A 57,671-nucleotide genomic window follows, 5' to 3' on the forward strand; every position below is an offset into this window, starting at 1 on the left:
CGGGCACCCAATCCGGCGAGTTCGGCAACGAGGTCCCCGGCGCCCGGCGCGGACAGTCCACGCCGGGACAGCAGGAGCAGATCCCGTACGCCGTGCTCGGCCACCAGGTGCCGGGCCACCACCGCACCCAGACCACCCGTACCACCCGTGATCAACACCGTGCCGCGCGGCTCCCACGACGCCGCACGCAGCTCTGGAACGGGCATCCGCGTCAGCCGGGGGACCAGGACCCGCTCATCACCAACCATCAGCTCCGGCCCGGGCTGCGCCAACGCCCGCGACAACACAGCCCCGGACACGGCACCGTCACCAAGGTCCAGCAGTGTGATCCGATCCGGATGCTCCGACTGCGCCGACCGCAGCAAACCCCACACCGACGCCACCGCCAGATCGCTGACAGCACCACGCGCCACCACGACCATGCGAGAAGCGGCGAACCGCTCCTCCTCCAACCACCCCTGAACCAAGCCCAAAGCCCGCGTCACCATGTCGTGGACACCGTCCACCGCTCCGTCACCGGGCCGCTCCGTAGCGACCTCGGCCAACACCACATCCGGCACCCGCCCATCCGCCACGGCCAACGCGGCCAGATCCGGATACACCACAACGCCCGACCCGGCACCGCGCAGCATCCCGGCCAAACCGCCGTCCGGGCCAACCACCGCAACCACCGACGGCCCGGTGTCCGTCCCCTCAGCCACCGGGGTCCACTCCACCCGGAACAACGAATCCCGGCCAACCGTCCGGCCATCACCGTCCGCGAGCTCATCAGCGGCAAGAGGCCGCGTGACCAAAGACGCGACGGACGCCACAGGACGACCCACCACATCCGCGACCGCGATGGACACCACCCCCCGCTCGCCATACGACAGCCGAGCCCGCACCGTCGTCGCCCCGGAAGCATGCAACGAAACACCCTCCCAAGCGAACGGCAGACCGCGATCCGCTGTGCCACCGGTGAAAGCGGCGGCGTGCAGCACTGCGTCCAGCAGCGCGGGATGCACCCCGAACCCACTGACATCGGCGCCCTCGCCCAAGGCCACCTCGGCAAAGAGCTCCGCGCCCAGCCGCCACACCGCCCGCAACCCCTGGAACACCGGGCCGTACTCGAACCCGGAGTCAGCAAATCGTTCGTAGCACTCATCGAGGTCGACCGGCTCAGCGCCCGCAGGCGGCCAGTTGGCCGTGTCGAACCCGGTGCCGGCCAGGTCGTCCACTACGGCCAGGACCCCCGTGGCGTGCTGCGTCCACTGCGGCTCATCGGACTCATCCGCCCGGGAGAACACCTTGACTGACCGCCGTCCGGAGTCATCGGCGGAACCGACGAACACCTGAATCTGTGCCGCGCCCCGTTCGGGCAGCACCAGTGGCGCAGCCAGGGTCAGTTCCTCAAGCAGATCGCACCCGAATTCGTCACCGGCCCGGATCGCCAGTTCCACAAAAGCGGTCCCCGGCACCAGAATCCGGCCCATCACCACGTGATCAGCCAGCCACGGATGCGATACCAACGACAGGCGACCGGAGAACACCACACCGTCCGAGTCGGCCAACGACACCGCCGCACCCAGCAACGGATGCTCAGCCGAGGCGAGACCGACGGCCCGCACATCACCTGGAACAGCCGCAACTGTGGGCCAAAACCGCTGCCGCTGGAAGGCATAGGTGGGCAGTTCGACCTGCCGCGCGCCCGTACCCGCAAAGAACGCCCGCCAGTCCACGGCCACGCCGGTCACGTGCAGGCGGGCGAGCGCGGTAACCGCCGCGGTCTCCTCCGGGCGGTCCTTACGCAGCACCGGAACGACCACGGCCTCATCCGGTACCGACTCCCGGACCAGCGCAGACAGCACACCGTCCGGACCCAGCTCCAGGAACGTCCGCACCCCGGCCTCCGACAACGCCTGAACGCCATCGGCGAACCGCACCGTCTCCCGCACATGCCGCACCCAATACTCCGGCGAACACAACTCCTCCGCCGTGGCAAGGGCACCGGTCAGATTCGACACCACCGGAATCGCCGGCTCACGGAACTCCAGACCAGCCAACGCGGCACGGAAGCCGTCCAGCATCGCATGCATCAGCGGCGAGTGGAACGCGTGCGAGACCCGCAGCCGGCTCGACTTCCGCCCCTGCTCCGCCAACCGCGCCGCGACCTCCGACACCGCTGCCTCATCGCCGGAGACCACCACCGACGACGGACCGTTGACCGCCGCGATCGACACTCGGTCGGAGAGCAACGGCAGAACCTCGTCCTCGGTGGCCTGCACCGCCACCATCGCCCCACCCGACGGGAGGTCCTGCATCAAATGCGCACGCGCAGACACCAACCCACAGGCGTCCTCAAGCGACAGCACACCCGCCACGTGGGCAGCCGCGACCTCGCCGATCGAATGACCACCCACAAAGTCCGGCCGCACCCCAAAGGACTCCATCAGCCGGAACAGCGCCACCTCCACCGCGAACAGGGCGGGCTGGGCCGAACCGGTGCCGTTCAGGGCCTCCGCATCATCACCCCACATCACCCCACGCACCGAGTCATCCAGGCACGCGAGCACGGCATCCAACGCCTCCGCGAACACCGGAAACCGGCCATACAACTCCCGACCCATACCCAACCGCTGCGCACCCTGACCCGAAAACAACACCGCCAACGAACCCTCACCCACCACACTCCGAGCAGCCTCAACCACACCCTCCTCAGAAGCCAGCAACACCGCCCGATGCTCAAACACCGACCGCCCGGCAACCAACGAAACACCAACATCAAGGGACGGGAGAGCATGCTCGTCCGCAGCCGACCTGACCCGGTCAACCTGTGCATCCAAAGCGGCCTCGGTCTTCGCCGACACCACCCACGGCACCACACCCGGCACCGCCTCCACGTCCTCGGCAGGCCACTCCGCCAAAGGCGCGGCTTCGAGGACCACATGCGCGTTGGTGCCGCTCACGCCGAAGGACGAGATCCCCGCCCGGCGCGGACGACCGGTAGCTGGCCAAGCAGTATTGTCCCGCACCAACTCGACGTCCCCGGCCGTCCAGTCGACATGTGACGACGGAGCATCCACATGCAAGGTACGCGGCAGCACCCCGTGCCGCATCGCCATCACCGTCTTGATCACACCCGCGACACCCGCCGCAGCCTGCGTATGACCAATATTAGACTTCACCGTACCGAGCAGCAGCGGACGCCCCGAGTCACGATCCTGCCCATAGGTGGCCAGCAGCGCCTGCGCCTCGATCGGGTCACCCAGCGTCGTCCCCGTCCCGTGTGCCTCCACGGCATCGACATCCACCGGGGAGAGCCCGCCACTGGCCAGCGCCTGCCGGATCACCCGCTGCTGCGAAGGACCATTCGGCGCGGTCAACCCATTCGACGCACCATCCTGATTCACCGCACTACCCCGCACCACAGCCAGCACGGAGTGCCCATTCCGCTCAGCATCGGACAACCGCTCCAACACCAGCATGCCGACACCCTCACCCCAACCCACACCATCAGCCGAATCCGAGAACGCCTTACAACGACCATCAGCAGACATCCCACCCTGCCGCGAGAACTCCACAAACGTCGTCGGCGTCGACATCACCGTCACACCACCAGCCAACGCCAACGAACACTCACCCGCACGCAACGCCTGCGCCGCCAGATGCATCGCCACCAACGACGACGAACACGCCGTATCAACCGTCACCGTCGGACCCTCAAGCCCGAGCGTGTACGACACCCGGCCCGACGCCACACTCGGCGCACTACCACTCCCCCGCAGCCCATCGAACTCCCGCCCCGACAACAACGTCCCGTAATCGCCATACATCACACCGGCGAACACCCCGGTCCGACTCCCCCGCAACGACACCGGATCAACACCGGCACGCTCAACGGCCTCCCACACCGTCTCCAACAACAACCGCTGCTGCGCATCAGTCGCCAACGCCTCACGCGGACTCATCCCAAAAAACCCCGCATCAAACGCACCCGCATCATGCAGAAACCCACCCGCACGCGTCGACAGCTCCAGATCCCACCCCCGCTCCTCAGGAACCTCACCAACCGCATCCACCCCACCAGAAACCAACCGCCACAAATCATCCGGAGACGACACCCCACCCGGATACCGGCAAGCCATCCCCACAATCACCACCGGATCATCCGCCACCGACGGCAACACACCCACCGGCACCGACACACCCGTATCCGACCCCAACAACTCATCCAGGAGATGGACAGCCAACGACTCGACGGTCGGGTAGTCGAACACCAGCGTCGCCGGAAGCCGCAACCCCGTCGCCGCACCCAACCCGTTACGCAGCTCCACCGCCGTCAACGAATCAAAGCCCAGATCACGGAACGCCCTGCCGGGATCGATCGCCGCAGCGCCCTGATACCCGAGCACCACCGCCACCTGGCCCCGCACCAGGTCCAGCAACCTCTCCCGCTGCTCCACCTGGCCCAGCTCGCTCAGGCTCTCGCCGAGGTCACCCGCCACAGCCCGCCCGGCAGTACGACGACTCCGCACCAACCCACGCAGCAGAGGCGGCACCTCACCACCGGAACGGAAAACGGAAAGATCCAGCCGCACCGGCAACACCACCGGCTCCCCAGCCCCCACAGCGGCATCGAACAGCGCCACACCCTGCTCGACAGACAACGGCGGCAGACCCGCACGCGACATCCGCTCGTGATCGACCACACTCAACTCACCAGCCATACCGCCAGACTGATCCCACGGCCCCCACACCAACGACACACCCGGCAACCCCTGGCCACGCCGATACTCCACCAACGCATCCAAGAACGCATTCCCCGCGGCGTAACTCCCCTGACCCGCACTACCAAACGTGCCCGCCGCAGAGGAGAACACCACGAACGCGGACAAGTCCATGCCCCGCGTCAACTCATGCAAATGCCACGCCGCATCCACCTTAGGACGCAACACCCCAGCCAACCGCTCCGGAGTCAGCGCACCAATCACACCGTCATCGAGCACACCGGCCGCATGCACAACAGCCGAAATCTTCCGCCCGGCCAGCACCTCCGCCAGCGCATCCCGGTCGGCCGCATCACACGCCACCACCTCAACCCGCGCGCCCAACCCCACCAACTCAGCCACAAGCTCCACCGCACCCGGAGCATCGTTCCCCCGCCGGGACACCAGCAGCAGATCCCGCACACCACGCTCAGCCACCAGATGCCGCGCCACCACCGCACCCAAACCACCCGTACCACCCGTGACCAACACCCTGCCCGACCCATCCCACACCCGCACCACAGAATCAGACACACCCACCCGCGCCAACCGAGGCACCACCAGCCGTCCCTCCCGAAGCGCGACTTCGGGTTCCAGCACGCTCAGCGCCTCTGCCAGCAACGACGGGGAGCAAATCTCGTTCCCGAGGTCCAGCAGGCCGATCCGGCCCGGGTGCTCGGTCTGTGCCGATCGCAGCAAGCCTCGCGCGGCCGCGACGGCTGGGTCGTCGGCCGCGCCTCGGATCACCACGACGAGCCGGGAATCGGCGAACGGCTCCGCCACCAGCCAGCGCTGCGTCAGGTCCAGGGCCCGTGACACAGTGTCATGGACCGTGTCCACCATGCTCTCCGACCGGTCGCCGGAGAGAAGCGCCAGCACCACGTCCGGCACCGCGCCGTCAGCCAACGCGGCCAGATCCGGATACGCGCCTACGGTGATTCCGCCGCCCGCCAGTTCATCGGCCAGACCACCGTCGGGGCCGACCACGGCCACCGGACCGGAATGCGCACGACTCGGCGCGGCCGGGACCCACTCGACCCGGAACAGCGAGTCCCGGTCGGGCGCGGCCACCGCGTCCAGCTGCCCGGGCGTGATCGAACGCACCAGCAGGCTGCCCACCGTGGCGACCGGCTGCCCGGCCACGTCGGCGATCACGATGGCGATCTTGTCCGGCTCGATGTGGGAGAGCCGGACCCGTACCACCGTCGCCCCTGCGGCATACAGCGAGACGCGCTCCCATACGAACGGGAGCACGCTGTCCTCGATGGTCAAGGCCGTTGCGTGCAGCACCGCGTCCAGCAGAGCCGGGTGAAGGCCAAAGCCATGTGTCTCGACACCCTCGCTCAGGCCCGCCTCGCCCAGGCCCACCTCGGCGAACACGTCGTCGCCGTGCCGCCAGGCCGCCCGCAGGCCCTGGAACACCGGGCCGTAGTCGAACCCGGAGTCTGCCCGGGCCGCGTAGAAATTGTCGAGATCGATCGGCTCGGCGCCCGCCGGGGGCCACGCGGCGCTGTCAAGTCCGGGCGCCTCAAAACCAGCGGCCGCGTACTCGGCGGAGAGCGTGCCCGCAGCATGCTGCGTCCATGGCGCGGATGCACTTCGTCCCGCGCTTTCGGGCCGGGCATGGACGGTGACAGCGCGCCGGTCGTCGGCATCGGCGGCGCCCACGCGGACCTGGATCTGCACCGCCCCCTGCTCGGGCAGCACGAGCGGCGTGGCAAGGGTGAGTTCCTCGATCCGTGCGCAGCCGAACTCGTCACCGGCCCGGATGGCCAAGTCCACGAAAACGGCTCCCGGCACCAGGATCCGGCCCATCACCGTATGGTCGGCCAGCCACGGATGCGAGGCCGCCGACAGGCGACCGGCGAACACCGCGCCATCCGAGTCCGCCAAGGGAACGGACGCACTCAGCAACGGGTGATCGGCCGAGGTCAGCCCCAGGCCCGTGGCGTCCCGGATCGCCGCCGGCTCTGAAGGCCAGTACCGCCGGTGCTGGAACGCGTAAGTGGGCAGCTCGACCCGGCGCGCGCCCGTGCCCGCGAAGTACGCCCGCCAGTCGACGGGCACGCCCGTCACGTACATCTGCGCCAACGCGCTGACGGCCGCCGTCTCCTCCGGCCGGTCCTTGCGCAGCGCCGGGATGGCGACGGCGTCGTCCGGAGCCGAGTCCCGGACCAGCGCCGAGAGCACCCCGTCCGGGCCCAGTTCCAGAAACGTCCGTACCCCCTCGCCGGACAGGGTCCGGATCCCGTCGGCGAACCGTACCGCCTCACGCACATGCCGCACCCAGTACTCCGCCGAACACAACTCCTCGGCCGCAGCCACCACACCCGTCAGATTCGACACCACCGGCACGGCCGGCTGCCGGAGGGAAAGCCGCTCGACGACGGCGCGGAACTCGTCCAGCATCGGATCCATCAGCGGCGAATGAAACGCGTGCGAGACCCGCAGACGGCTCGTCCTGCGTTCCTCGAAACGCCCGGCGATCTCCAGCACCGCCGATCCCTCACCAGAGAGGACCACCGACGACGGCCCGTTCACCGCCGCGATCGAGACCTGCTCCGTGAGGAGCGGCGTGACCTCGTCCTCCGTGGCCCGCACCGCCACCATCGCCCCACCACCCGGCAGCTCCTGCATCAAACGCGCCCGCGCGGACACCAGCGCACACGCATCCTCCAACGACAGCACACCCGCCACATGCGCAGCCGCCACCTCACCCACCGAATGACCACCCACAAAATCCGGCCGCACACCAAACGACTCGACCAACCGGAACAACGCCACCTCAACCGCGAACAGGGCAGGCTGAGCCGACCCGGTGCTGTTCAGGACCTCCGCGTCCTCGCCCCACATCACCCCGCGCACCGAGTCGTCCAGGTGCGCGAGTACGGCATCCAGCGCCTCCGCGAACACCGGGAACCGGCCATACAACTCCCGGCCCATCCCCAACCGCTGCGCACCCTGCCCCGAAAACAACACCGCCAACGGCCCGTCCCCGACAACACCACGCGCCACCTCATACACACCACCCACACCGGCACCCGCACCCGCACCCGCACCCGCCAGCAGCACCGCCCGGTGCTCAAACGCCGACCGGCCCGTCGCCAGCGAGAACCCCACATCCAACAGGCCACTGCCGTCCGTAGCGGACATGAGCCGGTCCAACTGCTCGTCCAAAGCAACGGCCGTCCGCCCCGACACCACCCACGGCACGACGCCAGGCACCACCGACGGTTCCTCGACCCGCTGCTCCAGCGACGGCCCCTGCTCCAGAATCACGTGGGCGTTGGTGCCGCTGACGCCGAAAGACGAGACGCCTGCCCGGCGCGGATGTTCTGTCTCCGGCCAGGCGGTGGTGTCCCGCACCAGCTCGACATCGCCCACCGTCCAGTCGACGTGCGACGACGGAGCATCCACGTGCAGGGTGCGCGGCAGCACCCCATGCCGCATCGCCATGACCGTCTTGATCACACCGGCGACACCCGCCGCAGCCTGCGTATGACCAAGATTCGACTTCACCGAACCCAGCAGCAACGGGCGTTCCCGGTCCTGGCCATACGTGGCCAGCAGCGCCTGTGCTTCGATCGGGTCGCCGAGCGTCGTCCCGGTCCCGTGGGCCTCCACCACATCCACATCCACCGCAGACAAACCACCACTGGCCAGCGCCTGCCGGATCACCCGCTGCTGCGAGGGACCATTCGGTGCGGTCAACCCATTCGACGCGCCGTCCTGATTCACCGCGCTGCCCCGCACCACGGCGAGTACCGAGTGCCCGTTCCGCTCAGCATCGGACAACCGCTCCAGCACCAGCATGCCGACGCCCTCGGCCCAGCCCACACCGTCGGCGGCGTCGGAGAAGGACTTGCAACGCCCGTCCGGGGCCAACCCGCCCTGCCGTGAGAACTCCACAAACGTCGTCGGCGTGGACATCACCGTCACGCCGCCGGCCAACGCCAGCGAACACTCACCCGCACGCAACGCCTGCGCCGCCAGATGCATCGCCACCAACGACGACGAACACGCCGTATCGATCGTGACCGTCGGACCCTCCAACCCCAGGGTGTACGACACCCGGCCCGACGCCACACTCGGGGCGCTGCCGTTGCCCCGGTACGCCTCGAACTCGTCACCGGTGAGCAAGGTGCGGTAGTCGTTGTACATGACCCCGGCGAACACGCCGGTCCGGCTGCCGCGCAGCGACACCGGATCGATGCCCGTGCGCTCGATCGCCTCCCACACCGTCTCCAGCAGCAGCCGCTGCTGCGCATCGGTCGCCAGGGCCTCGCGCGGGCTCATCCCGAAGAAGTCGGAGTCGAACTGCGCAGCCTCGTGCAGGAAGCCACCGGCACGGGTCGACGAGGTCCCGGGGTGCTCCGGGTCCGGGTGGTAGAGCCCGTCCGAATCCCAGCCCCGGTCCGTCGGGAATTCCGACACCGCGTCCACGCCCTCGGTCACCAGATCCCACAGCTGATCGGGCGACGCCACCCCGCCCGGGTAGCGGCACGCCATGCCCACGATCACCACCGGGTCGTCGGCGACCGGCACTGGCGCGCCCACCGGACCAGCTGCCACCGCCTCGGCGGGCCCGGCGAAGAGCTCCTGGCTCAGGTGGTCGGCGAGTGCCTTCGGCGTCGGGTAGTCGAACACCAGGGTTGCCGGGAGCCGCAGTTCGGTCGCCGCACTCAGCCCGTTGCGCAACTCGACGGCCGTAAGCGAGTCGAAGCCCAGATCGCGGAAGGCCCGCACGGGATCGACCGTTGCCGGGCTTTCGTGGCCGAGCACCCGCGCGACCTGGCCGCGGACCAGCTCCAGCAGCGCGGCGTCACGGTCCGGACTGCTCAGTCCGGCCAGCCGGCCGGCCAGGCCGTCACCGTCACCGTCACCGTCGTCCACGGTCGGGCTGGTGGCGCGGCGGGGCGAGGTGCGTACCAGGCCCCGCAGCACCGGTTGGACCTCCCCGCGCGCACGCAGGGTGGGCAGGTCCAGTCGGATCGGGAGCACCGCGGACCGGCCGGTGGCCAGCGCGGCGTCGAACAGGGCCACGCCCTGTTCGGTGGTCAGGGGCGGGAAACCCGAGCGGCTCAGGCGCGCCTTGTCGATCTCGGTCAGACCGCTGGTCATCCCGCTGCCGTCGGCCTGGGCCCACGGGCCCCACGCCAGCGATACCCCGGGCAGCCCGAGGCCCCGGCGGTGCTCGGCCAGGGCGTCGAGGAAGGCGTTCGCGGCGGCGTAATTGGCCTGCCCCGGCCCGCCCAGGGTGCCGGCGGCGGAGGAGAACATCACGAACGCCGACAGGTCCAGGCCCAGGTCACGCGTCAGTTCGTGCAGATGCCAGGCCGCGTCCGCCTTCGGCCGCAGCACGGTGTCGACGCGTTCCTCGGTGAGGGTGCCGACCACGCCGTCGTCGAGCACCCCGGCGGTGTGCACCACGGCCGATACGTCGTGCCGGGTCAGCAGCTCCGCGAGGGCGGGGCGGTCGGCGACGTCGCAGGCCACGGTATGTACCCGGGCGCCGAGGCCGGTCAGCTCGGCGGCGAGATCCCCGGCGCCGGGGGCCTCGGCTCCACGCCGCGACGCGAGCAGCAGGTCCCGTACACCGTGTTCGGTCACGAGGTGACGGGCCAGCACCGCGCCCAGGCCGCCGGTGCCACCGGTGATCAGGACCGTGCCGGCTTCGTCCCAGGCGGCGGCCTCGGTTCCGTGTGGCACTCGGGACAGCCGGGCGGCGAGGATCTGACCGTCGCGGATGAGGATTTCCGGTTCCGGCACGGTCAGCGCCCGCAACAGCAGCGTCCCCGGCACCGCCTCGTCGCCCGGGGCGTGATCCAGGTGGAGCAGGGTGACGCGGTCGGGGTGTTCGGCCTGCGCGGACCGCAGCAGGCCGCACGCTGCTGCCGCGGCGAGGTCACCGGGGGCCCGGGTCACCACGACCAGCCGGGAACCGGCGAACCGCTCGTCCGCCAGCCAGTGCTGTACGAGCCTCAGCGCCCGCGCGACCGTGGCGTGGACGGCGTCTATCGTGTTCTGTCCGGGTACGGGCGTGAGCTCGGCCAGCACCACGTCCGGGACCGGGTGCTCGGCGAGCGCGTCCAGGTCCGCGTGTACCTCGACCGCCGCGTCGTCCTGCCGCAGAGCGTCGGTCAGGCCGTGACCGGCAGGATTCGGCTGTGCGCCGGGCCCCAGGGGGTCATCCGGCCGGATGACGGCGACGGAGCCCGCCTGGACCGCGCCAGCCCCTGCCGGTATGGGCGTCCAGTCGAGGCCGAACAGCGAATTCGCGTCCACGGCCGTCGGGCCGTCGTCCAGACGGCCGTCCGGGACCGGGCGAGTGACGAAGGAGTCAACGGACGCGATCAGGCCACCGGCCGTGTCGGCGATGGCGATCGACACGGCGTCGTGCTCGATCCGCGACAGCCGGGCCCGCACCGTCGTGGCCCCGGACGCGTACAGCGACACGCCTTGCCAGGAGAACGGGAGGCCGCCCTCGCTGATCACGCCGAGATCGGCGAAGGACGAGGCGTGCTGCGCGGTGTCGAGAAGGGCGGGGTGGAGGCAGAACGCACCGGCATCCGCCAGGCCGCCCGTCTCAGCCTCCCGGGGGAGGGCGACCTCGGTGAACAGCTCGGTGCCCCGGCGCCAGGCCGCCCGCAGGCCCCGGAACGCCGGGCCGTAGGTGAAGCCCAGGTCGGCGAGGTGCGCGTAGCAGTCGCCGAGCTCGATCCGCTCGGCGCCCGCAGGGGGCCACACCGTGGCGTCGAATACCGTTCCCGCCTCGGTCGTGCCGCCGCTCTGGCCGAGCAGGCCCGAGGCGTGCTCGGTCCACGGAGTGGCATCCGCCGCCGCTTCGGGCCGCGCGTGGACCGTGATGGCGCGGCGGCCGTCGCCACGCTCGGAGCCCACTCGCACCTGGATCCGTACGGCACCCTGTTCGGGCAGCACCAGTGGCGCGGCCAGCGTGAGTTCGTCGATCCGGTCGCAGCCGAACTCGTCGCCCGCGCGGATCGCCAACTCCAGGAAGGCCGTGCCCGGCACCAGAATGCGGCCACGCACCACATGGTCGGCGAGCCAGGGATGGGACAGCACGGACAGGCGGCCGGTGAACACGGCGCCCGCGCCGTCAGCGAGTTCCACCGCCGCGCCCAGCAGCGGATGGTCCGCGGCGCCCAGCCCGAGCCCGGTGGCGTCCCGGACGCGCGCGGTGCCCGAGGGCCAGTACCGTCGGCGCTGGAACGCCGTGGTCGGCAGGTCCACGCGGCGCGCGCCGGTGCCCGCGAACAGTACGGGCCAGTCCACCGCCGTGGCGGTCACATGCAGCCGCGCCAGCCCGGTGACGAGGGCGAGTTCCTCTCCACGGTCCTTGCGCAGCGCCGGGATGGCGACGGTGTCGTCCGGCGCCGAGTCCCGGACCAGCGCCGAGAGCACCCCGTCCGGGCCGAGTTCCAGGAAGGTCCGTACACCCTCGCCGGACAGGGTCCGGATCCCGTCGGCGAACCGTACGGTCTCACGCACATGCCGCACCCAGTACTCCGCCGAACACAACTCCCCGGCCGCAGCCACCGCACCGGTCAGATTCGATACCACCGGCATCGTGGGCTCGTGGAAGGTGAGTTCCCCGACAACCGTACGGAACTCGTCCAGCATCGGGTCCATCAGCGGCGAATGAAACGCGTGCGAGACCCGCAACCGGCTCGACTTCCGTCCCTGCTCCGCCAACCGCGCCGCAACCTCCGATACCGCGCCCTCGGCGCCGGAGACCACCACCGACGACGGCCCGTTGACCGCCGCGATCGACACCCGATCGGACAGCAATGGCAGGACTTCATCCTCCGTTGCCTGCACCGCCGCCATCGCACCACCGGCAGGCAGGTCCTGCATCAACCGAGCACGCGCAGACACCAAAGCACACGCGTCCTCCAACGACAGCACACCCGCCACATGCGCAGCCGCCACCTCACCCACCGAATGACCACCCACAAAGTCCGGCCGCACCCCAAACGACTCGACCAACCGGAACAACGCCACCTCAACCGCGAACAGGGCGGGCTGAGCCGACCCGGTGCCGTTCAGGGCCTCCGCATCATCACCCCACATCACCCCCCGCACCGAATCGCCAAGGTGCGCGAGTACCGCATCCAACGCCTCCGCGAACACCGGGAACCGGCCATACAACTCCCGACCCATCCCCAACCGCTGCGCACCCTGCCCCGAAAACAACACCGCCAACGGCCCGTCTCCGACAACACCACGCGCGACCTCATGCACGCCACCCACACCAGCACCCGCCAGCAGCACCGACCGGTACTCAAACGCGGACCGGCCCGTCGCCAGCGAGAACCCGACATCCAACGAGCCACTGCCGTCCGTAGCGGACATGAGCCGGTCCAACTGGGCATCCAAAGCAACAGCAGTCCGCCCCGACACCACCCACGGCACGACGCCAGGCACCACCGACGCTTCCTCGACCCGCTCCTCCAGCGACGGCGCCTGCTCCAGAATCACGTGCGTGTTGGTGCCGCTGATCCCGAACGACGACACCCCGGCTCGCCGGGGACGTCCCGTCTCGGGCCAGGCGGTGTGCTCCGCCAGCAACTGGACCGCACCGGCCGTCCAGTCCACGTTGGAGGAGGGCACCTCGGAGTGCAGGCTGCGCGGCAACTCCCCGTGCCGCAGGGCCATCACCGTCTTGATCAGGCCCGCTACTCCGGCGGCGCCCTGGGTGTGGCCGATGTTGGACTTCACCGAGCCCAGCAGCAACGGACGTTCGCGCTCCTGCCCGTACGTGGCCAGCAGGGCCTGCGCCTCGATGGGGTCGCCGAGCGTGGTGCCGGTGCCGTGCGCCTCCACCGCGTCCACCTGATCCGCGGTGAGGTCGGCGCTGTCCAGGGCGGCCCGGATCACTCGCTGCTGCGCGGGGCCGTTCGGGGCGCTCAGGCCGTTGGAGGCGCCGTCCTGGTTGATCGCTGTGCCGCGCACCACGGCGAGCACGGGGTGTCCGTTACGCCGGGCGTCCGACAGCCGCTCCAGGACCAGCACGCCCGCGCCCTCGCTCCAGCCGACTCCGTCGGCCGCGTCGGAGAAGGGCTTGCAGCGCCCGTCGGAAGCCAGCCCGCCCTGCGCGGTGAACGAGACGAAGATGCCGGGCGTGGACATCACGGTCGCACCACCGGCCAGCGCCAGAGTGCACTCGCCCGACCGCAGTGACTGCACCGCCCAGTGCAGCGCGACCAGCGAGGACGAGCAGCCCGTGTCGACGGTGACGGCGGGGCCTTCGAGACCGAGTACGTACGACAGCCGCCCCGAGATGACGCCCGCCGCGTGGCCGGTGGTGGAGTAGATGTCCATGTCCTCGCGGGCGGCCGAGACCACCTTGCCGTAGTCCTGCCCGGTCGTTCCGGCGAACACCCCGGTGCGGCTGCCGCGCAGCCGCGTCGGCGCGATCCCGGACCGTTCCAGCGCCTCCCAGGCGGTCTCCAGCAGCAGCCGCTGCTGCGGGTCCATCGCGACCGCCTCCCGCGGCGAGATACCGAAGAAGGCGGGATCGAACTCCGTCGCGTGGTCGAGGAAGCCGCCTTGGCGGGCGAGGCTACGGCCGCGCCCGTCGCCGCCGAGCCTGGCCAGGTCCCAGCCCCGGTCGGCCGGGAAGTCCGACATCACGTCCCGGCCCTCGGCGACCAGTCGCCACAGGTCTTCGGGCGAGGCCACTCCGCCGGGGAAACGGCAGCCGATGCCGACGATGGCGATCGGCTCGACCGCCGACGCGGTCAGCTGCTGGTTCTGCCGACGCAGCCGCTCGTTCTCCTTGAGGGAGGACCGGAGCGCTTCGATGTACTGGTTGGGAGTGTTCATGCAACGTCTCTCGGGTCGGGCGTGAGTCCGGCTCTCGGGCCGTGCGCCATGCCGTGCGTCATTCCGTGGTGGTCTCGGCCGCTAGCCGCAGCAGGCTCTCGCCGTCGAGGTCGTCAAGGTCGTTTACGGGACCGGTCTGCGCCGGGCCCGCAGGAGTGGTGTCGTCACCGCCGCTGTCCGCGAGTCGCAGCACCAGGTCCAGCAGTCCGGCCTTGCGCAGCCTGCTCGGCGGGATGGACGCCAGCACCCGGCGGACCTCGGCCTCGGGGTCCTCGGCGGGCTCCCGCGTGCCGGGGAACAGCTCGGCCCCGATGTGCCCGGCGAGGGCGGTGGGGTTCGGGTGGTCGAAGACCAGCGCGGCGGGCAGGGGCAGCCCGGTCACCGCCTTGAGCCGGTTCCGTAGTTCCACCGCGCTCACCGAGTCGAAGCCGAGGTCGCGGAAGGCCCGGTCGGCCGGGACGGCGTCCGTCTCGGAGTGTCCGAGGGTCGCGGCCACCTCGGTCCGTACGGCGTCGAGCAGTACGCGGCGCCGTTCGGCGTCGGGCAGTTCGGCGAGGCGGCGCGGCAGCGACGGCGCACCGTCCGCGGTTTCGTCCCCCGCGTCCCCCGCGTCCCCGGCCTTCCCCGTGTTGTCGGCGGGCGCCGGTTCGCGGGCCTCCGGCAGGCCGGACAGCAGCGGGCTGGGACGGGACACGGTGAAGCTGGAGGCGAACGCGGCCCAATCCATCGCCGACACCGTCATGGTGGTCCGGTCGTCGTCAAGGACCCGCTGGAGCGCGGCGATGGCCTTCGGCGGCTCCATCGGCAGAACGCCGCGCTTCGCCAGTTGTTCCACCAGGCCGGGGTCGGTGGCCATACCTGCCTCGCCCCAGGCGCCCCAGGCGATCGACGTGGCGGTCAGGCCCCGGGCACGGCGGTGTTCGGCCAGCGCATCGAGGTAGGCGTTGCCCGCCGCGTAACCGGGCTGTCCGCCGCTGCCCCAGGCCGAGGCGCCCGAGGAGAACATGACGAACGCGTCCAGCCGGGCATCCGTGGTCAGTTCGTGCAGGTTGAGCGCGGCGGTCAGCTTGGGCCGCATCAGCGCGTCCAGCCGGTCGGGGGTCAGCGACGCCGCTTCGCTGTCGCCGTCCGACACCCCGGCGGCGTGGATCACCGCGGACAGCGGGAATTGGGGGAACTCGGCGGGAATGGCCGACAGCACGGCGGAGAGCGCGTCGCGGTCGGCCACGTCGCAGGCCACGACCGTCACCCGGGCGCCCAGGTCCTCCAGTTCGGCGCGCAGCCCGACGACGCCCGGCGCGTCCGGGCCGCGGCGGCCGGCGAGCACGACATGCCCGGCACCGCGCTCGACGGCCCACCGGGCGAGATACCCGCCCAGACCGCCGGTGCCGCCCGTGATGAGCACGGTTCCGCGCGTACGCCACGGCCGCTCGGGCCGTGCGGGGGCGGGTTCGGCGTGGACCAGTCGGCGGCCGAAGGCGCCCGACGCGCGGACCGCGACCTGGTCCTCGCCGTCCAGCCCTGCCAGCACTCCGGCCAAGCGGGTGGCGGCGCGCTGGTCCAGGGTCTCCGGGAGGTCCACCAGGCCGCCCCACAGGCCCGGTTGTTCGAGCGCGACGACCCGGCCGAAGCCCCACAGCGCGCCCTGCGCCGGGTGGCTGACCCGGTCGTCCCGCGCGGCCGAGACGGCGCCGCGCGTGACGCACCACAGCGGCGCGCGCAGCCGCGCGTCGCCCAGCGCCTGGACCAGGGCGAGGGTCGCGGACAGTCCGCTGGGGACGGAGGTGAACCCGGAGCGCGGCCGCTCGGCGAGGCCCAGCAGCGAGAGGACGCCGGTGAACTCCGTGGCGGGGTGGGGAGAGGTTTCACCGGCATGGGCCAGTCGGGCCGCCAACTGCTCGCGGTCGGTGTTCTCGGTGGACTCGATATCGATCCGCACCACGTCCGGTCCCAGGGCATCGAGCACCGCTTCGGCCCATGGGTCGCCCTCGCATTCGGCCGGGACCACCGCGAGCCACCTGCCGGTGAGCGGGGTGGTCGCGGGTTCCCGCAGCCGGGTCCAGTCGGTCCGGTAGCACCAGGCACCCACGGCCGACCGCCGCCGGTGCTGCTCGCGCCACGCGGACAGCGCGGGCAGCACGACGGAGAGGGAATCCTGACCGTCGTCGGCGTCGATGCCCAGTTCCGCGGAGAGCGCGTCGAGGTCGCCGCTCTCCACGAGGGTCCAGAAGGCGGCGTCCTCACCGTCGGTGGCGCCGGCGCCACCGACGGCCCGTACGCGCTCCGCTTTGGGCTCCGGCCAGTAACGCCGGTGCTGGAACGGGTAGGTGGGCAGGTCGACGGGACCACGACAACCGTCCGGAAGCGCCGTACGCCAGTCAACCGGGAGCCCGTGCACCCAGCCCTCGGCGACCGAGGTCACGAAGCGCCGGGCGCCGCCGTCGTTCCGGCGGATCGAGCCGAGGACGACCGCCTCGTCGGCGCCCGCCGCCTCGCAGGTCTCCTCGATCGCGCCGGCCAGCAGCGGATGCGGATTCGTCTCGACGAAGATCCGGTGGCCGTCGGCCAGCAGCGACCGGGTGGCCTGCTCCATGCGCACCATCTGCCGCAGGTTCGCGTACCAGTAGTCGGCGTCCAGCGTGGCCGTGTCCAGCCGCTCCCCGGTCACCGTGGAGTAGAACGGCACCCGCGAGGACACCGGGCGCAGCGACGCCAGGACGGACAGCAGTTCGTCCCGTACGGCTTCGGCCTGCGGTCCGTGGCCCGCGATGTCGGATCGCACCTTGCGGGCGCGCAGGCCCTGGGCCTCGCACTCCCGCATCAACTCGTCCAGCGCCGGCGGATCTCCGGAGACCACCACGGACGAGGGCCCGTTCAGCACCGCAAGGGACAGCCTCCCCGGCCAGGATTCCAGCAGTGGGCTCACCCGCCCGGCGGGGGCGGCCACCGACATCAGGCCGCCGTGCCCGGCCAGCTTCAGCATCGTCCTGCTGCGCAGCGCGATGAGCGCGGCGGCGTCCTCGAGCGACAGGGCGCCGGCGATATGAGCCGCGGCGACCTCGCCCTGGGAATGCCCTACGACGGCGCCGGGTTCGACGCCGTGGGAGCGCCACAGTTCGGCCAGCGCCACCATCGTCGCGAACAGCGCGGGCTGTACGACGTCAGCTCGTTCCAGCGCTTCGGGATCGCCGGACCCGGTCAGCAGGTCGGTCAGCGACCAGTCGATGTGCGGGGCGAGTGCGTCGGCGCAGGCGGTCACGGTGTCCCGGAAGACGCGGGAGGCCGCGAAGAGTTCCCGGCCCATGCCCCACCATTGCGAGCCCTGGCCCGGGAAGACGAACACCGGGCCGGTCTCGTTGTCCAGCGCGGTCCCGCGCACCAGGCCGGAGGCGCTGCCCTGGGCCGCCAGTGTGTCGAGGGAGCGCAGCAGTTCGTCGCGGTTGTTCCCGAGCACGACCGCGCGGTGGTCGAAGGCGGAGCGGGTGGTGGCCAGGGACCATCCCACCTCGGCGGGCTGGGACGTCGGGTGTTCCAGCGCGAACGCCCGCAGCCGTGCGGCCTGTTCGCCGAGCGCGGTCGCGGACCGCGCCGAGAGCACCCACGGTAGGGGGCCGTCGGTCTCGGGTGGGGGGTGTTCATGGGTGTCGGGTGCCTGCTCCAGGACGGCGTGTGCGTTCGTTCCGCTGATGCCGAACGCCGAGACCCCGGCGCGGCGCGGCCGGTCCGCCCGGGGCCACTGCCGCTGCTCGGTGAGGAGTTCCACGGCGCCGGCGGACCAGTCCACCCGCGAGGACGGGGTGTCGGCGTGCAGGGTCCGGGGGAGCGTGCCGTGCCGCAGGGCCAGCACCGTCTTGATGACGCCCGCGACCCCGGCCGCGGCCTGGGTATGGCCGATGTTGGACTTGAGCGAGCTCAGCCACAGCGGCCGGTCCGCCGGCCGCTGCCGGCCGTAGGTGGCCAGCAGCGCTCCCGCCTCGATCGGGTCGCCGAGCCGGGTGCCGGTGCCGTGTGCCTCCACGGCGTCGATGTCCGCGCCGGACAGGCCCGCGTCGGCGAGCGCCTGGCGGATGACGCGCTGCTGGGCGGGGCCGTTGGGCGCGGTCAGGCCGTTCGACGCGCCGTCCTGGTTGACCGCGCTCCCCCGTACCACCGCGAGGATCCGGTGCCCGTTGCGCTGCGCGTCCGACAGGCGCTCGACCACCACCACGCCGACGCCTTCGGAGTATCCGGTGCCGTCCGCGTCGTCGGAGAACGCCTTGGCCCGGCCGTCGCGCGCGATCGCTCCCAGCCGGGAGATCCGTGCGAAACTGACCGAGTCGGTCATCACGGTCGCGCCGCCGACCAGGGCCAGCGAGCACTCGCCCGCGCGCAGCGCCCGCGTCGCCAGGTGCAGGGCGACCAGGGAGGAGGAGCACGCGGTGTCCACGGTGACGGCCGGGCCCTCGAACCCGAAGGTGTAGGAGAGGCGGCCGGAGAGCACGCTCGCCGCGAGTCCGGTGGCGGCGTGGGCCGCCACGTCCTCGCGGGATCCGGTCACCACGTGCGCGTAGTCCTGCCCATTGCTGCCCATGAAGACCCCGGTGCGGCTGCCGCGCAGGGTCCGCGGGTCGAGCCCTGAGCGTTCGACGGCCTCCCAGGACACTTCGAGCAGCAGCCGCTGCTGCGGATCCATGGTCACCGCCTCGCGCGGGGAGATCCCGAAGAACGCGGCGTCGAAGTCGGCCGCGTCATAGAGGAATCCGCCCTCGAAGCGCGCGCCGCTCCACGGCCCGTCGCCGCCGAAGGCACCGAGGTCCCAGCCGCGGTCGGCGGGGAAGTCCGAGATCGCGTCCCGCCCCTGGGCCAGCAGCTCCCACAGCTGCTCGGGGGTGTTCACGCCGCCGGGCAGCCGACAGGCCATGCCCACGATCGCCAGCGGTTCGTCGGCGGCCCCGGCCGGCGCTGCGGGCGGCGCTGCGGGCGGGGCCGGTACGTCCGGGGCGGGCCGCTCACCGCCCAGTCCGGCCAGCAGATGTCCGGCCAGCAGCCGGGGGGTCGGGTAGTCGAATACGACGCCGGTGGGCAGCGCCAGTCCCGTCTCGGCCGCGAGTTGGTTGCGCAGCTCCACCGCGGTCAAGGAATTGAATCCGGAGTCCCGGAAGGCTTTGTCCGCGTGCACCAGGTGCGTCGCGTTCGCGGGCGCGTGCCCGAGCACCGCGGCCGCGCGCTCCCGTACCGTCTCCAGCACCAGCGCGGCCCGCTCGGCCGCCGGGAGGTCGCTCAGCCGCCCGCGCAGCCGCGGCGCCGGTGCGCTGTCCTCGCGGAGCGCGCGCCGCGCGTACGGCAGCTCTTCCAGCAGTGGGGTCCGGCGCAGGCCGGAGGGCGGGGCCTGCGACGCGAAGTGCTGAAGGTCGGCGACCACCAGCGTCGGATGCGGTTCGGTGACCGCCTCGGACAGCGCCGAGACCGCGAGCCGCGGATCCAGCCTCGCGAGCGCGACGCTGCCGGCTGCTCCGGACCCCGGTCGGGCGGCCATGCCGGCGCCGCCCCAGCCTCCCCAGGCGATCGAGGTCGCGGGCAGGCCCCGCGCGTGCCGATACTGCGCCAGCGCGTCCAGCGAGGCGTTGGCGGCCGCGTAGTTGGCCTGTCCGGGATTGCCCACGACCGACGACACGGAGGAGAACAGGACGAACGCCGACAGGTCCGCGTCACGCGTGAGCTCGTCGAGCAGGAGGGCCGACGCGACCTTGGCGCGGAACACCGTGGCGAACCGGTCCGGGGTCAGCCGGTCGAGTACGCCGTCGTCCAGCACACCCGCCGCGTGCACCACCCCGGTCAGCGGCCGGTCGGCGGGGATGTCCGCCAGTACGGCCTCCAGCCCCGCCCGGTCCGCGGCGTCGCAGGCGGCGATGGTGACGTCCGCGCCAAGCTCGGTCAGCTCCCGTCGCAGGTCCGCCGCGCCCGGGGCGGCGGGGCCGCTCCGGCTGACGAGCAGCAGGCGCGGTCCGCCGCCCCCGGCCGCTCCGTCCCCGGCCGACCCGCGTTGGGCGAGCGCGCGCGCCACGTGCGCGCCGAGCGCACCGGTCCCGCCGGTGATCAGCACGGTGCCGGACGGCTCCCACTCCGCCGCGGGGCGCGGGGCCGGGGCGGGCACCAGCCTGCGTACGTACGTACCGGACGGCCGTACGGCGACCTGGTCCTCGCCGTCCCGGCCCGCCAGTACCGCGACGAAGGCGGCGGCCGAGTGCTCGTTCAGCTCGGTGGGCAGGTCGATCAGGCCACCCCAGCGGTCCGGGTACTCCAGCGCGGCCACGCGTCCCAGTCCCCATACCGCCGCCTGCGCCGGGCCGTCCGGGTGCTCGGCGTCATTCACGGCCACCGCGCCGCGCGTGACGCACCACAACGGGCAGTGCAGTCCGGCGTCGCCCAGCGCCTGCACCAGCGCGGTCGTGCGGACGAGCCCGGCGGGTACACCCGTGTCGTCCGCTGACTCGTCCGCTGCCAGCAGGGAGAGCACCCCGGCCACGGACGGAAGACCGTCGGCCGCGGTGGTGAGGCGTTCGACGAGGGCGGTACGGCCGGCGTCGCCGGCTTCCCAGGCTTCCCGGGCCTCGATGCGGACGGTATCCGGCCCCAGGGCATGGGCGACGGCAGAGATCCAGTCCTCGTCCGGCCCGCCCTGCGGGGTGACGACAAGCCAGGTGCCTGATGCCTTCCCGGGCGGGAAGCTCCGCCGCCGCCAGGTCTCGCGGTGGCGCCACGAGTCCACGGTGGACCTCTCGCGGTGGCGGGTCCGCCACGAGGACAGGGCGGGCAGTACGACGCGCAGCACCGCGGCGTCGGCGTGCAGGTTCGTCGCCAGCGATTCGACGTCCTCCCGCTCCACCGCCGCCCAGAACTCCGCCTCGGCGTCGCCGCCGTCCCGGGCGGGTGTGTCTGCGACCGGCGGCGCGAACCGCTCGTGCTGGAACGGGTAGGTGGGTACGTCGACCCGGTGCGCGCCGGTGTCCGCGAACAGCTCGGGCCAGTCGACGGCCACACCCGATACGTGGAGCCGCGCCAGCGCGGTCACGGCCGCGAGCTCTTCGCCGATGTCCTCGCGCAGCAACGGAACGACGACGGCGTCGGGCGCCAGGGACTCCTGGGCCATGGCCGTGAGGACGCCGTTCGGTCCCAGCTCCAGCCAGGCACCGGCGCCCTCGGAGGCGATCGCGCGCACGCCGTCGGCGAACCGTACGGTCTCGCGGACGTGGCGCACCCAGTAGTCGGGCGAGCCCAGCTCACCGGCCGCCGCGAGCCTCCCCGTCACATTCGACACGACCGGAATGCGCGGCTCGTGGAAGGTGAGCCCGCCGATTGCCGCACGGAACTCCTCCAGCATCGGGTCCATCAGCGGCGAATGAAACGCATGGCTGACAGCCAGCATCCTCGTCCGACGGCCCTCCAACCGCGCGACGACCTCCTCGACCGCTGTCCCCTCGCCGGACAGCACCACCGACGACGGCCCGTTCACCGCCGCCACCGACACCTCACCGGACAGCAACGGCCGGACCTCGTCCTCAGCCGCCTCGACCGCCACCATCGCCCCACCGCCGGGCAGGCCCTGCATCAGCCGCGCCCTGGCCGCCACCAGCACACAGGCGTCCGGAAGGGACAGCACTCCCGCGACGTGAGCAGCCGCGATCTCACCGATCGAGTGCCCGGCCAGGTAGTCGGCCTTCAGGCCCCATGTCTCCGCGAGGCGGAACAGGGCCACTTCGATGGCGAACAGAGCGGGTTGGGCGAAGCCGGTGCGGTTCAGCTGCTCGGCGTCGTCGCCCCAGATCACTTCGCGGAGGAGACCGGTGGTGCCGGGCGGTGGCAGGTGCTCGGACAGCTCCGCGAGTACCGCGTCGAATGCTTCCGCGAAGGCCGGGAAGCGCGCGTGCAGTTCGCGGCCCATGCCGATCCGCTGGCTGCCCTGTCCCGAGAACAGCACTGCGAGTGGCCGTTCGGCCGCGACGCCCCTGGCGAGTTCTGGTGCGCCCTCGGCGGAGCCCAGGAGCACGGCGCGGTGCTCGAAGACCGACCGGCCCTTCGCCAGGGAGAATCCGGTGTCGGCCGGGGAAGCCGGCCGGCCCGCCAGGGACCGCACCCGGAGGAGATGCTCGTCGAGAGCGGCGCCGGTCCTGGCGGAGACCACCCAGGGCACCGCGTCCGGCACGACCCGCACCGGGTCGGCGTCGCTCTCCGGCGCCCCCAGGGCCTCGGGGGCCCCGGGTATCTCGGGGGCCTGTTCCAGGACGACATGAGCGTTCGTACCGCTGATCCCGAACGACGACACCCCCGCACGCCGGGCCCGGCCGGTCTCCGGCCACGCGACGGTCTCGCGCAGCAGCGCGACCCGGCCGGCGGACCAGTCCACCCGCGACGAGGGCGTTCCGGCGTGCAGCGTACGAGGCAGCGTGGCGTGGCGCATCGCCTGAACCATCTTGATGACCCCGGCGACTCCGGCGGCCGCCTGCGTGTGGCCGATGTTCGACTTGAGCGAGCCCAGCCACAGCGGGCGGTCCGGCTCCCGGCCCTGGCCGTACGTGGCGAGCAGCGCCTGCGCCTCGACGGGGTCCCCGAGCCGGGTCCCGGTGCCGTGCGCCTCGACCACGTCCACGTCGGAGGTGGTCAGCGCGGCGTTCTCCAGTGCCTGCCGGATGACCCGCTCCTGCGCCGGTCCGTTCGGCGCCGTCAGGCCGTTCGAGGCGCCGTCGGAGTTCACCGCGCTGCCGCGCACCACCGCGAGTACGGGATGACCTTGCCGCCGCGCGTCCGACAGCCGTTCGACGACGAGCACCCCGACGCCCTCGGACCAGCCGGTGCCGTCCGCCTGCTCGGAGAACGCCTTGCACCGCCCGTCCGGGGCCAGCCCGCCCTGCCTGCCGAACTCCGGGAAGATCGCCGGGTCCGACAGCACCGTGACCCCGCCGACGACGGCGAGCGAGGACTCCCCGCCGCGCAGCGACCGCACCGCCATGTGCAGCGCGACCAGCGAGGACGAGCACGCGGTGTCCACCGTGACGGCCGGGCCCTCCAGGCCCAGGGTGTAGGCGAGGCGGCCGGACAGAACGCTGGCCGCGGTGCCGGTCATCACGTGGCCCTGCTGGTCGTCGCCGTCCGCGTCCGGCGGCTGCCGGTAACCCCAGTGGTAGGTGCCGACGTACACGCCGGAGCGGCTGCCGCGCAGGGCCAGCGGGTCGATACCGGCCCGTTCCAGCGCCTCCCAGGACACCTCCAGCAGCAGCCGCTGCTGCGGGTCCATCGCCGCCGCCTCGCGCGGGGAGATGCCGAAGAAGCCCGGGTCGAACTCGGTCGCCCCGGCCAGGAATCCGCCCTCGTGGGTGGGGCTGCCGCCCGGGCCGTCGCCGTGCAGGGCGCCCAGGTCCCAGCCGCGGTCGGTGGGAAACCCCGTGATGGCGTCCCCGTCGGCGCGGACCAGATCCCACAGCTCCTCAGGGGAGCCGATGCCGCCGGGCAGGCGGCAGCCCATGCCGACGATCGCGATGGGTTCGCCGGCGCGCTGCTCCAGTTCCTCGACCCGCGCTCGCGCCCGCCGCAGGTCGGCGGTGACCCGCCTGAGGTACTCGACGATTTTTCCCTGCTGGTCTTCTGGCACCGGACCGTCCTCACGGCTGAACGAAAGTGTGGCTGGCTGCTTACTGGAGTTCGAATTCCTCGTCGATGAGGTCGAGCAATCGGTCCACCGGCACCGAATCGATGTCCTCGGTGGAGACCCGATCGGGCGCCGGATCGGGCGGTTTCGCGTCGGGTCCGGTGTCGTCCGCGTGACCGTCCCCAATGCGGTCCGCCAGGTGGTCCGCGACCGACGCGGGGGTCGGATGGCTGAACACGAGGGTGTCGGGCAGTCGCAGCCCGGTGGCCGCGCCGAGCCGCGCGCGCAGTTCGGTCTCGGTCAGCGAGTCGAAGCCCAGTTCCCGGAAGGCCAGGTTCGCGTCCACCTGGTCGGGGTCCGCGTGGCCCAGCACCGCGGCCGCCTCGGCACGCACGAGGTCGAGCAGGACGCGGGCCCGTCGAGCGGCGGGCATGCCCCGCAGCTTCTCCGGCCGCGTCACGTCGACTCCGGGTCGCTCGGCGGGCCGGTCGGCGACGGGTTCGGCCGCCGGGGACGGGTCACCGAGCCGCGGCACCGGGCGTACGAACAGAGCGTCGACCGACAGCACCGGCGCCCCGCCCGGTTCGACGGCCTCGATCGCCAGCGAACCGTCCCGCTGGGGCGAGAGCCGCACGCGCAGTGCCGTGGCACCGGACGCATGCAGGGAAAAGCCTTGCAGGTACGAGGGAAGGCCGATGTCGGCGCCGGGCGGGGTGGCGTGCCTGGCGGCGTCCAGCAGCGCGGGATGCAGGACGAACGTGGCCGCGTCGGCTCCCGGTGGCAGGACCACTTCGGCGAACACGTCCGCGCCGCGCCGCCAGGCCGCGCGCAGCCCCTGGAGCATCGGCCCGTAGGAGAATCCGGCCTCGGCCCACCGCCGCCGGAAACTCTCCGCCTCGACCGGCTCGGCCCCCGGAGGCGGCCATGCGGCCGTGTCGAGCCCGGCGTCCCCGCCGCTCTTGAGGGCGAGCACACCGAAGGCGTGCTCGGTCCACGGCGCGCCGACGGCCGGGACGGGCCGCGCGTGCACGGTCACCGGCCGCCGTCCCGATTCCCGGGCGGCCCCGACCCGCAGCTGAAGTTCCACCGCACCGGATTCGGGCAGGACGAGCGGAGAGGTGAGGACGAGCTCTTCGAGGTGGGCACATCCGGCCTCGTCACCGGCCCGGACGGCCAGTTCCGCCAGGGCCGTGCCGGGCAGCACGACCCGGCCGCACACCTTGTGGTCGGCCAGCCATGGCTGCGCGGCCACCGAGACGCGGCCACCGCACACCAGGCCGGCGTCCTCGGCGAGTTCCACGACCGTGCCCAGCAGCGGGTGTCCCGAGCCGTTCTGGTACGTGCCGCTGCCGTCCGCCGGGACGGTCGGCCAGAAGCGTTCGTGCTGGAAGGCGTAGGTCGGCAGGTCCACCGGGCGTGCGCCCGTGCCCGCGAAGAACGCGCGCCACGCCACCGGCACCCCGGCCACGTGCAGCCGGCTCAGTGCGGTCACCAGCGCGGTCTCCTCACCGCGGTCCTTGCGCAGGGCGGGCACCGCGGTCACCCGCGTACCGGCCAGGCTGTCCCCGGCCATGGCGGACAGCGCGCCGTCCGGACCCAGTTCCAGCAGGACGGTGGCGCCCGCCGCGCGGAGGGTGGCGAGGCCGTCGCCGAAGCGGACGGTGTCGCGGATGTGGCGCACCCAGTACTCCGGCGAGCACAGCTCCCCGTCCGTCGCGAGCCGCCCGGTCAGGTTCGACACCACGGGGACGCGCGGCTCCTGGAACTCCAGGCGCTCCACTATGCGCCGGAACTCCGCGAGCATCGGGTCCATCAGCGGCGAGTGGAAGGCGTGCGACACGGACAGCCTGGTGGTCCTGCGACCTTCGGCCGCCAGCGTACCGGCGATCCGCAAAACCTCACGCTCCACTCCGGCGAGCACCACCCGCGACCGGCCGTTGACCGCCGCGATCGACACGCGGTCGGTCAGTAAGGGCTGCACTTCGTCCTCGGTGGCCTGCACCGCGACCATGGCTCCGCCTTCCGGCAGCGCCTGCATCAGCCCAGCGCGCGCGGCCACCAGGCGGCACGCGTCGACGAGCGAGAACACCCCGGCCACGTGTGCCGCCGTCACCTCACCGATCGAATGCCCGGTCAGGAGGTCCGGCGTCACGCCCAGCGACTCCACGAGCCCGTACAGCGCCACCTCGACGGCGAACAGCGCGGGTTGGGCGAACCCGGTCCGGTCGAGCAGGGCCGGGTCCTCGCCCCACAGCGCCTCCCGCAGCGGCACGTTCATCCGCGACAGGTCCGTATGGCGTTCGAACTCCGCCAGCACCGCGTCCAGCCGCTCGGCGAACACCGGGAAACGGCCGTACAACTCCCTCCCCATGCCGATTCGTTGGGTGCCCTGCCCCGAGAACACCACCGCCGTCCGGCTCTTCCCGGCGACGCCGCGTGCCGCTTCGGACAGGCTCCCGCCGGCGGCGAGCAGGACCGCCCGGTGGTCGAACGCCGAACGGCCGGTGGCCAAGGAGAATCCGACATCGACGGCGGAGTGGGGATCCGTTGTGGACACCGGAGTGGACCGGATCCGGTCCAACTGGGCGTCCAGCGCGGCCTCGGTCCTGGCCGACACCACCCAGGGCACCACGGCCGGAGAGATCTCCGGGTTCCGCTCGGACTCGTCGGCCGGGGCGACCGGCGGCGCCTGTTCGAGGACGACGTGCGCGTTGGTGCCGCTGATGCCGAACGAGGACACCCCGGCGCGCCGCGGGCGACCGGTATCAGGCCACGCGGTGTTCTCACGCAGCGGTTCGACCGCCCCCGCCGCCCAGTCCACCTGGGATGTGGGCACGTTCAGGTGCAGGGTGCGCGGGAGCGTCCCGTGCCGCAGCGCCAGCACCGTCTTGATCACGCCCGCCACGCCCGCTGCCGCCTGCGCGTGGCCGAGGTTCGGCTTCAGCGAGCCGAGATACAGCGGGCGGGTCCGGCCCTGGCCGTACGTGGCGAGCAAGGCCCGCGCCTCGACCGGGTCGCCCACTCGGGTGCCGGTGCCGTGCGCCTCCACCGCGTCCACCTCGAAGGTGCCCAGTGCGGCGTCCTCGAGGGCCTGACGGATCACCTGTTCCTGGGAGGCGCCGTTCGGCGCGGTCAACCCGCGTGAGGGGCCGTCGGAGTTCACCGCGCTGCCGCGCACGACGGCGAGCACCGGATGACCGTGGCGCCGCGCGTCGGACAGCCGCTCCAACAGCAGTACGCCCACGCCTTCGGCCCACGCGGTGCCGTTCGCGTCGTCGGAGAAGGCGCGGCACCGGCCGTCCGGCGCGAGCCCGCCCTGCCGGGAGTAGCCGACGAGACCACGCGGGGTGGACATGACGGTCGCGCCACCGGTCAGCGCCAGCGAGCACTCCCCCGCCCGCAGCGCCCGCACCGCGCAGTGCAGCGCCACCAGCGAGGACGACGACGCGGTGTCCACCGTGATCGCCGGGCCTTCCAGGCCGAGGAAGTAGGCCAGCCGGCCGGACGCCACGCCCGGCGAGGTGCCGGTGACGGCGTGCCCGGCCAGGTCCTCCTCCGCCCGCTGGACGACAAGTGAGTAGTCCTCGCCACTGGTGCCGATGAACGCACCCGACCGGCTGCCGCGCAGGGACAGCGGGTCGATTCCCGCCCGTTCGACCGCCTCCCAGGACACCTCCAGCAGCAGCCGCTGCTGCGGGTCCATGGCCAGCGCCTCGCGCGGGCTGATCCCGAAGAAGCCGGGGTCGAACTCCGCCGCGCCGCGCAGGAAGCCGCCCCGCTGGGACGCGCTGCGGCCCTCGCCGTCGCCGGCGAGGGCGGCCAGGTCCCAGCCGCGGTCGGCGGGGAGGCCGCCGGTCGCGTCCTGCCCGGACACGACGAGGCTCCACAGGTCTTCGGGAGTATGGATCCCGCCTGGGTATCGGCACGCCATTCCGACGATCACTACCGGATCGCCGGATGGCTCCGTGCCGGAGCTGACCGTCATGACGCCGCACCGCCTTGGAGGAAGTCGGACGAGTGGAGTTCAGCCCGGAGGCTAAGGCCGCGGGATCTTTACATTCCCTTAGTCCTTGCGGCGGACGGGGCTACGCGCCACCGTCGGGGTCCAGGGTGGTGAGCCATTCCTCCATCAGGCGTGCGGTCTCCCCGGAGTCGTCGGCGATCAGCGTCAGGTGGTCGGCGTCGATCAGGCGCGTGGTGGAGGCCGGGACCGCGGGCACCGCGTCCCCGTGCCCGACCCCGGGCAGCGACTCCGCGCACCGGACGAGCAGGCTCGGCACCGAGGTCGTGTACCGCTCCGCGCCGCCGGTGGTCATCCGTATGAACCAGTGCGCCATCGCCGACAGCCGGGCGCTGTTCAGCTTCACCGACGGGGAGTCGATGCCCGCGAGGTAGTTGCTCTGGACCACGTCCCAGTCGACCTGCTCCCCGGCCTCGTACTGGAGGCTGAGGGTGTCGAGCATGATGACGCCCTCGGGGCGGACGCCCCAGACCTCCTCCAGCACGCCCGCGGCCCGGTAGGCGAAGGTGCCGCCGGTGGAGTAGCCGACGAGGACGAACGGCTCGCCGTCACTGGCCAGCAGCGCGCTCTCCGCGATCAGCCGGGCCGCGGCCTCGCTGGTGGCGGGCAGCGGCTCGCCCTCGGCGAAGCCGAGCAGCGGCAGCGCGGAGACGTGTCGGTTGCCGCGGAACCGGGAGGCGATCCGGGCGTACTGGTGGACGCCTCCGTTCGCGCCGGGGGCGCTGATGCAGATCAGCCGGGGCTTGCCCGGGCCCGTGGCCAGGGTCACCGGCTGGGGCAGCTCTTCGACCTCGGCGGACACCTCGCAGGACGGCCGGGTGGCGGCGACGGCCATCAGCAGCCGCATCGCCTCCAGCTGCCTGCCGGAGTTCACGGTGTCGAAGAACATGCCGACCAGCGAGTCCTGGGTGTTCTCCCGGACGGCGGTGAGCGCTCCGGGTTCGGCCGCCGCGCTCATGCCGCCCTGGTGCGCGAGCCGGTCGCGTAGCCACTGGGCGAGCCCGGCGGGCGTCCGGGTCTCGAACACCACCGAGGTCGGCACCCGCATGCCGAGCGCCTCACCGATCTGGTTGCGCAATTCGAGCGCGATCAGCGAGTCGAAGCCCATGGTGAGGAACGCGCGCTGCGGATCGATCGCGTCCGCGTCGCGCTGGCCGAGCAGCACGGCCGAGGTGCCGACCACCAAGTCCACCAGCAGTTTCTCCTGCTCGTCCGGGTCGAGGCCGCGGAGCCGGTCCCGTACGGTGGCCAGCGACCTCGCCGTCCCGGCCGCCGTGGGCCGGGAGCTGGGGATGAGGTTGCGCAGCAGCGGGTGCACCTGCTGGAGCGCCCGCGACCGGTCCACCCGGAGCGGGACCAGCTGGGCCTCGTCGCGGGTGATGGCCGCGTCGAAGAGGGCCAGGCCCAGCTCCGGGGTCAGCGGTGGCGTGCCGGACCGGCTCATACGCTGGATGTCGGTCTCGGTGAGGTGGCCGGTCATTCCCGTGCGGCGGCCCCAGAAGCCCCACGCCAGCGAGGTGGCGGGCAGCCCCTGGCCGCGCCGGTACGCCGCGAGGGCGTCGAGGTAGGCGTTGCCCGCGGCGTAGCTCGCCTGGGCCTGGCTGCCCATCACCCCGGACACCGAGGAGTACAGCACGAAGGCGGCCAGGTCGAGTTCACGGGTCGCCTCGTGCAGGTGCCAGGCGGCGTCGGCCTTGGGCCTCAGTACCGTGTCCACGCGCTCGGGGGTCAGCGAGGCGATCACGCCGTCGTCGAGCACACCGGCAGTGTGCACCACCGCGGTCAGCGGATGCTGCGCCGGCACGTCGGCCAGCAGGCGGGCTATGGCGGCGGGGTCGGTGACGTCGCAGGCGGCGACGGACACCTGAGCGCCGTGAGCGGTCAGTTCGTCGCGCAGCGCTGCCGCGTCCGGTGCCTCGGCGCCCCGGCGGCTGGCCAGCAGCAGCCGCCGTACGCCGCGCTCGGCCACCAGGTGCCGCGCCAGTTCCTCGCCGAGGCCGCCGGTGCCGCCGGTGATGAGCACCGTACCGTCGGGGTTCCAGGCCCGCCCGGATGGGGGCTGTGCGGGCACCCGCGTGAGCCGGGCGACCCGTGTGGTCCGTTTCCGCAGCACCCACTGCTCCTCGTCGGCGCCCAGCAGACCGGACAGCGCCCCGGCCGATATGTGCGCGTCATCGAGGTCGACCAGCAGGAAGCGGCCGGGGTTCTCCGACTGCGCGGACCGCACCAGGCCCCACACCGCCGCCGCGGCCAGGTCGGTGACGTCCTCACCGTCCGCGGCCATGGCGCCACGGGTGACGAACACGAGCCGCGAGCGGGCGAACCTCTCCTCGGCCAGCCACTCCTGCATCAGCGCCAGCGCCCGGTGTGTGGCTTCGTGTACGGCCTCGGGGCCGGGGCCCTCCGCGACCGGGACCACGAAGCCGTTCGGCACGGGTCCGTTGTCGCCGCCCTCGCCGATCGCCCCGGCCAGGGTCGCGGCGTAGGCCACGATGGTCTCGCCGCTCAGGGCCATCGCGTTGCCCAGGTCGTGCTGGTCGTCTCCGATGACGGCCCACCGTGCCCCGGCGAGGGGCGTGGGTTCGGTCGGGGCGGGGACCCATTCGACCCGGTAGAGCGAGTCGAGCGGGTCACGTCCGGCGGGCGCATCCGGCTGGGTCGGCGGCGGCCGAAGCGTCAGCGAGTCCACCGAGATCACCGGTGTGCCCTCGACGTCGGTCGCGGCCAGCGTGACGGTGTCCGGGCCGGTGCGCACCAGCCGGGCGCGCAGTACGGACGCGCCGGAGGCATGCAGTACGGCGCCGTTCCACGAGAAGGGCAGGGCGCACTCGCCGTTGTCCTCACCGGCGAACGTGGCGGCGTGCAGCACCGCGTCGAGCAGCGCCGGGTGCATCCCGAAGCCGTCCGCGTCCGGTGCCTCGTCCGGCAGGACGACTTCGGCGAACACCTCCTCGCCACGGCGCCAGACGGCCCGCAGGCCGCGGAAGGCCGGTCCGTACTCCAGGCCCGCCCGGGCGTGGCGCTCGTAGAGCCCATCGAGATCGACCGGGGTCGACCCGGGCGGTGGCCAGACCGTCGCGTCGAACTCCGCGGCCGGGGCGCCGAAGGCATCGGAGGTGAGCACGCCGGTCGCGTGCAGGTGCCAGTCCCCGCCCGCGGCGTCGGCGGACCGTGCGTAGAGCCGGGTGTCCCGGTGGCCCCTCTCATCGGGTTCGCCCACCTGTGCTTGGATCTGGGTCGCGCCCTGCGCGGGGAGCACCAGCGGCGTGGTGATGGTGAGCTGCTCGACCCGGTCGCAACCGGCCTGGTCACCGGCGCGGATGGCCAGTTCCAGGAATCCGGTGCCGGGGAAGTACGCCGAGCCGCCGGACCGGGGCTCGGTCAGCCAGGGGTGGGTGGCCTGGGACAGGGTCCCGGTCAGCACGATGTCGTCCGAGCCCGCCACGTTCACCGTCGCGCCGATCAGCGGGTGGTCGGTCGGGGCGAGGCCCACGCCGGACAGGTCCGTCGGGACGGTCGAGCCCGACGGCCAGAACCGCTCGCGCTGGAAGGCGTACGTCGGCAGGTCCACCCGCCGGGCGCCGGTGCCCACGAAGAACGCCTGCCAGTCCACGGGCACACCCCTCACGTGGAGCCGCGCGAGCGCGGTGACGGCCGCCGTCTCCTCCGGGCGGTCCGCGCGCAGCATCGGCACGGCCACGGCCTCGTCCGGCGCCGACTCCTGGACCATGGCCGACAGTACGCCGTCCGGGCCCAGTTCGAGGAACGTTCGCACGTCCGCGTCGGCCAGTGTCCGGACGCCGTCGGCGAACCGTACGGTCTCGCGGACGTGGCGCACCCAGTAGTCGGGCGAGCGCAGCTCACCGGCCGTGGCGAGCCGCCCGGTCAGGTTCGAGACGACCGGGATGTGCGGCTCGTGGAAGGTGAGCCCGCCGATTGCCGCACGGAACTCGTCCAGCATCGGGTCCATCAGTGGCGAGTGGAACGCGTGGCTGACCGCCAGCCCGCTCGTCCGGCGGTCCTCGAACCGTGCGACGACCTCCTCGACCGCTGCCCGCTCTCCGGACAGCACCACCGACGACGGCCCGTTCACCGCCGCGACCGACACCCGGTCGGACAGCAGCGGCCGCACCTCGTCCTCAGTCGCCTCGACCGCCACCATCGCCCCGCCACCGGGCAGCGCCTGCATCAGCCGTCCACGCGCCGACACCAGCGCGCAGGCGTCGGCGAGGGACAGCACTCCCGCGACGTGAGCGGCGGCGATCTCACCCACCGAGTGGCCGGCCACGAACTTCGCCGCGATACCGAGGGATTCGGCCAGCCGGAACAGCGCCACCTCGACGGCGAACAGGGCGGGCTGAGCGGCCCCGGTCCGGTTCAGCGCCTCGGCGTCCTGGCCCCACATCACCTCGCGCAGCGCGGGATCGAGCTCGGCCAGCACCGCGTCCAGGGCCTCGGCGAACGCCGGGAACCGGGCGTACAGCTCCCGTCCCATGCCGAGCCGCTGCGCACCCTGACCGGAGAACAGCACCGCCGGCGCGCCCTGGCCGGCCGCGCCCCGGGCGGCCTCGGCCACTTCGTCCTCGGAGGCCAGCAGCACCGCCCGGTGGTCGAACGCCGACCGTTCCGTGGCGAGCGAGAGCCCGATGTCCAGCGGCGCGCGGTCCGCGGTCCCGGCCGCGAGGGACCGCACCCGGTTCACCTGGGCTTCGAGGGCCGTCTCGCTCTTGGCCGACACCACCCACGGCACTACGACGGGCGTGACGGTGGGCGGTTCGGCATCCTCCGCCGGCTCCTGCGGGGCCTGTTCGAGGATCACGTGCGCGTTGGTACCGCTGATGCCGAACGAGGACACCCCGGCGCGGCGGGGGCGCCCCGCCTCCGGCCATGCGGCGTTCTCGGTCAGCAGCTCAACGGCTCCCGCCGACCAGTCCACGTGGGACGACGGCTCGTCCACGTGCAGCGTCCGCGGCAGCACGCCGTGGCGTATCGCCATGACCGTTTTGATCAGCCCGGCCGCGCCGGCGGCGGCCTGGGTGTGGCCGATGTTGGACTTCACCGTGCCCAGCAGCAGCGGGCGCGTCCGGTCCTGGCCGTAGGTCGCCAGCAGGGCCTGCGCCTCGATCGGATCTCCGAGGGTGGTGCCGGTGCCGTGCGCCTCCACCGCGTCCACGTCCGCCGGGGTCAGGCCGGCGCTCGCCAGGGCCTGTCGGATCACGCGCTGCTGGGAGGGGCCGTTGGGCGCCGTCAGTCCGTTGGACGCGCCGTCCTGGTTGAGCGCGCTGCCGCGCACGACCGCGAGGACGGGGTGGCCGCCCCGCCGCGCGTCGGACAGCCGCTCCACCACCAGCACGCCGACCCCCTCGGACCAGCCGGTGCCGTCGGCGGAGTCCCCGAACGCCTTGCACCGCCCGTCCGGGGCGAGCCCGCCATGGTGCTTGAACCCGGCGAAACTGGCCGAGGTGGTCATGACCGTCACGCCACCGGCCAGCGCCAGCGAGCACTCACCGCCCCGCAGCGCCTGGGCGGCCAGGTGCAGCGACACCAGCGACGACGAGCAGGCCGTGTCGACGGTGACCGCCGGTCCTTCCAGGCCGAAGGCGTAGGACACCCGACCCGACATCACGCTGGGGCCGAGCATGACGCCGCGGCCCTCCATGTCCCGGGCGCGGGCGATCACATGCATGTAGTCCACGCCGTTGCTGCCGACGAATACGCCGGTCCTGCTGCCGCGCAGCCCGACGGGGTCGATACCGGACCGCTCGATCGCCTCCCACGCGGTCTCCAGAAGCAGCCGCTGCTGCGGGTCCATGCCCAGTGCCTCACGCGGCGAGATGCCGAAGAACCCCGGGTCGAAGTCGGCGGCGTCGTAGAGGAATCCGCCCTCGCCCTTCAGGTCCCAGCCGCGGTCGGTGGGGAAGTCCGAGATGGCGTCGCGGCCGGAGGAGACCAGGTCCCACAGCTGATCGGGCGAGCCGACGCCGCCGGGGAAGCGGCAGGCCATGCCGACGATCACGACCGGGTCGTCGGCGCCGTCGGGGACACCGGCGGGTGCCACGGCGAGCGCCGCTTCGTCAGCCTCGGCCCGGCGGCCCATCAGTTCGGCCGCGAGGTGGTCGGCCAGTGCCTGGGGCCTCGGGTAGTCGAAGAGCAGGCTCGCGGGCAGCGCGAGGCCGGTGACGCGGGCCAGTTGGTTGCGCAGCTCCATCGAGGTCAGCGAGTCGAATCCGTGGTCCTGGAAGACCCGCTCCACGCTGATGGCGTCCGGGCCGGCGTGCCCGAGGACCCCGGCCGCGTGCGTCCGGATCAGGTCCAGCAGCTGCGTCGTACGCTCGGACTCCGGCGCCGCGTACAGCTGCCGCCGCAGGGCGGAGGCCGCCGACTCGCTCTCACGCCGGACGTCGCGGGCCGACCGCTGCGCTTCGCGGGCGGCGGGCAGCGCGCTCAGCGACGCGCTGGGCCGCAGGCTGAACAGCGCCTCCAGTACGTCCTGCTGCCCCAGGTCGGCGACCACCGTGACCGGTTCGGGTGCGGCGACCAGTTCGGCCAGCACGCCGAGAGCCAGCCCGGGTTCCAGCACCGTGGTGCCGGTCTCGTGCAGCACGTCCTCGATGCCGGCGGCCATCCCGCCGCCCTCCCAGGCGCCCCACGCGATGGAGGTCGCGGGCAGGCCCTGCGCCCGGCGCTGCTGGGCCAGCGCGTCGAGCACCGTGTTGGCCGCGGCGTAGTTCGCCTGGCCCGGGTTGCCGACGGCACCGGCCACCGAGGAGAACAGGGCGAACACGGACAGGTCCCGGTCGCGGGTGAGCTCGTCGAGCAGCATCGCCGGGGAGACCTTCGCCCGGAACACCGCGCCGAACCGCTGCGGGGTCAGCCCGTTGAGCACGGCGTCGTCCAGCACACCGGCGGCGTGCACGACCCCGGTCAGCGGGAATTCCCCGGGGATGGCCGCCAGGGCGGCCGTCAGCTCGGCGCGGTTCGCGGTGTCGCAGGCGGCGATGGTGACGCGCGCGCCCAGCGCGGTCAGTTCCGCCTCCAGGTCCGCCGCGCCCGGCGACTGGGGACCGCGGCGGCTGAGCAGCAGCAGGTGTTCCGCGCCGTGCTCGGCCAGCCAGCGGGCCAGGTGCGCACCGAGCGCGCCGGTGCCGCCGGTGATGAGCACCGTGCCGGCGGGCTGCCAGGTCGGCGCCGCGTCGCGGGAGGGGGCGGGCAGCAGCCGCCTGCCGAACACGCCGGAGGCGCGGATCGCGACCTGGTCCTCGTCGCCGGGCCCGCCGAGGATGCCGATCAGCCGCCGGAGCGTACGGTCGTCCGGCTCCGGCGGCAGGTCGATCACGCCGCCCCAGCGGTCCGGGTACTCCAGGGCGGCGACCCGGCCGAGTCCCCAGAGCGCGGCCTGCCGCGGGCTGGTGACGGGGTCGTTCTCGTCCACCGACACGGCGCCGCGGGTCAGCGCCCATACCCGGCTGTGGATCCCGGCGTCGTCGAGGGCCTGTACGAGTACGGCGGTGTCGACCAGGCCCACCGGCACGCTCGACCATCGGCGTGCCTCGTTCGCCGCCAGCAGCGAGACCACTCCGGTGAACCTTATGCCGCCCTTCCTCAACTCGCCCAGCTGCTGCGCCAGTTCGGAACGGTCGGGCCGCTTCCCCAGCGTCACCGGGACCACGTCCGGGCCGAGCCCGTCCAGCACCGACCGCACCCACGGGAGGTCGGTCTCCGGCCCGTCGGCGGGCAGCGCCACCAGCCATACGCCCGGCAGGGCGGCCGCGGACGCGCCGCGCAGCGGCTGCCAGCTCTCCCGGAACCGCAGCGAGTCGGCGAGCGAACGGGCCCGCTGCTTGCCGCGCCAGGCCGACAGCGCGGGCACCACGCCGCCCAGCGCGTCGGTGTCGATGTCCAGGCGGGCCGCCAGGGACGGCAGGTCCTCGCGCTCCACCGCGGCCCAGAACTCGGCATCCGCCCCGTCCACCGCGTCGGAGAGCGGGACGGACCCTGCCGCCTCCGGCCAGTACCGCTCGCGCTGGAAGGCGTACGTCGGCAGGTCGGTCCGGTGGGCGCCGGTGCCCGCGAAGAACGCCCGCCAGTCCACACCGACCCCGGCCACGTGCAGCCGGGCCAGGCCGGTGACGGCCGCTGATTCCTCGTCGCGGTCCTTGCGCAGCAGGGGAACGACGGCGATGCGCTCCGGCGCGGACTCGCGCATCAGCGGCGCGAGCACCCCGTCCGGGCCGAGCTCGAGCAGCACACCGGCACCGGCGGCGGCCAGCGCCCGTACACCGTCGGCGAACCGTACGGTCTCACGGACGTGCCGCACCCAGTAGTCGGGCGAGCGCAGCTCGTCGGGCGTGGCGAGCGCGCCGGTCAGGTTGGAGACGATGTCGATCTCGGGCTGGTGGAAGGTCAAGCGCGCGGCGACGGCGCGGAACTCTTCCAGCATCGGGTCCATCAGCGGCGAGTGGAAGGCGTGGCTGACCGACAGCCTGCTGGCGCGGCGCCCCTTCAGGTGGGCGGTCACCTCGGCGACGGCGTCCTCCTCGCCGGAGACGACCAGCGACGAGGGACCGTTGACGGCCGCGATCGACACCTGGTCGGTGAGCAGCGGCCGGACCTCGTCCTCGGTGGCCTCGACCGCCACCATGGCGCCGCCGGCGGGCAGGGCCTGCATCAGACGGGCGCGGGCCGCGACCAGGCGGCAGGCGTCGGGGAGGGACAGTACGCCCGCGACGTGTGCGGCCGCCACCTCGCCGATCGAGTGCCCGGCTACGAACCGCGGGCGCACTCCCAGCGATTCGACCAGGCGGAACAGCGCCACGTCGACCGCGAAGAGGGCGGGCTGGGCGTGGCCGGTCCGATCCAGCAGGTCCGCGTCCTCGCCCCAGATCACATCGCGAAGCCGTCCCGGCTGCGATCCGGTGAGGCTTTCCGACGCCGTGGACCGGGGCGGGGAGAACTCCGCGAGCACGGCGTCCAACGCCTCCGCGAAGGCCGGGAAGCGGTCGTAGAGGCCGCGCCCCATGCCGAGGCGCTGTGCGCCCTGCCCGGAGAAGACGACGGCCACCGGCGCGTCCCCGGCCTCGCCCCGGGCGACTTCGAGGAGCCCCTCGTCGGAGGCCAGCAGCACGGCGCGGTGCTCGAACGCCGACCGGGCGGTGGCGAGGGAGAAGCCGACGTCGAGCGGCGAGCACTTCGGGTTCTGTTCCGCGAACCGCTTCAGGCTCTCCACCTGCGCGGCCAGCGCGGCCTCGGTCCTGCCCGCGACGGGCCAGGGCACCGCGCTGGGCACCGGGGCGAGGCCCTCGGCGGCCTCCGGTTCGTCCGGCGTGTGCTGTTCGAGGATGACATGGGCGTTGGTGCCGCTGATCCCGAACGAGGACACGCCCGCCCGGCGCGGGCGGTCGGTCCGGGGCCAGTCGGTGTTGGCGGTGAGCAGTTCGGCCGCGCCCTCGGTCCAGTCCACATGGGACGAGGGGGTGTCGACGTGCAGCGTACGCGGCAGCACTCCGTGTCGCATGGCCATGACCGTCTTGATGAGTCCGGCGGCGCCCGCCGCGGCCTGCGTGTGTCCGAGGTTCGACTTCACCGAGCCCAGGTACAGCGGCTGCTCCCGGTCCTGCCCGTACGTCGCGAGCAGGGCCTGCGCCTCGATCGGGTCGCCGAGGGTGGTGCCGGTGCCGTGCGCCTCCACCGCGTCCACGTCCGCCGGGGAGAGCCCGGCACTGGCGAGGGCCTGGCGGATGACCCGCTGCTGGGAGGGGCCGTTGGGCGCGGTGAGACCGTTGGACGCGCCGTCCTGGTTGACGGCGGAGCCCCGCATCACGGCGAGGACCTCGTGCCCATTGCGAATCGCGTCGGACAGCCGTTCCACCATGAGCACGCCGACGCCCTCGGACCAGCCGGTGCCGTCCGCGGCCTCGGCGAAGGGCTTGCAGCGGCCGTCGGGCGCCAGCCCTCCCTGGATGCTGAACCCGGCGAAGCTGGCGGGGGTCGTCATCACGGTGACCCCGCCCGCGAGCGCCAGGGAACACTCCCCGCTGCGCAGCGCGTGCGCGGCCAGGTGCAGCGACACCAGCGACGACGAGCACGCCGTGTCCACGGTGACGGCGGGGCCCACGAGGCCGAACACGTAGGAAAGCCGCCCGGAGATCACGCTCGCCGCGAGCCCGGTCCCACCGTGGCCGTCCATGTCCTCCCGCGCCTCGGCCACCAGCCGGACGTAGTCCTGGCCGTTGGTGCCGACGAACACGCCGGTCTGGCTGCCGCGCAGCGAGAGCGGGTCGATCCCGGTGCGTTCGATCGCCTCCCAGGACACTTCGAGCAGCAGCCGCTGCTGCGGGTCCATGGCCAGCGCCTCGCGCGGGCTGATCCCGAAGAAGCCCGGATCGAAGTCGGCCGCATCGTAGAGGAATCCGCCTTCGCCAGTGATGCTGCGGCCGGGGCCGTCCCCGGTGAGCACTGCGGCATCCCAGCCGCGATCGGTCGGGAAGCCGGAGATCGCGTCATCGCCCGAGACCACCAGGTCCCACAGCTGCTCCGGCGAGCGCACCCCGCCGGGGAACCGGCACGCCATGCCGACGATCGCCACCGGCTCGTGCCGGCCGGACTCGGCCTCCTCAAGCCGCCGCCGCGTCTGGTGCAGATCCGCGGTGACCCACTTCAGGTATTCGACGAGCTTCTCTTCGTCCGCCATGGTCAAGGCGCCTTTCCGCTTCCGCTTGAGTGATCGACCGGGGATCGGGGATCAGTGGTCCGTCGGTCGGCCGAGCTCACTGTCGATGAAGGCCAGGACCTCGTCGGCACTCGCCGCCTCGATCCGCTGCTGTACGTCCTGTTCGCCGGTCTCGGTGCCTGGGCCGGTACCGGTGCCGGTCACCCGCGCGAGCATCTTCCGCAGCCGCGCCGCGGCCCCGGCCCTGGCGGCCTCGCCGAGGTCTTCCGCCGACAACGCTGCGGACAGTGCCGTTTCCAGCCGGTCGAGTTCGGCGGGCAGGGCGGGGCCCGCGGCCGCCGGGGCGGGCTCGCCGAGGCGGGTGGCCAGGAGGTCGGCGACAGCGGCCGGTGTCGGGTAGTCGAAGATCAGGGTCGCGGGCATCCGCAGCCCTGTCGTGGCGGTGAGCCGGTTGCGCAGTTCGATCGCGGTGAGCGAGTCGAACCCGAGCCGGTCGAACTCCCGCTCGGCCTCTACTTGGTCCGGCGAACCGTGCCCCAGTACGGCCGCGGCCTCGCCCCGTACCAGATCGGTGAGGAAGCGCACCCGCTCGTGCTCGCGGGTGTCCGCCAGCCGCGCCGCCAGGTCCACAGCCCGGTTGTCGGCGGCGGCGGTCCGGCGACCGGCGCGGACCAGGCCGCGCAGGATCGGTGGCACGGCGCCGGCGAACATCGTCGTGCTGGGACCGGCCTTGCCCGCCGTGCGCATCACGATCAGGTTCGCCTCGTCGCGGCCGGTGGCGGCGTCGAAGAGGGCGAGGCCCTGTTCCAGGGTCAGCGGCGGCGTCCCGGACCGTTTCATGCGCTCGATGTGGGCGTCGCCCAGCCCGCTGGTCATGCCGGTGCCCTGCGCCCAGGGGCCCCACGCCAGCGATGTCGCGGCCAGCCCCGCACGCCTGCGGTGCTGGGCCAGCGCGTCGAGGAAGGCGTTGGCGGCGGCGTAGTTCGCCTGCCCGGGGCTGCCCATGACGCCCGCCACCGAGGAGTAGACGACGAACGCCGCGAGGTCCGCCGTCCGCGTCGCCTCGTGCAGATGCCACGCGGCGTCGACCTTCGGCCGCAGCACCGCGTCCACCCGCTCCGGGGTCAGCGCGTCGAGCACACCGTCGTCGAGCACACCGGCCGTGTGCACCACCGCGGTCAGCGGGTGTGCGACCGGGACCGCGGCCAGGAGTTCCCGTACGGCGACGGGGTCGGCGAAGTCGCAGGCGGCGAGGGACACCTCCGCGCCGTGGGCGGTCAGCTCGTCGCGCAGTCCGGCGGCGCCCGGCGCCTCGGCGCCCCGGCGGCTCGCCAGCACCAGATGCCGGGCCCCACGCTCGGTCACCAGGTGCCGGGCCAGCTCCCGGCCCAGGCCGCCGGTGCCACCGGTGATCAGCACCGTGCCCTCGGGACCCCATGGGGAGCCGTTCCGGGCGGGCGCGGACGGTTCGGGCGCGCGCATCATGCGCGCGACCCGAACGGTCCCTTCCCGCACCATGAACTGCTCCTCGTCCGTACCCGGCAGGCTCGGCAGCACGGCCGCGGAGGCGGCCGAGCCGTCGAGATCGGCGAGCAGGAACCGGCCGGGGTTCTCCATCTGCGCGGACCGCACCAGGCCCCATACCGCCGCGGCGGCCAGGCCCGGTACGTCCTCGCCCTCCGGCGCGGCCGCTCCCCTGGTGACGAACACCAGGCGAGTGCGGGCCAGCCGGTCCTCGGCCAGGCACTCCTGCATCAGCGCCAGCACCCGGTGCGTCACCTCGTGCACCGTCTCCGGGCCGCCATCCATATGGCCCGCGACGGGTACCGCGAGAATCTGCGGTGCCACCGCGCCGCCACGATCGCGCACTTCGGCTAGGGACTTCACTGGTTCCGCGGCCTGACCGAGCGCGTCGGCCAGCCCGAGCTCGTCGGGCCCGAGGACGAACCAGGCGGAGTCGTCAGCGGCTGTCCCGGGCTCCGGCCGTTCCACCCACTCGAGATGGAACAGGGACGTCCGGTGGTCCGGGCCGGCCGGTGCGTCCGGCCGGGCCGCCGGCGGCCGCAGCACCACCGCGTCCGCCGAGAGGACCGGCGCGCCCTGCGCGTCGGCCGCGGCCAGGACGAGCCTGTCCGCGTCGCGGGTCAGCCGGGCCCGCAGCACCCGCGCGGACGCGGCGTGCAGCGACACCCCGCGCCACTCGGCCGGGAGCAGCCGTTCGCCGTCCTCCTCGCCGCCGGTGAACACCGCCGCGTGCAGCACGGAGTCCAGCAGTGCCGGGTGCAGGCCGAAGCCGTCGGCGTCGCGTACCTCGTCGGGCAGCGCGACCTCGGCATAGAGGTCCTTGCCGCGCCGCCAGACCCCCCGCAGGCCCTGGAACGCAGGCCCGTAGTCCAGGCCCGCGTCGGCGAAGCGCTCGTAGAGGTCGTCCAGCCCGATCCCGGTCGCGCCGGCCGGCGGCCACTGTGCCGCGTCGAAGCCGGCCACCCGCTCCTCCGGTACGAGCCACCCGTGGGCGTGCGGCGTCCACGCGGCGTCGGGGTCGTCGGCGGGGCGCGCGTGGAACCACAGCTCCCGGCGCCCGGCGTCGTCGGGTTCGCCGATCCGCGCCTGGATCCGCACCGCCCCCCGCTCCGGCACCACCAGCGGCTCGACCAGGGTCAGTTCCGCCACCCGCTCGCACTCGACCTGGTCGCCCGCGCGGATCGCGGCCTCCAGGAAGGCCGTGCCCGGCAGGATCACCGCACCGTCGACGGTGTACTCGGCGAGCCAGGGGTGGAGGGCGAGCGACAGGGTGCCGGTGAGGACCACCTCCGCCGAGCCCGCGACGGCCATCACGGCGCCGAGCATGGGGTGTTCCGTTGCGGCCAGGCCGAGGCCGGCCGCGTCCGCGGAGCGCAGCGACGCCGTCGGCCAGAACCGCTCGCGCTGGAACGCGTACGTGGGCAGGTCGATCCGGCGCGCCCCGGTGCCCCCGTAGAACACCCGCCAGTCCACCGGGGCGCCGGTGACGTGCAGGCGCGCGAGCGCGGTGGCCATGGCGGCTTCCTCGGACCGGTCCCCCCGCAGCGCGGGAACGACGGTGGTCCCGTCCGGCGCCGAACCCTGGATCACGGCCGAGAGCACGCCGTCGGGCCCGAGTTCGAGGAAGGTCTTCACGCCGCTCTCGGAGAGAGTCCGTACCCCGTCGGCGAACCGTACGGTCTCGCGGACGTGCCGTACCCAGTACTCCGGCGAGCACAGCTCGTCGGCCGTCACGAGCGCACCGGTCAGGTTCGACACCACGGGTATCGTGGGTTCGTGGAAGGTGAGTTCCCCGGCGGCCGTACGGAACTCCTCCAGCATCGGGTCCATCAGCGGCGAGTGGAACGCGTGGCTGACCGCCAGTTCGCTCGTACGACGGCCCTCGAACCGTGCGACGATCTTCGCGACCGCTGTCTCCTCACCGGACAGCACCACCGACGACGGCCCGTTCACCGCCGCGACCGACACCCGGTCGGACAGCAGCGGCCGGACCTCGTCCTCGGCCGCCTCGACCGCCACCATCGCCCCGCCGACCGGCAACGCCTGCATCAGCCGGGCCCTCGCCGACACCAGCCGGCACGCGTCCTCCAGCGACAGCACTCCCGCCACATGCGCCGCGGCCACCTCGCCGATGGAGTGCCCGGCCACGAACTTCGGTACGACGCCGAGCGACTCGATCAACCGGAACAGGGCCACCTCGACCGCGAACAGTGCGGGCTGGGCGCAGCCCGTCGCGTTCAGCGCCTCGGCGTCGTCGCCCCACATCACCTCGCGCAGCGCGGGATCGGACTCGGCCAGCACCGCGTCCAGGGCCTGCGCGAACACCGGGAACCGGCCGTACAACTCCCGCCCCATCCCGATCCGCTGCGCACCCTGCCCGGAGAACACCACAGCGAGCGGGCCTTCCGCGGCCACACCCCGGGCTACCTCGACCACACCGCCCTCGGAGGCCAGCAGGACGGCCCGGTGCTCGAAGGCAGAACGGGCCGTGGCGAGCGAGAAGCCGACGTCCAGCGGCAGCCGTCCCTCCGCGAAGGACGTGATCCGCTCCAACTGGGCATCCAAGGCGGCTTCGGTACGGCCGGTCACCGGCCACGGCACCACGGTCGGCCTGATCTCCGGCTCCTCGGAGGGCTCCACCACCGGATCAGGGCCCTGTTCGAGGATCAGGTGCGCGTTGGTGCCGCTGATCCCGAACGAGGAGACGCCTATCCGGCGCGGGTGCTCCGTCTTCGGCCAGGCCCGGTTCACGGTCAGCAGCTCGATCGAACCGGCCGCCCAGTCCACGCGGGACGACGGCTCGTCCACGTTCAGCGTGCGGGGCAGGGTTCCGTGCCGCATCGCCAGTACGGACTTGATGACGCCGGCTACGCCCGCCGCGGCCTGCGTGTGGCCGATGTTGGACTTCACCGAGCCCAGCAGCAGCGGACGCGCCCGCTCCTGCCCGTACGTCGCCAGCAGCGCCTGCGCCTCGATCGGATCGCCCAGCATGGTGCCGGTGCCGTGCGCCTCCACCGCATCGATGTCCGCCGGGGAGAGCCCGGCACCGGCGAGGGCCTGGCGGATCACCCGCTGCTGGGAGGGGCCGTTCGGCGCGCTCAGACCGTTCGAGGCACCGTCCTGGTTCACGGCGGAGCCCCGCAGCACGGCGAGGATGTGATGCCCGTTGCGCACCGCATCGGACTGCCGCTCGACCACCAGCATGCCGACGCCCTCGGACCAACTGGTCCCGTTGGCGGCCTCGGCGAACGGCTTGCACCGTCCGTCGGGCGCCAGCCCGCCCTGGATGCTGAACCCCGCGAAGCTCACGGAGGTCGTCATCACGGTGACGCCACCGGCCAGCGCCAGCGAGCACTCCCCGGCACGCAGCGCCTGCGCGGCGAGGTGCAGCGACACCAGCGACGACGAGCACGCCGTGTCGACGGTGGACGCCGGGCCTTCCAGGCCGAATACGTAGGACAGCCGGCCGGAGAGCACACTCGCCGCCAGCCCGGTGCCGATGTGGCCGCCGAGGTCCTCCCGCGCGCGGGTCGCCAGGTGCACGTAGTCCTGGCCGTTGGTGCCCACGAAGACCCCGGTCCGGCTGGAGCGCAGGCCCTCCGGGTCGATGCCCGCCCGCTCGATCGCCTCCCAGGATACTTCGAGCAGCAGCCGCTGCTGCGGGTCCATGGCCAGCGCCTCACGCGGGCTGATCCCGAAGAAGCCGGGATCGAAGTCGGCCGCGTCGTAGAGAAAACCGCCCTCGGAGGTCGCGCTGGAGCCGGGCTGATTCCCGGCGAGGGTCTCCAGGTCCCAGCCGCGATCGGTGGGAAACCCGGCGATGCCGTCCCGGCCGGACGCGACGAGGTCCCAGAACTCCTCCGGGGTACGCACCTGGCCGGGGAACCGGCAGGCCATGCCGACGATCACCACCGGGTCGTCCGCGGGGCCGGGCGAAACCGGGGTGAGGACCGGCGCGTCGGCCTGCTCCCCCCGCCCCAGCAGCTCGGCGACGAGGTGTTCGGCCAGCACCCGTGGCCTCGGGTAGTCGAAGAGCAGACTCGCGGGCAGTGCCAGGCCGGTGGCATGGGCCAGTTGGTTGCGCAGTTCCATCGAGGTCAGCGAGTCGAACCCGTGGTCCTGGAACGCCCGGTCCGCGCCGATGGCCTCCGCGTCGGCGTGTCCGAGCACGGCGGCGGCATGGTTTCGTACGACATCCAGCAGCACCGCCCCCCGCTCGGCTGCCGGGGCGGCGAGCAGGCGCTCACGCAGTTTCGACGCCGTGGACTCGCTGTCGCGCCGGGCTTTCCGCGCCGCCCGTGCGGCCGCGCGGGCGCCGGGCAATCCGGTGAACGCGGCACTGGTGCGGAGGCTGAACAGGGCCTTCAACAACTGCGGCTGCCGGAGGTCGGCGACGACCGCGGTCGCGTCCGGTTCGGCCACCAGCTCGGCCATCGCCTCCATCGCGAGCCGTGGATCGAGCACGGTCGATCCGGCCGCCTCTGGCGCTCCGGCCCCTCGCCAGGCGCCCCAGGCGATCGACGTCGCCGGGAGGCCCTGTGCTCGGCGGCGCTCGGCGAGCGCGTCCAGCACCGCGTTCCCGGCGGCATAATCCGCCCGGCCAGGGCTGCCGACGGCGGCGGCCACCGAGGAGAACAGCGCGAATACCGACAGGTCGAGATCGCGGGTCAGCTCGTCCAGCAGCAGGGCGGGCGCGACCTTGGCCCGGAACACGTCCTCGAAACGCCGCGCGGGCAGACCGTCGAGCGCGGTGGGCTCTTCCAGGTGACCGGCCGCGTGCACGACACCGGTCAGCGGGAACTCCGGCCCGATCGCCGCCATCGCCGCTTCCAGTTCGGCCCGGTCCGTCGCGTCGCAGGCCGCGATCGTGACCCGCGTGCCGAGCGCGGTCAGTTCGGCCTCCAGCTCCGCCGCACCGGACGCGTCCGGCCCCCGACGGGCGAGCAGCAGCAGGTGTTCCGCGCCGTGCCCGGCGAGCCAGCGCGCCACGTGCGCGCCCACCGTCCCGGTGCCCTCGGTGATCAGCACCGTGCCGGTCGGCTGCCACCGCCGTGCCGCGTCCCCCGCGGGCGCGGGCACCAGACGCCGGCCGAACACCCCTGAGGCCCGCACCGCGACCTGGTCTTCGTCACCGTCCCCGGGGAGTGCTCCCGCGAGCACGCCGATCAGCCGCCGCGCGACGTCCGCGTTCAGCGCGTCCGCGCTCGGTGCCTCCGCGTTCGGTACGTCGACCAGGCCGCCCCAGCGGTCCGGGTACTCCAGTGCCGCGACCCGGCCGAGTCCCCAGAACGCGGCCTGTCCCGGATCGATCGCCGTGCCGCCGGGATCCGCGGACACCGCACCGCGGGTCACCGCCCACACAGGCGCAGCGATGTCCGCGTCGCCCAAGGCCCGTAGCAGCGCCGCCGTGTCCGCGAGGCCGTCCGGCGACGCGGCGAGGAGTGAGACCACGCCTGTGAACTCGGTCCCGTCGGCAATGAGGTCGGCCAACCGCGCGGTGAGCGCCGTACGGTCGGCATCCGCCGGTACGAAGCGGATCACGGCTGGACCCAGCGCGTCGGCGACGCCCCGCGCCCAGCCGTCGCCCTCGGCGGGGAGCACCGCCAGCCAGGTGCCCGGCAGTACGGCCGGGAAGGAACCTTCCAACTGCCGCCACTTCTCCCGGCACCGCCAAGAGTCGACCGTCGACCTCGTCCGGCGCCGACCGCGCCAGGACGACAGCGCGGGCACGATGCCGCCGAGGGTGTCGGTGTCCACATCGAGGCTCGACGCGAGGGATTCCAGGTCCTCCCGCTCCACCGCCGCCCAGAACTCCGCGTCGATGCCGTCGCCCGCGGCCACGACGGGTTCGGCCGCCTCCGGCCAGAACCGCTCACGCTGGAACGCGTACGTCGGCAGGTCGGTCCGGCGCGCACCGGTCCCGGTGAAGAAGGCCGGCCAGTCCACGTCCACCCCGGCCACGTGCAGGCGCGCGAGGGCGGTCAGGGCTGCGGTCTCCTCGTCCCGGTCCTTGCGCAGTACCGGGACGACCGTGGCCTCGTCGGCCACCGACTCACGGATCACCGGCGAGAGCACGCCGTCCGGGCCCAGTTCCAGGAACGCCGCCGCGCCCGCGCCGGACAGCGTCCGCATCCCGTCGGCGAACCGTACGGTCTCGCGGACGTGCCGTACCCAGTACTCCGGCGAGCACAGCTCGTCGGCCGTCACGAGCGCACCGGTCAGGTTCGACAGCACGGGTATCGTGGGCTCGTGGAAGGTGAGTTCCCCGGCGGCCGTACGGAACTCCTCCAGCATCGGGTCCATCAGCGGCGAGTGGAACGCGTGCGAGACCCGCAGACGGCTCGTACGACGACCTTCCAACCGCCCGGCGACCTCCATGACCGCCGATTCCTCACCGGACAGCACCACCGACGACGGCCCGTTCACCGCCGCGACCGACACCCGGTCGGACAGCAGCGGCCGGACCTCGTCCTCGGCCGCCTCGACCGCCACCATCGCCCCGCCGACCGGCAACGCCTGCATCAGCCGGGCCCTCGCCGACACCAGCCGGCACGCGTCCTCCAGCGACAGCACTCCCGCCACATGCGCCGCGGCCACCTCGCCGATGGAGTGCCCGGCCACGAACTTCGGTACGACGCCGAGCGACTCGATCAGCCGGAACAGGGCCACCTCGACCGCGAACAGCGCGGGCTGGGCGCAGCCCGTCGCGTCCAGCGCCTCGGCGTCGTCGCCCCACATCACCTCGCGCAGCGCGGGATCGGACTCGGCCAGCACCGCGTCCAGGGCCTGCGCGAACACCGGGAACCGGCCGTACAACTCCCGCCCCATCCCGATCCGCTGCGCACCCTGCCCGGAGAACACCACAGCGAGCGGGCCTTCCGCGGCCACACCCCGGGCTACCTCGACCACACCGTCCGCCGAGGACAGCAACACCGCCCGATGGTCGAACACCGACCGACCCGTGGCCAGCGAGAAGCCGACGTCCAGCGGCAGCCGTCCGTCCGCGAAGGACGTGATCCGCTCCAGCTGCGCGTCGAGCGCGGCGTCGCTCGTGGCCGACACCGGCCACGGCACCACGGTCGGCCTGATCTCCGGCTCCTCGGAGGGCTCCACCACCGGATCGGGGCCCTGTTCGAGGATCACGTGCGCGTTGGTGCCACTGATCCCGAACGAGGACACTCCCGCCCGGCGCGGGTGCTCCGTCTCGGGCCACGCGACGTTTTCCGTCAGCAGCTCGACGGCCCCCGCCGACCAGTCCACATGGGACGACGGCTCGTCCACGTGCAACGTCCGCGGCAGCACCCCGTGCCGCATCGCCATGACCGTCTTGATCAGTCCGGCGGCGCCCGCCGCCGCCTGCGCGTGGCCGAGGTTCGACTTCACCGAGCCCAGGTACAGCGGACGCGCCCGCTCCTGCCCGTACGTCGCCAGCAGCGCCTGCGCCTCGATCGGATCGCCCAGCATGGTGCCGGTGCCGTGCGCCTCCACCGCGTCGACCTCCGCCGCGGAGAGCCCGGCGCCGGCCAGCGCCTGGCGGATCACCCGCTGCTGGGAGGGACCGTTGGGCGCGCTCAGACCGTTCGAGGCACCGTCCTGGTTCACCGCCGAGGACCGCACCACCGCGAGGATGTCGTGCCCGTTGCGCACCGCGTCGGACATCCGTTCCACCACCAGCGTCGCCACACCCTCGGACCAGCCGGTGCCGTCCGCGGCCTCGGCGAACGCCTTGCAGCGGCCGTCCGGCGCCAGCCCGCCGACCCGGGAGAATCCCGCGAAGGTCACCGGGGTGGCCATGACCATCACCGCCCCCACGAGGGCCAGCGAGCACTCCCCGGCACGCAGCGCCTGCGTGGCCAGGTGCAGCGACACCAGCGACGACGAGCACGCCGTGTCCAGCGTGACCGCCGGGCCTTCCAGCCCGAGGACGTAGGCCAGCCGACCTGACGCCACACTGCCCGACAGGCCCGTGGTCGCATGGCCTTCGACGTCCGCGGAGGACTGCATGACCAGGGTGGAGTAGTCATAGCCGCTGAGCCCGACGAACACTCCGGTCCTGCTGCCCCGCAGTTCCGCCGGGTCGATGCCCGCCCGCTCGACGGCCTCCCAGGACACTTCGAGCAGCAGCCGCTGCTGCGGGTCCATGGCCAGCGCCTCACGCGGGCTGATCCCGAAGAAGCCCGCGTCGAAGTCGGCCGCGCCGCGCAGGAATCCGCCCACGGCGCCGTCGCCCCCCGCGTCCCCTTCCCAGCCCCGGTCCTCGGGGAAGCCGGAGATGGCGTCGCCGCCCGATTCGACGAACCGCCACAGATCCTCCGGCGAGTCCAGCCCGCCCGGGAACCGGCAGCTCATTCCGACGATGACCATCGGGTCGTCGGCCACCGCGACCGGCACGAGCGAGGCCGGAGCGTCCGCGTCCTGGCCTTCCTCCATCAGCTCCCCCAGCAGGAACCCGGCGAGCCCGCGCGGCGTGGGGTAGTCGAAGACCAGCGTCGCGGGCAGGGTGAGCCCGGTGACCGAGGACAGCCGGTTGCGCAGCTCGATCGCGGTCAGCGAGTCGACCCCCAGCCGGCGGAAGTCCTTGTCCGCGGAAACGGCCGAGCCGCCCGAGCCGGAGTCCGGCGACGCGTGCCCGAGCACGCGCGCGGCCTCGTCGCGCACCAAGTTCACCAGATGGCGCGCCCGCTCCTCGGGCCGCAGCCCGCGCAGGTGCTCGGCGAGGGCGGCCCGCGACGCTCCGCCTCCGCCGCTGGTCGCGGCGCGACGGCCGGTGCGGACCAGTCCGCGCAGCAGCGCCGGGACCGCTGCCCGCGCGGGGAGTGCTCCCCCGCCCGTGCCCCCGGCGACCGGCAACGGGACCACCAGCGCGTCGTCGCCGACGGTGGCGGCGTCGAACAGAGCCAGTCCGCGCGCCGTCGAGAGCGGCGGCAGGCCGAGGGCGGCGGCGCGGCGCAGGTCCTGGTTTTCCAGGCCGCTGGTCATGCCGACGCCCTGCTCCCATGCGGGCCAGGCCAGCGACACGGCGGGCAGCCCGGCGGCCCTGCGGTGGTGCGCGAGGGCGTCCAAGAACGCGTTGCCCGCCGCGTAGTTCGCCTGCCCCGGGGCGCCCATCACACCGGCGGTGGAGGAATACAGGACGAAGGCGGCGAGGCCGATGTCCTTCGTCGCCTCGTGCAGGTGCCAGGCCGCGTCCACCTTGGGCCGCAGTACGGTGCTGAGCCGCCGCGGGGTCAGCGAGCCGACGACGCCGTCGTCGAGCACGCCCGCCGTGTGCACCACCACGGTCAGCGGATGTTCGCCGGGGATCGCGGCCACCAGTGCCCGCACGGCGTCCGGGTCGGCGACATCGCAGGCGACCACGGAGATCTCGGCGCCGTACGCGGTCAGTTCGGCACGCAGGTCGTGCGCGCCGGGCGCGTCCGGCCCGCGGCGCCCGGCCAGCACCAGGTGCCGCATTCCGCGCTCGGCGACCAGGTGGCGGGCGAGTTCCCCGCCCAGGCCGCCGGTGCCGCCGGTGATCAGGACGGTGCCTTCGGGGTCCCACGCGGGCGGCAGGGTCAGGACGAGCTTGCCGACGTGCCGCGCCAGGCTCATGTGGCGGAACGCATCCGGCGCCCGCCGCGCGTCCCAGGCACGTACGGGCAGCGGCTTCAGCGCGCCCGCGCCGAACAGCTCCATGAGCGCGGCGAGCATCCGCTGGATGCCGTCGGGGGCGACCCAGCCCAGGTCGAAGGCCTGATAACGCACGCCCTCCGGTACTCTGTCCGGGTCCCGTACGTCGGTCTTGCCCATCTCCAGGAACCGGCCGCCGGGGCCCAGCAATCGCAGCGACGCATCCACGTACTCACCGGACAGCGCGTTGAGTACGACGTCGATCCCGCCGTCACCCGCGACGGCGGCGAAGGCCGCCTCGAAGCCGGTGCTGCGGGAGGAGGCGATGTGGTCCTCGGCGACGCCCAGTTCACGCAGGGTGTCCCATTTGCCTTCGCTCGCGGTGGCGAACACCTCCGCGCCGAGATGGCGCGCCAGCTGGATCGCCGCCATGCCGACGCCGCCCGCGCCCGCGTGCACGAGCACCTTGTCGCCCGGCCGTATCGCGGCGAGGTCCACCAGCGCGTGGTACGCCGTGAGGAACACGAGCGGGACCGAGCCGGCCGTCTCCCACGACCAGTCCTCCGGCACGGCCGTCAGCTGCCGCTCGTCCACCACGACGGCCGGGCCGAACCCACCGGACACCATGCCCAGCACCCGGTCGCCGGGCCGCAGGCCGGTCGTCTCCGGGCCGACCGCCGCGACCACGCCCGCCGCCTCGGAGCCGAACAGCCCGGCCTCGCCGGGGTACATGCCCAGGGCGTTCAGCACGTCGCGGAAGTTGATCCCGGCGGCCCGCACGGCCACCCGCACCTGGCGCCCGGTCAGCGGCTCGAGAACCTCGGGGCACTCCGTCAGGACCAGCGCGTCGAGGCTGCCCTTCGCGCGGCTGTCCAGTCGCCACGGCCGGTTCGCCGGCGGCACCAGCCCGCCGCCCGACGCCGCGCGCGCCAGCCGGCCGACCTTCAGCTGCCCGGCCCGAATCAGCGCCTGCGGCTCGTCGAGGTCCAGCAACCGGGGCACGTCCGGCAGTACGGGCCCGGCCGCCGCCGCGTCGTCGAGGTCCACCAGCAGGAACCGGCCCGGGTTCTCCGACTGCGCGGACCGCACCAGGCCCCACACCGCCGCGGCGGCCAGGTCGCGTACGTCCTCGCCGTCCGCCGCGATCGCACCCCGGGTCACGAACACCAGGCGGGAGCGGGCGAAGCGTTCCTCAGCGAGCCAACCCTGGATCAGGCCCAGCACGCGGCACGTCAGCGCGTGCACGGCCTCGGGACCGCCGCCCCCCGCAAGCGGTACGGCGACGACCTGCGGCACCTCGGCCAACTCGGCCAGGGACGGCGCGCCTTGGCGGACGGTACCCACCGAGTCCAGCGCCGCGCCCAATCCGAAGTCGTCCGCCCCGATCACGGCCCAGGTCCCGTCCACGGCGTCCGGGGCGGTCTGCGGGACCCAGTCCAGGCGGAACAGCGAGTCGGCCGGGTCCGGGCCCGCGGGCGTGGTGGCGGGCGCGGCCGACGGCGCCCGCAGGACCAGCGAGTCCACCGAGATCACGGGCGCGCCGTGTACGTCGGCCCCGGCGACGGCGACGGTGTCGGGACCGGTCCTGAGTACCCTGGCCCGCAGCACGTCGGCGCCGGAGGCGTGCAGCGAGACCCCGGTCCACTCGAAGGGCACCAACTGCTCGCCGTCGCCGGAGTCCGCCGCGACGTGCAGCACCGAGTCCAGCAGTCCGGGGTGGACGCCGAAATCCCCGGCGTCGCGTGCGGTCTGCGGCAGGGCCACCTCGGCGAAGAGTTCGTCGCCCCGGCGCCAGGCCGCCCGCAGGCAGCGGAACGTCGGCCCGAAGTCCAGGCCGGATGCCGCGTACCGGTCGTAGAACCCGTCGATGTCCATGGCCTTCGCGCCGGGCGGCGGCCACCGCGTGGCGTCGAATTCGGCCACCCGCCCGCCCGGGGCGAGCCGTCCGACGGCATGCAGCGTCCAGGCCGTCTCGGGCGCCTCCGCGGGGCGCGCGAAGAACCGTATCTCCCGGCGGCCCTCGTCGCCGGGTTCGCCCACCCGCACCTGGACCTGCGTCCCGCTGTCCTCGGCCAGCCCGAGCGGTACGACCATGGTGAGTTCCTCAATCTGGTCGCAGCCCGCCTGGTCGCCGGCCCGGACGGCCAGTTCCAGGAACCCGGTGCCGGGGAAGAGGATCACGCCGCCGACCCTGTGGTCGGCGAGCCAGGGCTGCGCAGCCGGGGACAGCACGCCGGTCAGCGCCAGTTCGTCCGCACCGGCCACGACCATCACCGCGCCGAGCAGCGGGTGCCCGGCGGGCTCCAGCCCCGTCCCGGACAGGTCCACGGACAGGTCGGCCCCCGAGGGCCAGAACCGCTCGTGCTGGAAGGCGTACGTCGGCAGGTCGACCCGGCGGGCCCCGGTGCCCGCGAAGAATGCCGCCCAGTCCACCGCGACCCCGCCCACGTGCAGCCCTGCGACCCCGGTCACCAGCGCGGCCTCTTCGCCGCGGTCCCTGCGGAGCAGGGGAAGCACCGCGGCCTTCTCCGGCACCGACTCGCGGGCCGCCGCCGAGAGCACCCCGTCGGGCCCGAGCTCCACGAGCACTCCGGCGCCGGCGTCGGCCAGCGCCCGTACCCCGTCGGCGAAGCGCACGGTCTCCCGTACGTGCCGCACCCAGTACTCCGGTGAGCACAGTTCGCCCGCGTCGGCCATCTGGCCGGTCAGGTTCGACACCACCGCGATCCGCGGCTCGTGGAACTCCAGCCCGGCGAGGACCTGACGGAAGGCAGCGAGCACCGGGTCCATCAGCAGCGAGTGGAAGCCGTGCGACACCCGCAGCCGGTTCGTGCGGTGGCCCCGCGCCTCCAGCCGCGCCGCGATCTCCAGCACGGCCTCCTCGTCGCCGGACACGACCACCGCGGACGGCCCGTTCACCGCGGCGACCGACACCCGCTCGGTCAGCAGGGGCGTGACCTCGTCCTCGGTGGCCCGTACCGCGACCATCGCCCCGTCGGAGGGCAGGTCGTCCATGAGTCGCGCCCGCGCGTTCACCAGCGTGCACGCGTCGGTCAGCGACAGCACACCGGCCACGTGCGCGGCGGCGACCTCACCGATCGAGTGCCCGGCGACGAAATCGGGCTGCACCCCCCACGATTCGAGCAGCCGGAACAGCGCCACCTCGATGGCGAACAACGCGGGCTGCGCGTATCCGGTCCGGTCGAGTTCGTCGGCGTGTCCGCCCCACATGACCTCGCGCAGCGGGCGGTCCAGACCCGGATCGAGTGCGGCTTGGACGGCGTCCAGCGCCTCGGCGAACGCCGGGAACAGCTTGTACAGTTCCCGCCCCATGCCGAGCCGCTGCGCCCCCTGCCCGGAGAACAGCATGGCCAGCTTCGTGCGGCCGGGGACGGTGCCGTCCAGCACGGAGGGCGCCGTGCCGTTCTCGGCCCAGGCCACCAGCCCGTCCCGGAGCGCTTCGCGGCCGTCCGCGACGACGGCCACACGGTGTTCGAGACTCGTCCGGGACGTCGCCAGGGAGAACGCCACATCGAGCGGGCGCGGTCCGGATTCCTCATCCAGCAGGGAGAGCGCAGCGGTGACCTGGTCCCGCAGGGCGGCCTCGGTGGCTCCGGACAGCACCCAGGGCAGCGCGGTCGGCCGCCGCTCCGCCGTCGTGGAGGCCCCGGGGGTCTCCACGACGGGGGCGTCCGGCGCCTGTTCGAGGATGACGTGCGCGTTGGTGCCGCTCACCCCGAACGACGACACGCCCGCGCGCCGGGGGCGGCCGGTATCCGGCCACTCGCGCGACTCCCTCAGCAGGTCCACCGCTCCGGCGGACCAGTCCACACGAGATGACGGAGTGTCGGCGTGGAGGGTCTTCGGCACGGTGCCGTGCCGCATCGCCATGACCGTCTTGATCACCCCGGCGACCCCGGCCGCGGCCTGTGCGTGCCCGAGGTTCGACTTGACCGACCCCAGCAGCAGCGGCGTATCCCGCTCCTGGCCGTAGGTCTCCAGGAGGCTCTGCGCCTCGATCGGGTCGCCCAGCGGCGTGCCGGTGCCGTGCGCCTCCACCACGTCCACGTCGGCCGGGGCGAGTCCGGCGGCGGCCAGCGCCTGCCGGATGACGCGCCGCTGCGCGGGGCCGTTGGGCGCGGTGAACCCGTTCGACGCGCCGTCCTGGTTGACCGCGCTGCCGCGCACCACGGCGAGCACCGGATGCCCGTTGCGCCGCGCGTCGGACAGCTTCTCCAGCACCAGCACGCCGACGCCCTCGGACCAGCCGGTGCCGTCTGCGGAGTCGGCGAACGCCTTGCACCGCCCGTCACGGGCGAGCCCGCCCTGACGGCTGAACTCGATGAGCGGCCCCGGCGTGGACATCACGTTGACCCCGCCGACGAGCGCCAGCGAGCACTCACCGCCGCGCAGCGCCTGCGTGGCGAGGTGCAGGGCGACCAGCGAGGACGAGCACGCCGTGTCGACGGTCAGCGCGGGCCCCTCAAGCCCCAGGGTGTACGACAGCCGCCCGGACACCGCGCTCGCCGCGATCCCGGTGCCGACCTCGCCGGTCGCGTCGTCCAGCGAGCGCACCATCAGGTACGCGTAGTCCTGGCCGTTCGTGCCCATGAACACGCCGGTCCGGCTGGAGCGCAGGCGGTTCGCGTCGATGCCGGCCCGTTCGATCGCCTCCCACGACGTCTCCAGCAGCAGCCGCTGCTGCGGATCCATCCGCAGCGCCTCACGCGGCGAGATCCCGAAGAATCCGGGGTCGAACTCCGTTGCACAGTCGAGGAATCCGCCCTGCTGGCTGACCTCGTTGCCGCGCTCGTCGACCTGGCCGCCGCGCAGGGCGCTCAGGTTCCAGCCACGGTCGCCGGGAAATCCGGAGATCGCGTCCGTGCCGGCCGCCACCAGCCGCCACAGGTCCTCCGGGGAGCGCACGCCGCCGGGGTAGCGGCACCCCATGCCGACGACGGCGACCGGTTCGGTGGCCGCGGCGATCAGATGCCGGTTCTGCCGCCGGAGGCGCTCGGTCTCCTTCATCGCTGCGCGCAGTGCCTGGGCGACCTGCTCGCTGGACGTGCTCATGCCTGCCTCCGTCGTTCGGGTGACTCGTCGTCGGGGCACGCGCCGTCGTCGGGTCGTCGGCGTGACTCGCCGTCGGATTGTCCTTCGAGGGCGGCTCGTACCAGGTCGTCCAGAGCCATCGCGTCGATGGACTCCTCATCCGGCTCGGCGTCCGATGCCCCGGCCCCGGTCCCGCCGCCCGCCAGCTGGAGCAGCGGCTCCAGCAGACCGATCTCGCGGAGTCGGCCGACCGGCACCGAGGCGAGCACCGACCTGATCTCCGCGTCCTCGGCCGATTCGGCGGCCTCGGCGGCCGTGGCCCCGGCCCCGGAGCCGTCGGGCGCCAGCCGTCCGGCGATGTGCTCGGCCAGCGCCAGGGGTGTCGGGTAGTCGAACACCAGCGTCGCCGCCAGGCTCAGGCCGGTCGCGGCGCCGAGCTGGTTGCGCAGTTCGACGGCGCCGAGGGAATCCACCCCGAGGTCCCGGAACGGCCGCTCGGCGCCGACCGCGTCCGTGTCCCGGTAGCCGAGTACGTACGCGGATCGGGTGCGGACCAGGTCGAGCACGGCCTCCAGGCGCCTGCCCGCGGGAAGCCTCACCAGCCGCTCCCGCAGCGCGTCGCCCGCGGAGTCCGCCGGTTCGCTGCGCGCGGCCACCAGCTCCTGGTAGCCCGGCAGTTCGCGGAGCAACGCGCTCGGCCGGGCCCCGCCGTACGCCCGGGCGAACCGTTCCGGGGCGATCTCGGCGACCAGCGCGGTGGGCTCCGCTTCCGTCACCAGCCGGCGCAGCGCCTCGCTCGCCAGCTCCGGGTCCATCGCGCGGACCCCCGCCCGGCGGGCCGCCTCTTCGGCCTGGGCCTTCCCCGCCGTGCCGCCACCGCCCCAGGCACCCCAGGCGATCGAGGTCGCGGGCAGGCCATGCGCCCGCCGCTGCTCGGCCAGGGCGTCCAGCACGGCGTTCGCCGCCGCGTAGTTCGCCTGACCGGGGTTGCCCACGACGGCGGAGGCGGAGGAGAACAGCGCGAACACCGACAGGTCCGCCCCTCGTGTCAGCTCGTCGAGCAGAAACGCGGAGCTGACCTTGGCCCGGAACACGGTCCCGAACCGCTCCGGGGTCAACCGGTCGAGCACGCCGTCGTCCAGCACACCGGCGGCGTGCACCACCCCGGTCAGCGGGTGTTCGTCCGGAACGCCCTTCAGCAGCGCGGTCAGCTGCGCCCGGTCGGCGACATCGCAGGCGGCGACGGTGACCCGCGTCCCGAGCGTGGCCAGCTCTTCGCGCAATGCGCCCATCCCCGGCGCCTGCGAGCCCCGTCGCCCGGCGAGCAACAGATGCGGCGCACCCGCGCGGGCGAGACACCGGGCGACCTGCCCGCCGAGCGCACCGGTGCCACCGGTGATCAGGACCGTGCCGGTCGGCTCCCAGATCCCTGCGCCGGCAGGCGCAGCGGCGTGCCGGTCGGGCTGTTCGGTGGACCGGTCGGCGGGGGACGGGATCAGCCTGCGGCCGAAGACCGCGCTCTTGCGGACCGCCACCTGGTCCTCGCCGTCCCATCCGGCCAGCACGGCGGCGAATCCGGCGGCGGCCCGCTCGTCGAGTTCGCCCGGGAGGTCGATCAGGCCACCCCAGCGGTCCGGGTACTCCAGCGCGGCGACCCGTCCCAGGCCCCAGACGGCCGCCTGCCCCGGCCCGGTCACGGCATCCGAGCGCCCGACTGACACCGCACCGCGCGTGACGCACCACAGCGGGGCGGTGATCCCGGCGTCTCCCAGCGCTTGCACGAGCGTCGCGGTGCCGACCGTGCCGAACGGGGCACCGGAGCCCGAATCCGCTTCGTCCAGTGCCAGCAGCGAGAGCACACCGGCGTAGGCATCGGAAGGGACGTCGGCGTGGTCGCGGAGGCGGGCCGCCAGCTTCTCGCGGTCGTACGCGGTGACCGGCACGCGCACCACATCGGTGCCCAGCGCGTCCAGGGCCGCCGTGGCCCACGGATCGTCGGCGTACGCGGCAGGGAGGACGGCGAGCCACGTCCCCGTCGGGGTGTCGGCGGGAGCACCGGAGACCGGCTTCCAGACGATGCGGTGGCGCCAGCCGTTCACCGTGGACTCCTCCTGGCGCTGCCTGCGCCAGTCCAGCAGCGCGGGCAGCACCCGCGACAGCGCGTCGCCCTCGACGTTCAGCGCCGCTTCGAGCGAGGCGAAGTCCTCGCCCTCGACGGCGGACCAGAAGGCGTCGTCCGTCTGGCCTGCCCCGTCCCGTTCGCTCGTACGGGTCGCGGGCGCGGTCGTGACGTCCGGCCAGAACCGTTCGTGTTGGAAGGCGTAGGTCGGCAGGTCCACCTGCCGCGCGGCGCCCGCGAAGTACGACTGCCAGTCGACCGTGGCACCGCGCAGCCGCAGCCGGGCCAGGGCCGCCGCGACGGACGCCTGCTCCGGCCGCTCCGGGTGCAGCGTCGGCACCGTCGCGGCATCGTCGGGCAGTGTGGTGCGGGCCATGCCCAGCAGTACGTTGCCCGGGCCGAGTTCCAGCAGCGCCGTGACCTTGCGGTCCGCCAGGGCCCGGACGCCGTCGGCGAAGCGGACC

The 57,671-nt window shown here is 73.2% G+C and carries 6 protein-coding genes (2 of these 6 cut by a window edge); all 6 read right to left on the minus strand.

The annotated features are described in order from the left end of the window. Nucleotides 1–14,591, minus strand: partial view of a type I polyketide synthase gene (locus HYQ63_RS01185; protein WP_179932071.1) — the 5' portion only. 6,361 nt of this gene lie to the left of the window's left edge; only the first 14,591 of its 20,952 coding nucleotides appear in the window; it begins with the start codon at nt 14,589–14,591; the stop codon falls past the left edge of the window. A 58-nt stretch (nt 14,592–14,649) separates the two neighbouring features. Next, nucleotides 14,650–24,216 carry a type I polyketide synthase gene (locus tag HYQ63_RS01190; protein ID WP_179932072.1) on the minus strand — a complete coding sequence of 3,189 codons (9,567 nt, stop codon included), beginning with the start codon at nt 24,214–24,216 and terminating at the stop codon, nt 14,650–14,652. Nucleotides 24,217–24,256: 40 nt separating this feature from the next. Further along, nucleotides 24,257–28,156 (minus strand): type I polyketide synthase, encoded by a 3,900-nt coding sequence (locus tag HYQ63_RS01195; RefSeq protein ID WP_257232553.1) that lies wholly within the window; start codon nt 28,154–28,156, stop codon nt 24,257–24,259. A gap of 142 nt (nt 28,157–28,298) precedes the next feature. After that, the gene (locus HYQ63_RS01200; protein WP_179932074.1) at nt 28,299–38,924 is read right to left on the minus strand and encodes a type I polyketide synthase; all 10,626 of its coding nucleotides are present in this window, start codon (nt 38,922–38,924) and stop codon (nt 28,299–28,301) included. A gap of 51 nt (nt 38,925–38,975) precedes the next feature. Further along, nucleotides 38,976–55,109, minus strand: a complete 16,134-nt coding sequence (locus tag HYQ63_RS01205) for a type I polyketide synthase (RefSeq protein WP_179932075.1) — start codon at nt 55,107–55,109, stop codon at nt 38,976–38,978. Then, on the minus strand, nt 55,106–57,671 hold the end of the coding sequence (locus HYQ63_RS01210) for a type I polyketide synthase (RefSeq protein ID WP_179932076.1). The gene runs 36,200 nt beyond the window's last position; 2,566 of the gene's 38,766 nt are visible here — the last part of the coding sequence; its start codon lies off the right edge, out of view; it ends in the stop codon at nt 55,106–55,108. Before HYQ63_RS01210 ends, HYQ63_RS01205 begins: the two co-directional genes overlap by 4 nt.

Source organism: Streptomyces sp. Rer75 (assembly GCF_013414305.1).
Lineage (GTDB): Bacteria > Actinomycetota > Actinomycetes > Streptomycetales > Streptomycetaceae > Streptomyces > Streptomyces himastatinicus.

Excerpts from the sequence above, each read along its gene's own strand:
- HYQ63_RS01205 (WP_179932075.1), bottom strand. The coding sequence starts at position 55,109 with ATGAGCACGTCCAGCGAGCAGGTCGCCCAGGCACTGCGCGCAGCGATG.
- HYQ63_RS01200 (WP_179932074.1), bottom strand. The coding sequence starts at position 38,924 with ATGGCGGACGAAGAGAAGCTCGTCGAATACCTGAAGTGGGTCACCGCG.